Here is a 41,892-nt window from a genome sequence, read left to right as displayed (position 1 = left end):
CCGCTAACTTCATAAGAGCAAGCTCTTAATCCATTCGCTCGACTTGCATGTATTAGGCACGCCGCCAGCGTTCATCCTGAGCCAGGATCAAACTCTCCAATAAAGTTAGTTTGTCTAGCATCTAAAATAAAAATTGACGTTTCACGTTGTTTGTTTCGTTCAGTTTTCAAAGAACTACTTCGTCGCTCAGAAGCGACTTTATTAATATAACATTTTGTTATATTTTCGTCAACAACTTTTTTTCAATAAGTTGTTTTTCGTTTGTTTTGCTTGTTACCTTTCGTGGCAACGAATATAAATATACCAGTTTGATTATTAAAATGCAATAGTTTTTCTAATAAAATTTTTAACTTAGTAAAAAAGTATAAAAACAGCACTTTTCTTCTATATAAATATAATTTCTCGCACTATCAAGATATACTATCTCCAGACAACTCATACTCAAATAAAAAAAGCTTTGGAGAAATCTCCAAAGCTTAGTCTTGTTTATGACGCATAGCAGGGAATAATAGTACATCACGAATAGATGGTGCATTCGTTAATAACATAACAAGGCGATCAATACCAATTCCTAATCCACCTGTAGGAGGCATACCATACTCAAGAGCTTCGATATAATCATCATCCATCATGTGAGCTTCGTCATTACCTTGTTCGCGTTCTTTTAATTGCGCTTCAAAACGTTCTTTCTGATCGATTGGATCATTTAACTCAGTGAATGCATTTGCATGTTCACGTGCAACGATAAATAATTCGAAACGATCTGTGAATCGTGGATCTTCGTCATTCTTTTTTGCAAGTGGCGAAATTTCTACTGGATGACCATAAATAAATGTTGGTTGGATTAATTTATCTTCTACTTTTTGCTCGAAGAATTCATTAATAATATGACCAACTTCCATTGTATCCTTAATTTCTACATTATGTTCTTTTGCAAGTTCACGCGCTTCTTCTACACTCATCGGATTCCAGAAATCTGCTCCAGAATGTTCTTTAATTGCATCTACCATATGGAGACGTGTCCATTCTGGTTCTAGATTAATTTCATAATCACCATATTGGATTGTTGTTGTACCTAGTACTTGCTTCGCAATATGAGCAACCATATTTTCTGTTAGTTTCATAATATCTTTATAATCAGCATACGCTTCATATAATTCAATCATCGTAAACTCAGGATTATGACGAGTTGATACACCCTCATTACGGAATACACGACCGATTTCATAAACTTTTTCTAATCCACCCACAATAAGGCGTTTTAAATGAAGTTCAATTGCGATACGCATATATAATTCCATATCTAACGCATTATGGTGCGTAATGAAAGGACGCGCAGAAGCTCCACCCGCAATTGCATGCATCATAGGTGTTTCCACTTCAAGATAACCGTTATCATCTAAGTATCTTCTCATTTCACGAATGATTTTACTGCGAGTAACGAATGTTTCACGACTTTCCATACTTGTAATTAAATCTAAGTAACGTTGACGGTAGCGTTGTTCAACATCTTTTAATCCATGATATTTATCCGGTAATGGACGAAGAGATTTCGTTAATAGCGTAAAGCCCGTTGCTTTCACTGAAAGTTCTCCAACGTTTGTTTTGAACACTTTACCTTCAATACCTACTAAGTCACCTAAATCTGCTGTTTTAAATAATTCGTACTCTTCATCTCCAACAGCATCTTTACGAACGTAAATTTGAACTTGTCCATGTAAATCTTGAATATGTGCAAATCCAGCTTTTCCTTTACCGCGCTTTGTCATAATACGACCAGCAATAGAAACAGAGATTTCTTTCTCTTCTAATTCTTCTTTAGAGAACTCTCCATATAAGCTTAATAAGTCATTTGTTGCATTTGTACGTTCAAATCGTTTACCGAACGGATCGATTCCTTGCTCACGTAAGTTATGTAGCTTTTCACGACGAACAAGCAATTGGTCGTTTAATTCTTCGTGGTTCATGTTATCCATGGTATTGATATCACTCCAGCTCTATTAATTTTTACAATATATACAGTATAGCATTTTCTACTCAACTAGAAAAACTGCCAGCAACTAACTGGCAGTTCTTCTTTCTTTCACGTAATTATAGGAAGTGTATAGAAGAATGTCAATCTTCCCTATCTATTATTAACCAACGTGAATTGTTTGTTGTTTTGCTTCTACTTCTTCTACAAATACACCTAATACATTCGCAAGGTCTTCACGCGTATTACAAGCATTAATACCATTACGTACAGTTGCATTACCACGAATACCCTTTAAATACCAAGCTGCATGCTTTCTCATCTCTCTCACAGCAACATTTTCGTTCTTTAAATCGATAAGACGATCTAGATGCAACATACATACGTCAATTTTCTCACGCACTGTCGGTTCCGGCATTAATTCACCTGTCTCTAAATACTTTACCGTACGATAAATCATCCACGGATCTCCAAGGGCAGCGCGACCAATCATGACACCATCTACACCAACTTCATCAAGCATACGCTTTGCATCTTGTGGCGTTGCGACATCACCATTTCCGATAACCGGGATATTTACAGCTTGCTTTACTTGTTTAATAATATCCCAATCCGCTGTTCCTTCATACATTTGTACTCGTGTACGTCCATGAACTGCTACCGCTTGTCCACCAGCACGCTCAACAGCTTTTGCATTCTCGATTGCGAAAATATGATCCTCATCCCAACCAATACGCATTTTAACTGTAACCGGCTTTTCTACAGCATCTACAACTGCCGCTACCATTTCATATATTTTATTTGGGTCTAAAAGCCACTTCGCTCCCGCATCACACTTAACGATTTTGGGTACCGGGCAACCCATATTAATATCAATAATATCTGCTGTCGTATATTTATCTACGTATTTCGCAGCATCTACAAGAGTTTCTTTCTCTCCACCAAAAATTTGTAAGCTTAATGGCTTTTCTCTCTCATCGATATATAACATATCTAATGTTCTTTTATTGTTCAGTAGTATTGCCTTATCACTTACCATTTCGGCACAAACTAGACCTGCACCGAACTCTTTTACTGTCAAACGGAATGCAGAGTTACACACTCCCGCCATCGGTGCTAATACAACTGGATTCTTCATCTCAATATTTGCGATCTTTAACACTCGATTTACTCCTTCCTTCATAGTCACTTTGGCATTAACTCATCTATCGAAACCTTTAATGCTTTAGCAACTTCCACTACAAAATCTTGGGAAGGCGATCGATTCCCTCTCTCAACTTCACCCAAAACAGATACAGATACCCCTAATTCTTTTGCAAAACCTTCTTGCGTATAACCTTTTAGCTTTCGAAAAGCACGAATGCGTCTTCCCCATTTTTCTGCTTCCATACCGTTACTCCCTCTCGCCTTTTCATTTCTTCTACTTGTGAACGTGAAATGTTTTGTTTTATATCTTGATTAATCTCTAACAACGGAACGATAACAAAAGCTCTTTCGAACATCCGCGGATGCGGAACAATAAGATTCTCTGCTTCAATATTTTCTTGATTATATAGTAAAATGTCAAGGTCTATAGTCCTCGGACCCCACCTGATTTCCCTTTTTCTTCCTAAATCATTCTCTACTCTTTGTGTAACCTTCAATAATTCTTGCGGTGATAAATTGGTAGAAATTTTTATAACTAAATTTAAAAAGCAACTTTGGTCAGTATAGCCAACTGGTTCTGTTTCATATACAGATGAAATATCATTAACTTGGATATACGGGTTTTTGTTTAGAAACTGAATCGCTTCAGTTAAATACGTATAGCGTTCTCCGATATTTGAACCTAATGCAATGTAAGCTATATTATTCATGGACGTTCTCTCGTAATTTCTACTGCTACAGCACGATAATGTCCCGGGATCGGCGGATCTGGTTTAATTACCTTTATCGTACATCTTGAAATACTCTCATATTGTTTCAATATATCTGTAGCAATATTTTCCGCAATGCTCTCTACAAGCTTATACGTTCTATCTTCAACAACTTTCCTACATAATTCGAAAAGTTCTCCATAATTAACCGAATGCTCTAAGTCATCACTTTCTCCCGCGCGTTTTAAATCCAATTCCACCGTTAAATCAACTTTAAATCTCTGACCTAATTTATTTTCCTCTGGGAATACACCATGATAACCGTAAAACTCCATATCATGGATATAAATTTTATCCAATTACTTTGCCCCCTTACCAATTATCGCATCCATCATCTTAGCCATACGTGCCATTTCTTTCACATCATGAACACGAACAAACTCACAGCCCTTTTCAATACCAAGACAAACGGTAGCTCCCGTTCCCTCAAGACGTTCCTCTACCGGTAAATCTAGCACGTGTCCAATAAAGGACTTTCTTGAAGTTCCTAAGAGAACTGGGTAACCTAGTACGTTTAACTGTTCTAAATTACGCATCGCTTCTAAGTTTTGTTCGGGTGTTTTAGCAAAACCAATACCTGGGTCTAAAATAATATTCTCATCTCGCACGCCAGCATCTTTAGCAATTTTAATACTGTCATATAAATCAGCAATCATATCCGCCATTAAATTACGATAATTCATATTATCGCGATTATGCATTAAGATAATAGGTACATCGTAATGAGCTGCAACTTCAGCAATTTTTGGTTCCGCCTTCGCTCCCCAAATATCATTAATAATATGAGCACCAGCTTCTATTGCTTGTTTTGCAACTTCAGCTTTATACGTATCGATAGAAATAGGCAATTGCACCTCTTTTGAAACTGCCTGAATCATCGGTACAACTCGCTTTACTTCTTCTTCCACTGATACTTTAGCAAAACCCGGACGAGTAGATTCACCACCGATATCAATAATATGAGCACCTTCATCTCGCATTTCTTTCGCATGGCGCACCGCAGCCTCTACCTCGTTGTAACTCCCACCATCAGAAAACGAATCTGGTGTTACATTTAAAATCCCCATAATTAAAGTTTTTTCATTTAAGTTCAATGTATATTCGCCGCAGCGCAAATCATAATCCCACTTCAAACTACACATCTCCTCTTCGCAATTCATTTCTGCTCCACAACTTCTCTCTCTGCATTTCATAAAGATTCATAAATCTTTTTGTCACCGTCCCTACTTTACCCGGGAAATCTCGTCCCTCTATACGATAAAGTGGAACAATTTCTTGAATCGAGTTTGTTACGAAGACTTCATCTGCTGAAAGTAATTCATCTTTTGTAAAGAAACCTTCCTTTACTTCTATACCCAGTCCTTCAGCAAGCTTTATAATAAACGCACGAGTGATACCATTTAAAATCCCTGTTTTTAACGAAGGTGTATATAAAATACCACCTTTTACAAAAAAGAGATTCGAAACAATACCCTCTGCAACATAACCTGTTTCAGTAAGGAAAATACCTTCCTTATTCACAACATTTCCAATTTCACGTTTCCCTAAAATGTTATTTAAATAATGATGAGACTTCAAACGAGACGCACCCTCTGGTGTATTTCGCACTTGCTTTAAAACAACCCCTTCTTTTTCCACTACATCTTCTGGGGCTGCTAGAGGTTTTATAAAAACAATAACAGACGGCTCTTCATACATTTCCGTTTGCAATCCAATTTCATCTATACCCGCTGATACATTAAAACGTACATATGCATGCTCTAATTCATTCTTAACGAGTAAATCCTTCAAAATAAGCAGTACTTCATCTTTCGTCATTGTCCATTTAATTCGCAATGTATCCAGTGCACCTATTAAACGGTCATAATGATCATCCAACAAAAAAGGATGACCATTATAAATACGAAATGTCTCGAAAACTCCAAGACCATATAAATAACCATGGTCATACGGAGAAATTCTCGCTTCACTCGCTTCTACATACTCACCATTTACGTAAATTAACATGATGTCACACTCGGACTGTATTTACGAATGAAATTCTGCAACAACTCTTTCCCATGAGAAGTCATAATAGATTCCGGATGGAACTGTACACCTTCAATTGGTAATGTTGTATGGCGAAGCGCCATAATTTCCCCTTCTTCAGTCCAAGATGTTACCTCTAAGCAATCAGGTAACGTCTCTTTCTTAACAATAAGTGAGTGATAGCGCGTCGCGGTAAATGGATTAGGAATGTCCAAGAAAATCGTCTTTCCGTCATGATGCATAAGCGACGTTTTCCCATGCATTAATCGCTCTGCACGAACTACCTCCCCACCAAACACTTGTGCAATGGATTGATGCCCAAGACAAACCCCAAAAATCGGAATCTTTCCGGCAAAGTATCGAATAACCTCCATACTAATACCCGCTTCATTCGGACTACATGGGCCTGGCGAAATCATTAAAAAGTCTGGTTTCATATTCTCAATATCTGAAATAGTCACTTCATCGTTACGTTTAACAACAAGCTCTTGTCCCAGTTCTCCAAGAAACTGCACTAAATTAAATGTAAAAGAATCATAATTATCAATCATTAATATCATTTCTCTCACCTAACCGTTTCTTCGCTACGTTCTTTTGCACGCCATAAAGCAATCGCCTTTTTTAACGACTCTTTATATTCATTTTTCGGATTTGAATCAATTACAATTCCCGCTCCTGCTTGTACATGCGCTTTTCCATCTTTAGCAAGAAGTGTCCTAATTACAATATTCAATTCTGTATCTCCAGAATAACCGATCCAACCGATTGAACCTGTATAAATCCCTCGACGAACAGGTTCTAATTCTTCAATAATTTCCATCGTACGTATTTTCGGGGCACCAGTAATTGTCCCCCCAGGGAATACAGCCTTCACTAAATCAAAAGCATCTTTATCTTCTTCCACCTCACCACGCACATTAGAAACAATATGCATAACATGTGAGTATTTCTCAATTACCATAAATTCATCTACTTCTACAGTTCCATATTTACAAACACGTCCTAAATCATTTCGTTCTAAATCCACAAGCATGACGTGCTCTGCTCTTTCTTTTTCATTCTCAATTAATTCTCTTGCCAATTCTTCATCCTCTTGCTCATTCGCCCCTCTAGATCTCGTTCCAGCAATTGGTCTTGTACTTACTTTGGTTCCTTGTTTCTTAATTAGCAACTCTGGCGATCCACTAACAATTTGAAAATCCCCAAGCTCCAAGTAACCCATATATGGAGATGGATTAATTTCACGAAGGCTTGTATAGATTTCTAGCGGATGTGTTTGTAACGTTCTTTCTTGTCTTGTCGACAAGTTTACTTGGAACACATCACCAGCCCCAATATATTCTTGAATACATTCAACCGCCTTCATAAAGCTTTCTTCAGTAAAAACAACTGCTTCACTTTTCTTTTCAGGGCATGCAAATGGTATAGTCACTTCCGGCATTTCTGTCGCCCAAAGAATCTTCCATTCATTTAATCGCTCTTTTGCCTCTTCATACTTATCTACATAATGTGTAATAATCCATAATTCTTTTTCTTCTTGATCATACACAAATACATCATCAAATAATAAAAAGAATATATCAGGTATATTAATGTCATCCTCCGCAAGAGAAGGAAGTTTTTCAATATAACGGATGCAATCATAACTAAAGTAACCAATTGCACCACCTTGAAAAGGCGGGTACTCCGGATTATAGTCTGTTTTCCATCGCTCCATATATTCCTGCATTAGATCTAATGGGTTTCCTTGCTTTATTGTTTCCTTACCACTTTCACTTATATGTAACGTTTCACCCTTCCCTCGGATTACCGCTACTGGGTTTAATCCCACAATGTTATAACGACCGCCACGTCCACTCTCTAACAAAATATGTTGCGGTTTATCCTTAGAAAGAAATTTATATTGCTTAAAGAAATCTAACTGATATGGAATAGAAAGCGCTAAAGATTTTCTTCGTTGCATATCAACACCCCGTCTTCTTTTATCCCACCCTCTTAAAGTAACCACCTCACACTACATTTGTTATGTATATAGATCGGTTATACTCGAAGGCTAGTGAAAATAAATAAATTATACTACCTCTTATTTTACATGAAGTTTTCTAGTCATTCACTCTTTTCCTATTTCCAATCCAAAAAGAAAAAGCATCCTTTTTCAAGGATGCTTTTTCAATCACATATAATTAAGACTCAAATTGATAAAGTGGTGTACTTAAATAACGTTCACCGTTACTTGGGATAATAACAAGTACCTTTTTCCCTTTACCTAACTTTTTCGCAATTTCTGTCGCTGCATAAATAACTGCTCCAGAAGAGATACCCACTAAAATACCTTCCTCTTTAGCCACTCTTCTTGCATATTCAAATGCTTGCTCTGTTTTTACTTGAACAATTTCATCATATACCTCTACATCCAATGTCTCTGGGATGAATCCCGCCCCAATTCCTTGGATTTTATGTGGACCCGGTTTCCCACCAGATAATACTGGTGAATCCGCAGGTTCTACTGCATAAATTTTAATATCTTTATACGCTTCCTTCAGTACTTCACCAGCGCCAGTAATGGTTCCACCTGTACCAATACCTGCGATAAACGCATCTAATTGGTCACCCATTTGTTCAACAATTTCTGGACCTGTTGTTAAACGATGAATTTCTGGATTTGATTGATTTTTGAACTGTTGCGGTATAAAGTAGCCATGTTCTTTTGCTAATTCAGTCGCTTGACGAATTGCTCCGCCCATTCCTTCAGGCCCTGGAGTCAATACTAATTCAGCGCCATAAGCACGTAATAAATTACGACGCTCAACACTCATCGTTTCTGGCATTACTAAAATTGCCTTATATCCTTTAGCAGCTGCTACCATCGCTAAACCAATTCCTGTGTTACCACTTGTTGGCTCAATGATTGTATCGCCCTCTTTTAATAATCCCTTTTTTTCAGCATCTTCAATCATAGCTAACGCAATACGATCTTTAACGCTGCTCCCCGGATTCATAAATTCTAATTTTAAATATATATCTGCGCTGTCTGATTCTACGATGCGGTTCAACTTAACGATCGGCGTTTTCCCGATTAATTCTGAAACTGATTGTGCCACTCGCATTCCTGTCACTCCTAACACCGAGTATTTTTATTGGTTTTATCTATATTTATATTTTGTCAGAAAATTCCCTTTTTGTCAATCTATTTGGAGGATTGTTCCCCCTAAGTCCCTTATTACAGATTCTCAATTAAATTTGTAATATCTTCTTTAGAGAACTTGTATCGTTCATTACAGAAATGACAGTGAACTTCTGTCTCTTCCTCTTCTTCACGAACTTGCTCTAACTCTGTTTTACCTAAACTAATTAACACACTCTCAATACGTTCGCGTGAGCATGTGCAATTAAATTGAACATCCATCGTTTCTAATACTTTTACTTTATCTTCTCCAAGAACTGCATACAGTAACTCTTCTGGAGAAAGCCCTTGTTCAATCAACGTTGATACTGGAGGGATTTTTTGCAAACGTTCTTCAATGAATGAAATTGTTTCTTCCTGTGCGCCCGGCATAATTTGAAGGATAAATCCACCTGCCGCTAATATGCTGTCATCCCCATTTACAAGAACGCCAACACCTACAGAAGAAGGTGTCTGCTCGGAAACTGCAAAATAATACGTGAAGTCTTCCCCTAATTCTCCTGAAACAATTGGAGATTGACCAATAAACGGCTCACGCATACCAATATCTTTAATTACCGTTACAAATCCTTCAGTACCTACCGCTTGATATACACGTAATTTCCCTTGTTCCGTTCCTTCAAAGTCAACATGTGGATTTGTTACATAACCACGTACATCCCCATTTGCATGAGCATCTACTAAGATAGGACCAATCGGACCATTACCTTCTATCTTAATCGTTAACTTTTGTTCACCTTTTAACATTGCGCCCATCATTGTACCTGCAGTTAAAGAACGACCAAGCGCCGCTGAAGCTGTTCTCCATGTATCATGACGTCTTTGCGCCTCACTTACTGTGTTTGTTGTGCGTACACTATACGCACGCACTTCCCCATCAAATGCTAACGCTTTTACTAAATAATCTTTCATACTTATTTATTCACCTTTCTCATGCTGTAAATTTGCATTACGCTCGTATAACATATATAAACCTTTTAATGTTAAAAATGGATCTACAACATCAATGACATTCGATTCTTCTGAAATTAATTTCGCCAATCCACCTGTTGCAATAACTTTCGGTTCTTGTTTAGCTTCCTCTTTCATACGCTTAACGATACCTTCCACTTGTCCAACATACCCATAAAGAATACCAGATTGCATCGCACTTACTGTATTCTTCCCAACAACACTGCTTGGTTTTGTAATTTCAATACGAGGAAGTTTTGCCGCTCTACTATATAAAGCCTCTGCTGAAATCATAATTCCCGGCGTAATAACTCCACCCATATAATGCTTTTCTTCGTTAATATAACAATATGTCGTAGCCGTACCAAAATCGACAATAATAAGCGGACTTCCATATAAGTGGATTCCTGCTACTGCATTTACAATTCGGTCCGCGCCTACTTCACGTGGATTTTCATATTTAATATTTAGCCCCGTTTTTATTCCAGGACCTACTACAAGCGGTTTAATTTTAAAATACTTTTCACACATGCGCTCTAAAGCAAACATAATTGGTGGTACGACTGAAGACACGATAATACCTTTCACATCTTCAAACGAAAGACCCTCATGCTCAAGCAACTGCTTTACAAGCATTCCATATTCATCTTCTGTCTTATGACGATCTGTTTCCATGCGCCAATGTTGACGAAGTTCCCCCTCTTCAAACACGCCTAGCACAGCATTTGTGTTCCCTACATCCAATACAAAAATCATATTCTCACCACTTATCTTATTTAATCTATATTTGTGCAGTATGTATAAAACTTATAAAAACATCATATCACACATACTTATATAATCAGCTTTTCTATCCTCATCATTTTACAAAAAGATGACTCTCTATTTCAATTTTTAATACCAGTTTTATTTAAATTCTTTTTCCACTTCACTTCGTTCCACAAATAAAAAAGGAGTGACTATCGTCACTCCTTCATCTCTTACTTATCTTCTGTATCTTCATCGTCCTTCTTCATGTTGATGTTTACTTTCACATCAGCTGAAGATGTTGGACGTTCTGGCAATCTGCCATAATCACATAAATGATTGATTTGCTCTGCATCTAACGTTTCTACTTCAAGTAACGTTTTCGCAATAAGATCTAGTTTATCACGATTTTCAGTAAGAATTTCTTTTGCACGAGCATAACATTCTTTCATAATCGTTTGCATTTCCACATCGATTTCATGTGCAATCGCATCACTATAGTTTTGTTCTGAATGGAAGTCTCTTCCTAAGAACACTTGACCACCTTGCGAGCTACCAAATTGCATTGGTCCAAGCTTATCACTCATACCAAATTCCGTAACCATACGTCTTGCAATACCAGTCGCACGTTGGAAGTCATTATGAGCACCTGTACTTACTTCACCAAATACAATCTCTTCAGCTACTCGACCACCAAGTAAACCAGTGATTTTATCAAGTAACTCTGGTTTTGTCATGAAGTAACGATCTTCTTTCGGAAGCATTACTGCATATCCACCAGCTTGACCACGAGGGACAATTGTTACTTTATGAACGACATCAGCTTCATCAAGAACAACACCAATTACAGTGTGGCCCGCTTCATGGAAAGCAACGATATTACGTTCTTTTTCAGAGATAACACGACTTTTCTTAGCTGGACCTGCAATAACACGATCCGTTGCTTCATCAATGTCACTCATATCAATTTTCTTCTTATCTTGACGTGCAGCCACTAAAGCAGCTTCGTTTAATAAGTTTTCAAGATCGGCACCAGAGAATCCTGGCGTACGAGTTGCGATTGCTCTTAAGTTAATATTCTCATCAAGCGGTTTATTACGAGCGTGTACTTTAAGTACAGCTTCACGACCATTTACATCTGGACGATCTACTGTAATTTGACGGTCAAAACGACCTGGACGTAATAATGCTGGGTCAAGAATATCAGGACGGTTTGTCGCAGCGATGATAATAATACCTTCGTTTGCACCGAATCCATCCATTTCAACAAGTAATTGGTTCAACGTTTGCTCACGCTCATCATGGCCACCACCAAGACCTGCGCCACGTTGACGTCCTACCGCATCAATTTCATCAATGAAAATGATACAAGGAGCATTTTTCTTTGCGTTTTCGAATAAATCACGTACACGTGATGCACCGACACCGACGAACATCTCTACGAAATCAGAACCACTGATAGAGAAGAACGGAACGCCTGCCTCACCTGCAACGGCACGTGCTAGTAAAGTTTTACCTGTACCTGGAGGTCCCACTAATAGAACACCCTTCGGAATACGGGCACCAACTTCAGCAAACTTACGAGGGTCTTTCAAGAATTCAACTACCTCAACAAGCTCTTGTTTCTCTTCATCCGCTCCAGCAACATCTCTGAAACGAACTTTTTTCTTTTCGTCATTATATAACTTCGCCTTACTTTTTCCGAAGTTCATAACACGGCTACCACCGCCCTGAGCTTGGTTTAATAAGAAGAAGAATAAAATGAAGATAATGACAAACGGAATGATAGAAGTAAAGAAGGTTACCCAAGCACTTGTTTCTTCAGCTGGTTGATACTTAACTTCAGCCCCTTGTGCTTTGTCATTAATTTTCTTTTGTAATTCCTCAGTATTTGGTGCATAAGTAACAAATTGTTCTCCCTGGCTAGAGTTATTAAATTGTCCTTTTACCTCAAATACACCATTTTTCGGTTGAAGTTGCACATTACGCACTTCACCTTTTTCTAGTTTAGTAATGAATTTATCGTAGCTAACTGATGTCGTTTTTTGTGTCGAACCATTAAAATAGCTCACGATTCCAATTACTACTAGGAATATCAGTAAATAAAAGATGGTATTACGGAAGATACGATTCATTCCTAACCTCCTCTCACGGCATAAACACTATAGTAAATCGTAACATAGAAAAACTTTCCTATACAATTGTGACGCCTGTATTTAATTAATTTGAGTAAACGCTTGGTTTTAATACTCCTACATAAGGAAGATTACGGTACTGCTCTTTATAATCCAATCCATACCCTACAACAAATTCATGCGGTACAGTAAATCCAACATAATCCGCTTTCAAATCTACCTTACGGCCTGTCGGCTTATCTAATAACGTAACAATTTTTACAGACTTCGCTTTACGATATTTAAATAGGTCTACTAAGTAGCTTAGCGTAAGACCGCTATCAATAATATCTTCAACGATTAAAATATCGCGACCTTCTACAGATGTATCAAGGTCTTTTAAAATTTTCACTTCGCCTGTTGAAACAGTAGAGTGACCGTAACTAGATACAGCCATAAAATCCATTTCAAGATATGTATCTGTTCTCTTTAATAAATCTGCCATGAATGGCATTGCGCCTTTTAATACACCAATCGCAAGAGGTACTGTGTTTTTATAATCCTCTGCAATAATTGCACCTAATTCGCGCACCTTTTCTTGTATTTGTTCTTCAGAAATTAATACTTTTTCGATATCTTGATTCATCATTTCATTATCCTCCCGGAAGACTCCTTGCTTTTGTAGTGAATAATCATATATTTATCCTTCTTTGCCGTCTCTTTCGAGATAGCAAATGCAGATCGCTTCAACAAGGGTACCCAAATAATATTCCCACTTGCATCACAAACGACCGGCCATTCTTCTCTTTTTTCTCTTGGTACTTTCGCTTCGATAAAAATAGCTTTTATCTTTTTGGTGCCATTCATACCTTGTATTGACATGCGATCTCCATTTTCTCTAGAACGAATACGAAGTGGATATGATATATCATTATACTTAGCAACAAATACTGTTTCATTCATGTTACTTGGTATATCTTCGCTCACCTCTGTTACAAGCTTATCCCCGTTCGATAGTGTAATTGTCCCGGGCACTGATAAATCTTGTGAAAAAGGAGAAACAATTTCTTGTTTAAATCCAAAGCTGCACTCCTCGTATGCGCGAACAATTTTCAAATCACCTGGGAAATCAAGTGAACCCGAAGGTTGTGTCCGCTTAAAAAACTCAATCACTTTGTCAATATGTATAGAGGAAAGAGAAGATGGAATCTTATATTCATAAAGATAGTTTAATATTAGTTGAATCCCTCTTCTTTGTAAAGGCATAGACATGGATTCAAAGGCAGGAATTGATAAGCTAATTTGTTTATCACTTTTTTTTGTAATTACTTTATTCATTTTCTCAAAAGCTAATTCCTGCAAATACGCCTCATCCTCTTGCATCTGCATGCTAAATTTTTGGAATTTCTCATGCACTTGTGGGTTTTCTTCTTTCAAATGAGGAAGAACATATTTACGTAATCGATTCCTTGTATATACTTCCTTTTTATTACTTGGATCTATACGAGGAATTATTTTTAGCTTATTACAGTAATCAACAATTTCTTCCTTCGTTACTCCAAGTAACGGCCTAATTAAATACCCATTATGAAAAGGACGCTTCACTGCAATTCCTGCATATCCTTTCGGAGTACTCCCTCGTACAAGACGCATTAAAATCGTCTCTACTTGATCATCACCATGATGTCCAAGGGCTACATATCTCGCATCATATTTCTTCATTATTCTTTCCAAAAATGCATATCTGCATTCTCTAGCAGCAACCTGTGCATTCATCCCGTATTGCTGTTGATATTGCGACACATTAATCCTTATCGTTTCGCAAATAACTCCCAGTCCTTTACAAAGGTCCTGCACAAACTGTAGGTCCTCATGAGATTCCTCACCTCTAAACATGTGATCCACATGCGCCACTACAATTTCAAACTGTTTTGCTGCTCTTTTTTCTAACAAATAATATAGAAGAGCCAAAGAGTCAGGACCACCAGAAACCCCTACAACAATTGTTGAACGTTCCTTTAATACATCATGCTGCTTTACAAAGTCATCTACCTTCTCAACAAATGTATCTTTCAACTTCGTAATCACCTTTCATTAAACAAGAACAGCAACGTTAGTTACCTTGTTTATAATGGTACAACTTTTACAAACATTGTGCAAAAAAAAGATATACAAAAATTACATTTTTATCTTACATCATCCGTACATATTCACAAAAATAATAACATTACCTTTTAAAGCAAAAAAACCTAGGTATTCACCTAGGTTTTCAGAAAGAAAAAGCGATAAAGAAACATCACACTCCAACTTTATTGTGCCTGCATTCCCACAATTGGAATGGTAGCCCATTTCGGCATATTTTTCTTCACTTTCGCCACTACAATAGTCATATCATCATTTATATAACCATCACCAGAGCGAATCACCTCTTCCATGATGATATCAGCAATTTCTTGCGGATCTTCAGTTTGTAACTCTTTAATTTTCCGCTTCATCCATAATTCATGATTCTCCACATGTTGCGCTCCCTCAAAAATCCCATCGCTCATCATAATAAGGATATCGCCTGTTTTTAATTGCTCACCCACTACATCGACTTCAACATCCTCAATAATTCCCATCGGCAAATTACTTGCTTCAATTTTCAAAATATTATTTGCGCGTTTAACAAAACTAGGCGTCGATCCAATCTTTAAAAACTTCGCACTCGCATCCCGCAAATCTACCATAGCTAAATCTAACGTCGTAAACATCTCTTCTGTTGTTCTTAAAGAAAGAATAGAATTGATAGACTTAATTGCTATTTCCTCATCAATGCCTGATTGAAGTATTTTTTGTAATAGTTTCACCGTTTCTTTACTCTCCATATGAGCTCTTTGCCCATTTCCCATACCATCACTAATTGCAAGAGCATATTTACCAACACTTAAATCCATCATCGCATAAGAATCACCCGAAACAAACCCACCGCCTTTTGCAGCTGTGGCTAAGCCCGTATCAAGAGAATACGTTTTTGCTGAACCAAATGATATTAAGCTGTGGCCGTTCGGATAAGAAGATTTTTCTTCATGTTTAACAACAATATTTTCCTTTAGAATATCAGAAAGCATTGGTGCAACTAATTTTTCACACTCTCCGTGTTCATTAGATGCAACTGGAATCAACATTTCAATATCAATACTTCCTCTATCTAAACAATAAATATCAACATGCTCTACTTCTACACCAAAATCACGAAAGGCTTGCAAAATCTGTTCTTCCTGTACTTGATGATTTTCTCGTTCTCTTTGTATCTCCTTAGCAAAATCCTCCATAACTTTTGATACACCTAATAGTTGCTCTGCTACTATTCTACGATTTTCTTTCATTTGTTTTCGTAATTTTTGCCCCTCATAGAAGTGATCTAATTCACCTGCTACTAAATCCGTCACTTTCTTCCCTCTCACACAATGCTTGTCCCATTCACGAACTAACTTCCGATTATGCTGCAACGTCCCCTCTTCCGTTTCGCTCATTATTTGTTTCATATAATCATAAGTTTTGTCGAAATTAACTACCCAGCATTGATCCTTTTTAAAGCATGTTTGACATGTTTTCGCAGTAATTGTACTTAAGAACAAATCTGCTTCTGTCTCTTTATCTTCCTCCTCCACATATCCATATACAGAAAAGCTATTAGATAAAGCAGCAAATACATTGGCAAATTGATTGATTTTACTCGCTGTAACATCACGCATCCTTCTTAAGTACTGTTGTTGATCTTGCGAATGTTCCTGTGTGCCTGGCATAAATTTAGCAATACGATCCATAACAAGTTTCGGTGTTAATAAGAAGAAAGCAATCGCCACACCAGATTCAATTAAAGTTGTCACAATGTTTGTTTGCTTGTCTACATATAGCGTAATCAAGCTCGTCCCAATCAATAAACCTAAACTAACACCTAAACGCTTCCCTTCTTTTAACAAACCACCAAGTAGCCCAGAAAAAGCAAGCAGGCTCAGTTGAGATAAACTTGAGACATTCGCTAAACTTAATATTAATCCAGTGACAACACCCACTGTAGACCCTGTAGCAGCCCCCGCGATAAATGCAAACACGAGCACTAAATATCTAGTAAAAACATGTTGAATAGAAGCATCATATACAAACCAATCTGTTGTACCTGTTAAAACAGATGCTAGTAATATAATTAAACAAACAATTTCTTCTGTCTCTAACGCTTGTTGCTTCCCTTTTCTTTCTACTAAAAGCGGAACACTTTGTAAAAATATCATAGTTAATACGAAGCTAAGCCCTGCCTCAATTGTACTAACGAGTAAATCGTACATGGTGACGGTTTGTTGCGCAAAATATACGACAACTAAATGTGCGGTTAATGCGGAGATAAATACTTGGAATGGAACAAGTCCAACAGTTTTACGTGTAAATCGACTAAAGAAGATATTATAAATGAAGAAAGTAAAAATAGATGCAAAGGTAAAGAATAAATTATCTATCGAAACTGAAAGTGCGCCCCCCATTAGAGCCAAGAACGCGAGCGGCATTTTATCCCGCTTCATAACATAAACAGCAGCAAAAAACGGCAGTGCAAACGGTAAAATGTTTGTTAATATATATGCTCGTCCCAAAAGAAAACCCATAACAACAATAATAAATCCCCATCTAAAGAAAACTTGTTCAAACTTCATTCGCAACTTACTCGTCCACTTTACTGCTCCAAGCTGACTCTCATTCATTGCCAATGCACTTGTATTCATAGTATTCCTTCCTGCTTTAGGCATATTTTTAACACCACCTGCATAGTTTAATTACTGTCATTATAAAAGATGATTATTGGGATTTTTGTCAAAACAACAGTTTTCACTTTTATAATCGTTCGACTTTTTATTCGAAATAACTCTACATATATACACGGTACGTATTTTATTTTTAATGTTTTAATCGAACATTCAGAAAATATAGGGTAATTTTGTAGAAGTGTTGTATGTCTTAATTTATTTAACAAAAAAAGATCATGCAAATTTGCATGATCTTTTTAGATGACCCGTACGGGATTCGAACCCGTGTTACCGCCGTGAAAGGGCGGTGTCTTAACCACTTGACCAACGGGCCGTTAAATTAAATATAGCGGCGGAGGGGATCGAACCCCCGACCTCACGGGTATGAACCGTACGCTCTAGCCAGCTGAGCTACACCGCCATGTCGTCTTATTTAACGGACAATTAGTATCTTACCTCAGATATAATTTAAAGTCAACACATCTTAAAAACTTTTTTAAAAATATATTTTCACATATAAAAAAGCACCCCGAGCAATTGCCCTGGGCACCTCTCTATATGCTAAGAATTAAACGTTCTTATTATCCGCGACGTGCGCCACGGCCACCACGTTTAGATTCTGTGTTACGCTTTAAAGAAGTTAAACGATCTTCGCTATCCTTTAAGAAACGTGCCATCTTTTGCTCGAATGTTTCTTTTGGAGCGCGTTCGTTACCGCCACCACGGTTATCTCTGTTGAAAGAGCGATTACGTTGTGGACGTCCAGAACGTTGTTGATCACCACCGCGTTGGTATTCACCACGTGGACGATCTCCTTCTGTTTTTTCACGCTCTTTCGCTTTTTTAATAGATAAACCGATCTTACCATCTTTTTCAACGTTAATAACTTTTACTTCTACTTGGTCGCCCACTTTTAAGTGATCGTTAATATCTTTCACATAATTATCAGCAACTTCACTAATATGAACAAGACCCGTTAAGCCTTCTGGCAGCTCCACAAAAGCCCCAAAATTTGTAATACCTGTTACTTTACCCTGTAACTTGCTGCCTACCTCGATTGACATAAAAAAAATGCTCCTCCTTAGTGGTTAAAAAGTCAAATTTTACTTTATTATATATAATCCTAAAATATAGTGTCAATAAGACATACTCTACTTAGAAACAGGAAAAATTATCTCCCCTTTTCCAGAGAAGAAATAATCCCTTCTAGCAATCTTTAATACGTACTCTTCATCATTTAACTTTTGAACTTCGTCTTTTAGACTCTTTTCTTTATTCGTTAATGAATCCAGTTCTTTTTTCATGTCCTTAACTTTTGCTTCTTTTGCTTTAATGGAACTGTTTTGTTGATAAAACGTTACACTAATACTCGCAATAATTGTAAAAGCAAAGACAAGAAAAACCGCTAAACGGCGATAAAGTCGCTTCCTGTTCTCATCCGTTTGTATTATATGCTCTTTAACAGGATTTGGACTCTGTTTTTCGATTGTTCTTTGTCTCAGTTCCCTCATTTCCGAGGTCCCCCTAACTTCTTTTTTATACGCTCCCATAATTGGAAGATATGTCCCTTCAATTTTGCTATATATTGCAGGAACCCTACATGTTTCATTATAAAAAGTTTAACACGATTAGGGAGAAGTTTCCATATGAGCGAAGCAATAAATCGAACAGGCCAGAAAAAAACTTTCCATATGAAAAGTAATATCCAAATCACTATTTTCCATAACACATGTCCAATTGAAAGCAGTATACGAAATAAGAATAATATAAATGCAATAAATAGCTGCGCTATAATAATAACAGGTTTTATCATCAGTAGCTTTATAATTTGAACAAAAAAGTGTGTTGTTTGCACAAAAATATAGATGAGAAAATTTAACAGTCTCATGTACATTGCTTTCAATAAGCTTTGATATGCCGCGAAACCACATAATAATGCCAAAAATACATATATACGTAGTTCAGCTTCATTTACAAGAAGCAATACATAAAAAACGAATAGTGCTTGGACAATCCAAAATAGTATATCATGTATAAATACAAGCCAACGTTTACGTTCCTGACGCTTTAAAAATCGTTGGTATGTATCTAAAGACGCTCCAATCCAAGCACCCATTCCGATCATTGAGAGCATCGTATACAACTGAATTGTTAGGCTCATTTAAACAACTTACTAAAGAAACCTTTAGTTTTCTCCCCTTGATTCTCATCAATATACAGCATCTCATGAACTTTTCCTTTAATTGATACAATACCTTTTTCTACATCTAAGTTTTTCATTTGCAAATTTTGACCACGAATTGTCAAAAAACCCATTACGGTCTCAAGTAAAAACTCTTCGCTATCAAAACTCTCTACCTGCTTTACACCAGTAATATCAATTACACGCCTGCCACGCATAATAATATCATGCTCTACAGAAACATTTTGTTGATTAGAAGACATAGGTGAGTAACCATTATTCACGTAAATCCCCCCATACATTTATACTAGCTAATAGTAATGTATGAAGAGATAATTGATTTTAGAACAAGCCTTCTTCAGCCTTCACTTTTTCTTCGCGAACTAAGCTATACATATTTGCTGCATCTTCTTTTTTAGTCGTTTCTTTCAATTCGTTTATTTTTACAGTTACTATTTTTTGACCAAAACGAATTGTTAATTCATCCGCTACCTTCACGTCTGAACTCGCTTTTGCTACTTGACCATTAATGGATATTCTTCCTTGATCAGCTACTTCTTTTGCTAATGTTCTTCTTTTAATTAAACGTGATACTTTTAAAAACTTATCTAGACGCATATTAAATCCCCCTATTAACGCTCTGTTTGTTTTGCCTCTTCCCATAAAACATCTAACTGCTCCAATGATAAATCTTGCATCTCTTTATTCATTTCAGCTACCTTTGCTTCCATGTATAAAAAACGACCGACGAATTTCTCATTAGTTGAACGTAACGCCTCTTCTGGATCTATTTTATAATGACGAGCTATATTAACAAATGCAAATAATAAATCGCCAAATTCACTTAACATCTTCGCCTCATCCATGTTTGTAACTTCTTGTTGGAACTCTTGCCATTCTTCTAAGGCTTTCTCTATCATCGGTTGTACATCAACCCAATCAAAACCAACCTTGCCAGCTTTTTTCTGGATTTCATAAGCGCGTAGTAACTGTGGCAAACTTTTTGGAACTCCATTTAAAACAGATTCTTTCACGAATCCTTTTTCTTGTTTTTTAATTTCTTCCCAATTAGCAAGTACTTCATCGGCATTATTTACATCCGTATTCCCGAATACATGCGGATGACGACGAACCATTTTCTCAGATAAAGTTCGAATAATATCATCTACAGAGAACCAACCTTCGTCCTCTCCAATCTGAGCGTGCAACATAACTTGTAATAATATATCACCCAGTTCTTCTACTAAGTGATCATCATCCTCTTCGTCAATAGCTTCCAAAACTTCATAAGCTTCCTCAATTAAATACTTCTTTAAAGATTGATGTGTTTGTTTTTTATCCCACGGACAACCATTCGGCCCACGAAGGTCTGCAATAATTTCTCTAAGCACATCAAACTGTTGATACAAGGACGCACGTTCCTGAACTGGTGGTACATACACACTCGTTAAATTATTCAACTCTGTTTCATGATCTAACATGTACAACGGTACCTTTTTAATTTGTTCAAATGAAGTTCCTGCAGCTGTTACGATATACACTTCATAATCATCTGGTAGCATCTCCATTAATGTTAATTTCACATCAGATGCGACGAATGCATCATACACTTGACAAAAAATTAAATGTTGACGTAATTCTAATTGTCCTCTTTCAAATGATGTAGCGTCAATTAATTGGAAGCCTTCAATCGGATCAATCTTTAGACTTGCAAACATAGGATCAAGGAAACTTTGTCCACCTTCAATTCGCACTTCAACATTCGCTACTTCTCCCTTTTCCAACAGTAGCTGAACCGTTCTTTCCGCTACAAGTGGGTGCCCTGGAACGGCATAGATGATTTCTGCGCCTTTAGCTTGTTCTAGCAATGTATTCGCAATTGTCTCATATACAATTTCAAATGTATCATGTGCTTCATATATATTGTCAAAGGCTGTATATTGTATACCTTCTTTCTCCAACTCTTCTATAACGGGATGTTCCTTCGTTCTAACAAACATGTGGTCTGCTTCTTTTATTTTTCGATATACACCCATCGTTAACTGGTCTAACTCACCAGCACCTAATCCTAAAATAGTAATGATTCCACTCACAACCTGCCACCTCTATCCACTCTTCTTCAATGAACCTTCTTTTTTCTCTTTTTTCATAACGATTCCTATTTCCGCTTTTGTAAATACACGTAATTTTAAAATTAAAAACATATATGCCAATCCGCCGATGGCTACACCTAACAATGCCTCAAGTGTCGCGATTCCTCTATGTTCTGTATCAATTACTAATCCAGACATTTGCAATACACGCATAAACATTATTAATATAAATCCCATACCGATACCACTAATCACTACACCTAACATATTACGCTTATCGATAAGCGATTCTGATACAGCTCGCGTAAGTAATACACTATTTAATACAGAAATTACAAGTAATGCAAATAAGGTTGCAACTGCAGCTCCCTTCACACCAAAATGCGGCATTAATATATAATTTAAAGCTAGCTTTAAGCAACCCCCAAATATAACGAATATTGCTGGTTTTAATGTTTGTCCTAACCCTTGCAAAATAGAAGCAGTTGTAATCGACAATGAACTAAATAAAATAGATAAAGATAAAATAGATAAAATATCTGACCCATCACTATTTTCAAACAACATAATATTCGTAGGTTGAATAATACAAGTTAATCCAATGGCCGCTGCAAATCCAATAACAAATGTTATTTTCATTGCTAATTTTACCTTTTCTCGAATAAAGGTAAGATCTCCTCTTTCCTTCGCCGCTGTAATAATTGGAATAAGCGACAACGAGAAAGAAGTTGTCACGACAGTACCTAATTGCATAAGTGGGATACTTCTGTCATAAATACCTTTTAATACCTTTGCACTTTCAGCTTGCTCTCCTGCCCCAATAAGTAAAGAATAGAAGGAAACAGAATCAGCCATTTGTATGAAAATAAGCACTAAATTACTAACACAAATCGCCAATCCTTGCCAAAACAAGATTTTAACGATCCTCTTTTTCCCTCTAATTCTCTTTACACTTTTAAAGAATATAGAACGAAAGGCATGACGCATATAAAGTACAAGTACGATAACCCCGACCAGTCCGCCTGCGATTGAGCCCAACATAGCACCTGCACCGACTGTATATAAATCAAATCCGTGAGCAATTAGGAATAGAGATAAAAATACAATAATAGAAACACGAATCGTTTGTTCTATCACCTGCGAAACAGCTGTCGGCATCATATTATTGAACCCCTGAAAATATCCTCTTGCTACAGATAAAAACGGCATCAATATGAATGAAAATGAAATAACACGTAATAGCTTATCTAAGTGTATATCGCCCATGACTGTTGCAATTACTTCGGCACCAAAGAACAATGTAAAAAAGCCTATGAAACCTATTCCTAATAAAAACCAAAAAGATATACAAATAATTTCTTCTGCTTCTTGTTGTTTCCCTCGCTCTAATCGTTCCGCAACCATTTTTGAAATTATAATGGGGAATCCATAAGTAGCTAAAATTAAACAAAATCCATAAAACGGATAAATTTGTTGGTAAATATAAAAACCAATATCACCCGCTATATTTTGATATGGAATACGGTAAAAAGCGCTTAATACCTTTGTAACAAAACTTGCGATTGTTAATATAATAGCCCCACGCCAAAAGGCTTGATACTTCTTCGATTCCATACAAGAAAACTCCTTTTTCTATTCTCACCCCTCGTATTATATCATAAAGAAAAGGACAAACTTCCTTACCTACACGAGTAATAATACGTTCGTGCAACGCTAGAAATGTTCAACGAAAAAAGGTAGCAAAGCGCTACCTTCATTCAATATACATATATCTCCAAATGATTGATTTCTCAAGAAGAAATATCATAATTAGGAAAGATTGCTACTTCTAAAATTACACACCTCTACTGCTCCATCTGTTTCGCTAAGAAACTGGCAGCAGTATTGACTGCTTTGTGCTCTATTTCGCTTATAATTGCTTCTTTTGAAAAAATAATGACAGCTCCAATTGGGTCTCCATTTGCAACAATCGGTCCAACTGTATAAGAATGAACCTTTTCTGTTACACCATCAATAATGGAAATCTCACTTTCGTCCGTCATAATAACAGACTTTCTTTCTTCCATCGTTTTTTCAATTAGATCGCCAACGCTTTTATTTAAGTATTCTTTTTTTGATACGCCTGATACTGCAATAATAGAATCTCGATCACATACAAGCACATTATGTCCTAAGCTATCATATAAAGCCTCTGCATATTCTTTTGCAAAATCACCTAGTTCGCTAATTGGAGAGTATTTCTTTAAAATTACTTCTCCATCGCGATCAACAAATATTTCTAGTGGGTCTCCTTCTCGAATACGTAAAGTTCTACGAATTTCCTTCGGGATTACTACCCTACCTAAATCATCAATTCGACGTACGATTCCAGTTGCTTTCATTCTAATGCTGCCTCACTTTCTACTGATGATCAAAGTGGTGAATTTACCTGTTCATGTAAAAATCACCAACTGTTAGACATAGTATTTTACACATTAGTTCTTCTATGCACGTCGAATTGTATTTTTTTATCTTATATTAGGCATTTATGACTTCTTTTTTTACATCTGGTAGGCCTTTTAATAAATTTTCAGCAATTGTTAACCACTTCGATGTCTCTAAACCATTTGTTTTCATAACGATTTTCAATTGTGACCCTTCCATTCCTAAACCAATCATACGTCCAAAACTATTTCCAAGCATGAATAATTTTCCGCCATCAATATTTTGACTTGCTTGTTCTGAGAACAGAATTGTTACTTCAAATTTATTTTGCTTAATTAACTCAATTTGTTCTTTCATTGCCAATACTTTAATATTTGCAATTTGTAATAAGCAACCAACTTCTTGCGGGTAATCACCAAATCTATCTATCATCTCTTCCTGCAACTCTTCAATATCCTCAATTGCAGAAACACCTCTAAATTGTTTATACATCATAATTTTTTGTTTACTATCTGAAATATAAGCATCTGGTAAATACGCGTCTACTTCTAAATCAATTTCAACATTAACTGTATTTTCAACTCCGTCTGTTCCTCTACGCTGTTCAATTGCATCTTTTAACATTTGAGAATATAGATCAAATCCGACAGAATCAATAAATCCATGTTGTTCAGCTCCTAACAAGTTACCTGCACCACGAATTGATAAGTCTCGCATCGCAATTTTGAAACCAGATCCAAGTTCTGTGAACTCTTTAATGGCTTGCAGACGCTTCTCAGCAACTTCTGATAACACTTTATCTCGTTTGTATGCAAAGTATGCATACGCAACACGATTAGAACGTCCAACACGCCCACGAAGCTGATACAACTGCGATAATCCCATACGATCTGCATCAAATACAATTAATGTATTTACATTCGGAATATCTACACCCGTCTCAATAATTGTTGTACTTACAAGAACATCATGCTGCCCTTCTAAAAACGATAGCATAACAGACTCCAATTCACTTTCGTTCATTTTTCCATGTGCATAAGTTACGCGCGCGTCTGGAACTAACATCGAAATTTCATCTGCTTTTCTTTCGATATCCTCCACACGATTATATAGGAAGTAAATTTGCCCACCTCTTGCAAGCTCTCGTTCTATCGCTTCTCGCATTAAAGCTGGATTATACTCTACTACATACGTTTGGACTGGGAAACGATTTTCTGGTGGTGTCTCAATAACAGATAAATCACGTACACCAAGCATAGACATATGGAGTGTACGCGGAATCGGTGTTGCTGTTAATGTTAATACGTCAACATTTGCTTTTAATTGTTTAATTTTTTCTTTATGCGTTACACCAAATCTTTGTTCTTCATCAATAATAAGAAGACCTAAGTCTTTATAAGTAACATCTTTAGATAAAATACGATGCGTTCCGATTACAATATCTACCGTGCCATCTTTTAAGCCTTTAATCGTTTCATTTTGTTGTTTTCTCGTACGGAATCTACTTAATAATCCTATATTGATTGGATAATCTTGAAAACGCTCTCGAATTGTTTCATAGTGTTGTTGTGCAAGGATCGTTGTCGGCACTAAAATCGCAACTTGTTTTTCATCCATAATCGCCTTAAATGCCGCACGAATAGCTACTTCCGTCTTTCCATATCCTACATCACCACAAAGAAGCCTATCCATCGGACGTCCGCGTTCCATATCTTTTTTAATCTCTTCAATAGAACGTAATTGATCCTCTGTCTCTTGATATGGGAAAGAAGATTCAAATTCTTGTTGTTCTGCCGTATCTGGTGTATATGCATAACCCTTTGAAGCTTCGCGCTCAGCATATAGTTTAATTAGGTCATCCGCAATGTCTTGTACAGATTTTTCAACTTTCGTTTTGACCTTCTTCCAATCATTTCCGCCCAATTTATAAACTTTAGGATCCTTACCCTCAGATCCTACATATTTTTGCACTTGGTCAATTTGTTCAATTGGAACGTATAACTTATCATTTCCTTGATATTTAATATTTAAATAATCTTTATGAACGCCATTAATCTCTAATGTCTCAATACCTAAGAATTTACCTATACCATGATTTACATGAACTACATAATCTCCAACTTTTAATTCCGAATAACTTTTTATACGTTCAGCATTAGATAACTTTTGCTTACGTTGTGATTTTTTAACTTTCTTATGAAAAAGCTCTTTTTCAGTAATGACAACAAGTTTTTGCATCGGCATTTCAAATCCCGCATGTAAATCACCTACAGCAATTTGTAACCTTCCGGGCAATAATATATCTGTGCCTTCTACAATATCTGCCTCGATATCATAATCACTTAAAATATGTTGTAATTTTTTTACACGTTCATCATCTGTGCCGAGCACAACAGTCGTAAAATGCCCTTCGTTCCATCTATCAATTTCAGTTTTCAACAACTGCATCTGTCCATGGAAATCTTGCATTGTTTTACATGTCACATTCACAATGTTTTGCGGATGCGTATGTGCTATATGACGTAAGAATAACGTTAAATATACAAAACTCCTTTTTTTATGATGAAGAAATTCCTCAAACGAGTGGGAGAAAGATAAATCTTGAATAATTGTTCCCTCACCAAGAAGTGATATATACCATTCTGCCTCTTCTGTTTCAAGATGTGATGCTGTTTCTTGAATACGGGAAATCTCATCTAAGATCACAACACCATCTTCTGGTAAATAATCTATCAGACTAGCAGGTTCTTTATAGAAAATAGATAAATATTTAAACATCTGTTCTATACCTTGCCCGTTTTTTAACATCTCAATTTCATGACTTACCGTCTCAAGCACTGTAGTCTTCAATTTATCATCAGACAGTTTTTGCATCGTCTTAGTCAAGCCTTCTTCAAGATGCTTAATTCCCAATTTCAATTCTTCCTGTGAAAATAAAAACTCCGTTGCTGGACCAAATCTAACACTTTCTTTTTTATCTTGAGAGCGCTGTTCATCCACATCAAATAATCGAATAGAATCGACTTCTGTGTCGAAAAATTCAATACGAAAAGGTAATTCTTCAGTTAGTGGATAAATATCTAATATTCCCCCGCGCAAACTAAATTCCCCAGGAGCTTCTACCATCGACTTACGCTCATATCCAATATGATGTAAAGTATGCAAGAATGTATCTAAATCAATCTCTTGCCCTAGACTGATTTCGATTTGTCTTTGCTTCCACAATTCTTTCATTGGTAAAAATCTGCGTAGTCCTGCAACCGGCGCTACAATAATCCCATTCTCCCCTGCAGCTAAACGATTTAATACTTCAATGCGCTGTGCCTTCAATTCTGGGCTTGCAACACCAAGTTCTGATGCTATCAATTCATTTACCGGGTATAGCCACACATCTTTTTCACCAAGTAACGCCACTAAATCTTCATGCACTTTTTGTGCTTGATATAAATTATGTGTCACAATAAGTTGTGATTTTTTTGTTTTTTTATATAAGGCCGCCATTAATAACGAACGAGAAGAGGTTGCCATGCCTGATACAAGTTGCTCTTTTAAACCATCTTCTAATCCATTAATAACCGATTGGATCTCTTCATTTTTATAAAATTGCTCTAATAAACCTATCATTTTCAAAACCCCTCTCAACATAAAGAGCAAGCCACTATATTTTATGCAAATATTTTGGAAAAAGAAAACAGAAAAATGCTTTGGACATGCCAAAGCGACAACATTTTATTGCAGAAATTTTTCATATTCATAATACTCAGGATAAGATGCAAGCGTTTCTTGACACAATTCACAAATCGTTTGTATATATATATTTCCATTCTCATGAAAATGAATCATCTCTACTACTTCTTGCTCTGTTAGTTGAAATAAAACGTCGCTATATACTTTTTCTGCAGTAACGGAGCCTACATTACTCCCGCAATGTCTGCAATAATAATACCCTTCCATACTAGCCTCCTAAAAATCCAATTACTACTAGTATGGGTAAAAATAAAACAAAATATTCCCAATCATACCCTTAACTATTAAAAGTATTCATGATTTGAAGAAAAGGTTTGTTTAACCATTCTTCACATGCATCCGCTGCTTTTTCAATGGAATGATTGACATCAGGGATTTCTTCCAATGTAAAACGTCCTAATACGTAATCCACTACCTTCATTCCATTTTTCGGACGATCAATTCCCATGCGGATACGTTGAAACTCTTGTGTTCCTAAATGTGAAATTGTTGATTTCACACCATTATGTCCACCAGCACTACCTTTCATACGAAGGCGTAATTTACCTACAGGGATGTCTAAATCATCGTACAGAACAACGAAGTCCTCTACATCAATTTTATAGTAATCCATGAGTGGACGAATACTTTCCCCAGATAAATTCATATATGTAAGTGGCTTTAATAAGATTACTTTTTCTCCATTAACAAATCCTGCACCAAATACTCCTTTAAATTTTTGTTCGTTTAAAGAAATGTTCCAACGCTTTGCAAGTTCATCAATCGCCATAAACCCAATATTATGCCTTGTTAATTCATATTCTCTACCCGGGTTCCCAAGTCCTACTATCAATTTCATTCTTGTACCACTACTTTCTTTTTTCGATACGAAAAGACGTAACCAATCTTGGTTACGTCTCATTCTATCCAATTAATTGAATAATACACTTACAGATTCTTCTTCGTATACACGAATGATTGCTTCTCCGATTAGTGGAGCAACTGAAAGTTCATGTACCTTGTCAATTTTCTTCTCTTCTGGTAATACGATAGAGTTCGTTACAACTAACTCTTTAATATTTGAGTTTTGGATACGCTCAATTGCTGGACCAGATAATACTGGGTGTGTACAGCAAGCATATACTTCAGAAGCACCGTTCTCAACAAGAGCGTTCGCTGCTAATGTAATTGTACCAGCTGTATCAATGATGTCATCAATTAAAATTGCTGTTTTACCTTCAATATTACCGATAATGTTCATTACCTCTGATACGTTCGGACGAGGACGACGCTTATCAATAATAGCGATTGGCGCTTTTAGGCGATCTGCCATTTTTCTAGCACGAGTTACCCCACCATGGTCAGGTGACACGATTACGATATCTTTAAGACCTTTTGTTTCAAAGTAATCTGAAAGAATCGGTACACCCATTAAGTGGTCGATTGGGATATCAAAGAACCCTTGAATTTGTGGAGCATGTAAATCTAGAGTGATTACACGAGTTGCACCTGCTGTTTCAAGCAAGTTTGCTACAAGTTTCGATGTAATTGGTTCACGAGAACGCGCTTTACGGTCTTGACGCGCATAACCATAGTAAGGAATAACAATATTAATTGTTTTTGCAGATGCACGCTTTAATGCATCGATCATAATAAGTAATTCCATGATATGTTCGTTTACTGGGAAGCTTGTAGATTGAATAATGAATACATCGCAACCACGGATACTTTCTTCAATGTTAATTTGAACTTCTCCATCACTAAAACGATCAACAGAACATTTTCCTAGCCCTACTCCAATGTGCTTTGCAATTTGCTCAGCAAGTTCCTTATTAGAGTTTAAAGAGAATACTTTCAAATTAGAATTTAGATATTGAGTCGACATCTAGATTAACCCTCCACATTATGATTTTTTCTTATTCAGCAATTGATCAACATAGTCTTCTTTGTTAACTTGACGTGCACGTGCTACAGATAATGCTTTTGATGGAACATTCTCTGTAATTGTAGAGCCTGCTGCCACATAAGCACCATCTTCAACTGTTACAGGAGCAACAAGATTTGAATTACATCCAATAAATACCCCGTTACCAATCACAGTTTTGAATTTATTCTTACCGTCATAGTTCACCGTAATTGAACCACAACCAAGATTCACGTCTTCTCCAACTTGTGCATCCCCGATATAACTTAAGTGTGAAGCTTTACTTCTATTACCAAAAACAGTTTTTTTGATTTCCACGAAGTTTCCAACGCGTACTTCATCTCCAATAACTGAATCTGGGCGAATATGTGCAAATGGACCAACCGATACTTCTGTACCAAGCTTACTATCATGTACAGTAGATTGACGAATTGTCGTACGATCTCCAATTTCACTATCGCGAATTACTGTATGCGGTCCAATTTCACAATCAGAACCAATTACAGTATTCCCCTCAATAATTGTTCCTGGATGAAGAACTGTATCACTACCGATAATTGCATCAGCAGAAATATACGTGTTACTTGGATCAATAATTGTAACACCATTTACCATGTTCTTTCGGTTGATACGGTTTTTCATAATAATTTCCGCTTGCGATAGAGCGACTCTGTCGTTAACACCTAACGTTTCATCGAAGTGCTCTGTTTGATAAGCTGATACGATATGACCTTCATTTTTTAAAATCTCAATAACATCTGGCAGGTAATATTCACCTTGTACGTTATCATTTGAAACTTTAGAAAGCGAAGCGAATAAAGCTTTATTATCAAAACAATACGTACCTGTATTGATTTCTTTAATAGCTAATTCTTTCTCATTTGCATCCTTATGCTCAACGATCTTCTCAACATGACCATTCTCATTACGAACGATACGACCATATCCAGCAGGTTCTTCTATGTAAGCTGTTAGCACCGTTGCCTTTGCCCCTGCTTCTTTATGTTGCTGAAGCAATGCTTCCATCGTTTCAGCAGTTATTAGCGGTGTATCACCACAAATAACTAAAGTTGTTCCTTCTTCATTTGCAAGTACACTTGCAGCTTGATCTACAGCATGCGCTGTACCAAGTTGTTCTGCTTGTAATGCAAACTCACTTACGTTTCCTAGCTGCTCTTGTACCATTTCAGCACCATGTCCTACGACTGTTACAAGTTTCTGCAATCCTAATTGAGTTACTTGATCGACAACATGTTGTACCATAGGTTTTCCACATACAGGATGAAGCACTTTGTATAGCTTAGACTTCATACGTGTGCCTTTACCTGCAGCTAGAATCACTGCAAATCTGTTTGACATATAGACCCTCCATCGCAACCTATTTATCCATTAACGATATTATCCTAAATCATCATATATTTCAAGAAACACATTTTAACTATTAAATTTTACCATAATTCTTATAAGATGTTTTACTCTTTAGTATCTTTTTTAAGAAATAAGCTATACTATTTAAAATGATTTTGAAAAAATTAGAAGTCCCCCTCTTTATTTTATTTAATTCCGAATTTTCATAATGGTGTATATAACCACAAAAAACAAACCCCTGTAAATGCTTACAGGAGTTTGTTACAAAATTATAGGGCTTTCTTTAAAAATCCCTTTTCATTCGAATTTTACGAAGCACCCGCTTCTTCAAACTCAACCTCTTCTAACTCGCCTAAACGATGATACTCTGTTAAAACCGCATCTTGAATTTTAGAGCGTGTATTAGAATTAATTGGATGTGCAATGTCACGGAATTCTCCATCTGGAGTACGTTTACTTGGCATTGCTACAAATAATCCATTATTACCATCAATTACACGAATATCATGAACAACAAATTCATGGTCTAGAGTAATAGAGGCGATTGCTCTCATGCGGCCTTCTGTGTTTACGCGGCGTAATCTTACGTCAGTCACTTCCATCTTGTGTTCACCACCCTTTTCTAAATAAGCGATATATTTGTATAAATTCCACAAAATTTCTATTTTCCCTTTAATTTTTTAAAAATTTTTAAGATAAAAATTTTTAATGTAATTGAATATAGAGATTAGTAGAGGTTATCGCTTACAAAGAATTACTTAACTAGGGCAATTACTTCGATTTCAACTGAAACATCTTTCGGTAATTTTGCTACTTGTACACAAGAACGAGCTGGCTTATGAGTAGAGAAATAAGAGCCGTATACTTCATTAACAGCATTAAAATCATCCATATCTTTTAAGAATACTGTTGTTTTTACTACTGTATCAAATGAAGCACCCGCTTCTTCTAATACCGCTTGTAAATTTTGAAATACTTGCTCTGTTTGTACTGTCACATCTCCTGCTACAAGCTCGCCACTTGCAGTTAACGGAATTTGTCCTGAACTGTAAAACATATTATTTACAATAATCCCTTGTGAATATGGTCCAATAGCTTGTGGTGCATTGTTTGTTTGAACAACTTTCATATTTTTCACCCTTTTATTATTTATTTTTACTCTTTAAAAATAGTGCACGAAAAGCAGTTTGTCCATCTATTTTATAATCTATAAATAGAATAAAAAAAGATAAAGCTATCTGCTTTACCTTTTTACTCAGCCTCTACAAGCCCTTCATCAAATGGTGCCAGTGAATAATTTCCCTTTTCCACTTGAATTGCTTTTTCTTTCACATCAACTTCTGAAAGACGAATTAATGATACAAAATTATTAATTAATCTTTCTTCAATATCCGTGGATTCTACTAATACACCAATACCAACAACATTAGCCTTAAACTCTTCTAACATACTCATCATACCTTGAATTGTGCCGCCAGCTTTCATGAAGTCATCAATAATTAAAACATTTGATCCTTCTGGAAGGCTACGCTTTGCTAATGTCATTGTTTGAATTCGCTTAGAAGAACCTGATACATAGTTAATACTAACAGTTGGTCCTTCTGTTACCTTATTATCTTTCCTTGCAATTACTACCGGTACATCTAAGTAATTTGCCACTGCATAAGCAAGTGGAATTCCCTTTGTTGCCACCGTCATAACCGCATCAATTGGTTGCCTAGCAAAAACAGAAGCAAACAAACGACCTGCGCCATTAATATGGCGAGGATTACTTAAAAGATCTGTCATATATAAGTAACCGCCAGGCAAAATACGATCTGGATTTTCAAATAAGCTACAAAGCTCACCAATAATTAGATCTGCCTCTTCCTCACTTATATATGGTATATATTTCACTCCTCCTGCTGCTCCTGGTATCGTTTGCAATGTGCCGACCCCTTGTTGTTCAAACGTTTGCTTAATAATAACTAAATCTTCACTAATGGAAGACTTAGCCGATTGATACCTTTCAGCAAAAAAAGTGAGAGAAACTAGCTGACGAGGGTTTTGTAACAAGTAATAAGTCATATCGACTAATCTTGTACTTCGTCTAATTTTCATACTCTCACCTCAAATCACGAATATTCTAAACAAATCATAACGTATTATACGTCTTTATTCAAGCGTTTCTCGCTCTCCCAATAAACGTACTGCGTATACTTGTTCACAAAATCCTTTTAATCCGTTATATATACGATGCATTCGCGAATCATGGTGCACAAGACCAAATACAGTTGGGCCACTTCCACTCATTAATACAGCATCTGCACCAAATCGCTTCATCTGTGCCTTAATACGTGCAACTTCAGGGTGCATCGCAAACGTTACATCCTCTAAAACGTTACCAACAGTATCACAAATACCTTTGTAGTCCCCAGCATTTATGACATCAACCATTTTATCTACATTTGGATGTGTAACTCGATTTAATTTTAAATTGCCATACACATCAGCAGTAGATACACCAATATGGGGTTTTGCTAAAATAACCCAACAAGAAGGCGGAGTTTTTATGTGCTCAATTTGCTCTCCTCTTCCAGTGGCAATTGCTGTCCCACCATATACGCAAAACGATACATCTGACCCAATTTCTGCGCCAAGCTCTGCTAACTGATCAATTGTAAGCCCTAAATTCCATAATTTATTAAGACCACGTAATGTTGCTGCTGCATCACTACTTCCACCTGCTAATCCAGCTGCTACTGGAATCGTTTTTTCAATAGTAATAGATACGCCTTTTTTTACATTAAACTTCTCTTTTAATAATTTCGCCGCTTGATAAGCTAAATTTCTTTGGTCGTCTGGGACATACCGATTATGGGATAAAATTTCAATACGGTCTTCTGCTAATTCCATTAGTTCTAAACGATCCGCTAAATCAATTGTTGTCATAATCATTTTCACTTCATGATATCCGTCTTGTCTTTTTCCCAGTACATCTAACGACAGATTAATCTTTGCTGGTGCTTTCACTAGTAGCTTCAATCTATTCACCCACTCTATGTACTCAATCTTTTATCGTTTATTTTACCATAAATTTATAGTAAGACGATGACACTTCCCTAATTATAACGAAAAGCATTCAGAATGAAACTACTTATGTAAAATGATGGCACCTTTTATAGTACAAAAAGCCGAGGAGTCACTCCTCGGCTACCGTAGCATAGAAAGTATCTTACAACTACTGGTTTTGTTTCATTAATTGCTGTTCTGCAATTTCTATAGCACGTTTCACCATGTTACCAGCATCTTTCGCACGAATTCCGCCCCAGCCTTCTTTCTGAACAACATCATAAAAGCCTAGCTCTTTTGCAAGCTCTTCTTTAAATTGATTTGACATGACACCTCTTCGTCTACTCAATGCAGAGTCCCTCCTTATTTTGCTACGGTATAGTTAGTATGCAAAATAATATAGCTTTTCATTTGTGGGAATATATGTAACGATACATGAATTATAAAATCACTTCATTATGAGGTTCACCATAAAATGTTAACTCTACTGTCTCTGTTAAAACATCCGCATAGCTATACGATACACGTTGCAACGCATCTTCTTGCTGATCCAGTTGTACAACAAAAACAGAACGGTATGTTTCTGCAAGTACACCTGATTGTTCTACAGTTTTTCTTCTCCCACTGTTTGCCTTTAACATCAGTCTCTGTCCAAGATGGTGATCTAACTCGCTTTTAATTTCATCTAAACGTTTTGACATATACTTCGTTACACCTCGCTGTAATTTAGATTGAACACTTAAAACACGATATATCTATCCCAATTATTAACCGCAACTCACAGACAATATCATTATAAAAGCATCATGCGTTCAAATAGATAGAAGAAATACTATATTGTAAAAGTATCATTATGTAGTCTGTGCGTTCTTGCCTCTTTTTATCCAAGCTGATTTAAATCCTTTCCATACAAAAAGCAAGATACATATGTACCTTGCTCATTCTTCATAATATTGAAAGGGTAATCCAGTTCGTAAAATCCCCCTCGTCTCAATCCCGCCAAGTCCCTTTTCGCCAGTAATCGTATTACGTACAACATCCCATACATTGACTCTCTCCATAAATGACGTAAAACTAATTTTACCAACCACATATACAGGATCTAGTGCGTGAATATTAATTCTGGATGGTGAACTAGCAAAATTAGCGCCCGCTCGAATCAATGCTTCAAAGTGTGATTGGCATGCCCCAGCAAAAATAACGAGTTGATCCAATGATGGATATTTTTTTCGCACTTCTCGAACAGCCTGTACAAAATGCCTTGAATGCCTATAAGCTGCTAAATCTCCCTTTACCCCTTTTGATTTTGTATACGCATCGTGCCCCGTAATAACTAAAATGTCCGGGCGGAAATGATCTATTAAATCTACTACCTTTTCATGCATCTCTGTTTCTTTACAATGAATACCCTGTACAGGAACACCAATTTTATTATATAAGTCTAGGCACTTACGTAAATATAATGGGTCTCCATCTATATGCAATACACGTCCGGGCATTTGAAAATAATTTACTTCACTTGTGTATCCACCAGTTGAAGTATGTTCATGCCTTTGTTTCATTAATACATAATCTTGTTGAAACAAACGATACGTACGCTCCATTGTTTCTTTCTCACGCTTCGCTCTTTTTTTATGTTCTCGTTGATCTATACTAACTAAATCTTCAAGCGGCGCATCCGCCACCAATCTAATTTCCTCTCCAAACAATATAGCTATCTCGCCTTTTATCTCTATAATACGAAAAAGTATATCCCTCTTATAAGAATGTCGTTCCACTAATTCTCCAACATGTAAAGCCATTCTCCTACCTCCAAACTCATTAGGCAATCTTACCTGTTTTTAAAGTATGAATTTAGGAGGGGAAAGGTGACAAAAGGAACAGTTCAAGTTGAACTGTTCCTTTTGTACCCTTATGACAATTTATGAAGAACTAATGCATTACTTAATGTTGCAAACTCCTCAATAGATAGCGTTTCGCCTCTTCGTTTTGGATCAATTCCTACTTCTGTTAAAATTCGATCTAACAGCTCTTTATCTTTCGGGAAACCATTTAAATTATTTGATAAATTATTCATTAACGTTTTACGACGCTGTGCAAAACTCGCTCGTACTACTTCAAAGAAGAAGGTCTCATCTGTTACTTCTACAACTGGTTTCGGGCGTTTTAAGAGACGGATAATTGCAGAATCAACATTTGGTTGTGGTACAAACACCGTACGTGGTACAGTCATAACTGTTTCTACCTCTGTATAATACTGAATAGCAATTGATAAAGAACCATACTCTTTCGTTCCAGGTTTAGCAGCTAAACGATCTCCAACTTCTTTTTGCATCATAACAACAAATCCACGAACCGGTAATTTCTCTTCCAGCAATTTAAATAAAATTGGCGTTGTAATATAGTAGGGTAAGTTAGCTACTACCATTACATCTTGCCCTTCCTCAAATTGCTCACTAAACACCTCATGCACATCTGCCTTTAATACATCTTTATTTATAACTGTAACGTTGCTATATGGAGCTAACGTCTCATCTAAAATCGGTAATAATCTCTGATCAATTTCAAAAGCAACTACTTTTTTAGCACGCTTCGCTAATTGTTCTGTTAACGCACCGATACCTGGTCCAATTTCAATTGCACCACTTTCTGAACCAATTTCAGCGTGATCAACGATACGATTTAATACATTCGTATCAATTAAAAAATTTTGCCCTAAACTTTTTTTAAATGAAAATCCATACTTTTCAACAATGTCTTTCGTACGATTTGGCGTTGCGATATCCTTCATTTTCTTTCCTCCTGTATGACTTGTTTATAAGCTTCTGCAAACGATTCTTTTGAAACTTGAAACATTTGTAAACGTTTATGTAACTGTTTTGCGTTTGTATAACCAATCTTTAATAGCTTACCCATTCTTTCTCTACGACTCTTTGCCATTTCTCCGCCCACTAAACCTGCATCGACTAGATCGCTCCAACTAATTTCACTTGTGTAAGCTTCCATTTCTTCATGTATATTCTCTAAAGCACGGCGAATTGATTCATTAGAAGCATGTTCAATTCCGACGCCCTTTTTCCTTTTAGCAAGTGCTTCTTCCTTCGGTAAAAAAGCATGTTTACATCCAGGAACCTTATCAGAAATAACTTTTCGAATACGCTCTCCAGGATAATCCGGATCCGTGAAAATAATAACGCCTCGTTTTTGCAGCGCTAATTTAACTTGTTCAATAACATGATCACCGATTGCTGAACCGTTCGTTTCAATTGTATCCGCATCAACAGCACGCTTAATCGCAACTGTATCATCTTTACCTTCTACAACGATAATCTCTTTAATTTTCATGCTTGCCTCCACACTCGTTTCGTCTCTACTTAGTAAAACAAAAAAATGACGACTTTTCCATTATTATTTTCCCCATTCTTACATTTTAAAAAATAGAATGTCCAAAACTTTGTTCTCTCTCCTTATTGTAACACTTCCTCATTCGCCCTTATTTTCTCTATCACTCCTCCTATTTTTTCATAAAAATAAAAAAAGAATGGGTTCTCCCACTCCTTTTTATTCAACACCAAATAAAGCTTTTGCATTTTTCGTTGTTATTTCTGCTACTTCCTCATAAGAAATTCCTTTTAAGTTCGCAATTTCTTCTGCTACGAGTTTTACATAACTCGGTTCATTTCGTTTCCCTCGAAATGGGTGTGGCGTTAAATATGGACAATCTGTCTCTATTAACAATTTCTCTAATGGAATCTCTGCAGCAACTTCTTTCGGTTTCTTAGCATTTTTAAATGTCACTGGTCCGCCTAACGAAATTAAAAAGTTCATATCAACACATCGCTGCGCTACTTCTACACTACCGCTAAAGCAATGCATAATGCCCCCCACTTCAGCTGCATTCTCTTCTTCTAGAATATCAACAATATCTTGCGTTGCATCGCGGTTATGTATAATAATCGGCAATTTCACCTTTTTTGCTAATGCAATTTGTTTACGGAATACTTCCTTCTGTATTTCTTTTGGAGACTTATCCCAGTGATAGTCTAAGCCCATTTCTCCAAGTGCAACTACTTTAGGATGGGAAGCTAATTCTTCTAACCAAGCTAAATGTTCTTCTGTCATATCGATTGCATCAACTGGATGCCATCCAACTGCAGCGTAAATGAAATCATAGGCTTCAGCTAATTCAATCGCCTTTTTTATCGTTACTTCATCAAAACCAACAACAACTGTATAAGTAACTCCCACTTCTTTCATTCGTGCAATAACTTCTTGCAAATCTTCTTCAAATTGTTCTGCATTCAAATGTGAATGTGTATCAAACAACATAATACATAACTCCTTTTATATTGAAATCAAATTTATTCTACACAAATAAGCTCTTTAATAACTTAACGATAACAATACTACAATCTTAATGCAAAAATAGAGAGTGTAAAAAGAAAAAAGACGCTTCACACATGTTACACGTGAAACATCTCTTTTCTTGTCTTAATTACTTGATTTTTGTGCCATTTGGTAGATTTTGGTCAATCGATGCTAATGACAATACGCCATTCTCTTCACCCGCTAAAATCATACCTTGTGATAATTCACCGCGTAATTTTACAGGTTTTAAGTTTGTTACACAAATAACCTTTTTACCTTTTAAGTCTTCTGGCGAATAAAATTTTGCAATTCCAGAAACAACTTGACGCTTTTCTGTGCCTAAGTCTAGTTGGATTTTTAACAACTTATCTGCTTTTTTCACAGGTTCAGCAGATAGTACTTCAGCTACGCGCAATTCTACTTTAAAGAAATCATCAATTGTAATTTCTTCTGCCTTCGGTTCTTCTTCTTTTTTCTCTTCTACTTTAGGAGCAGAGCTTTTCATTTGTTCTTTAATGTACTCTACTTCCACTTCCATTTCTAAACGAGGGAAAATTGGGTTTCCTTTTTCTACTTTTGTTCCAGCTGGAATGCAGCCAATTGTAGATAGACTTTCCCAAGATTTATGAGCTTCATCAGTAAGGCCAAGCTGAGCAAACATCTTGCTTGGTGCTACTGTTAAGAATGGCATAAGCATAATACCTGTTTGACGAAGTACTTCTGCTAAATGAGCCATTACAGAAGCTAACTTTTCACGATCATTCTCATCTTTCGCTAATACCCATGGTTGTGTTTCATCAATATATTTATTCGTACGGCTAACCAATTGCCAAATTGAACTTAGCGCTACAGAGAATTCCATATTCTCCATTGCCTCTTCTACTTTTTTCAATGTATCTTTTGCAAACGCTACTAACGTTTCATCAAATTCCGTTACATTTGCTTTAAATGCAGGGATTTCTCCGTTAAAGTACTTATCAATCATAGCTACTGTACGATTTAATAAGTTACCTAAGTCATTTGCTAAGTCGAAATTAATACGCTCCACAAATCCTTCTGGTGTGAATACGCCATCAGATCCGAATGGAACTTCGCGAAGTAAGTAATAACGTAATGCATCTAATCCGTAACGATCGATTAATGTAACTGGATCTACTACGTTTCCTTTTGACTTACTCATCTTTCCATCCTTCATTAAAATCCAACCATGAGCAAAGACTTTTTTCGGAAGAGGTAAATCTAATGCCATTAAAATGATTGGCCAATAAATTGTATGGAAACGAACAATTTCTTTTCCAACTAAATGCACATCTGCCGGCCAGAACTTCTTATACATCTCTTCATTTTCTGTTCCATAACCTAATGCTGTAATGTAGTTAGATAATGCGTCAACCCATACGTAAATAACGTGTTTCGGGTTACCTGGAACACGAACTCCCCAGTCAAATGAAGTACGAGAAACTGCTAAATCTTCTAAGCCTGGTTTAATGAAGTTATTAATCATTTCATTCTTACGAGACTCTGGCTGAATGAAATGCGGATTATCTTCATAGAACTTTAATAGTCTGTCGACGTATTTACCCATTCTAAAGAAATACGATTCTTCACGAACAAGTTCTACATCATGACCACTATCTGGGCTTTTTCCTCCAACTATTTTGTCACCTTCCATAATTGGATCTACTAATTGATGCTCTGTATAGAATGTCTCATCTTGTACAGAATACCAACCTTCATATTCATCAAGATAAATATCACCTTGATCTACTAGTTGCTTGAAGATTTTCTCAACAACATCTTTATGACGATCTTCCGTTGTACGAATAAAATCATCATAAGAGATATCCATCTTCTCCCAAAGTTCTTTAATTCCTGCAACGATGTTATCCACATATGCTTGTGGTGTAACGTTTAATTCTTCTGCTTTCTTTTGGATCTTCTGTCCATGCTCATCAGTTCCTGTTAAATAATGAACATTATATCCTTGCATACGCTTATATCGTGCCATCGCATCTCCTGCTACTGTTGTATAAGCATGTCCAATGTGTAATTTTCCACTTGGATAATAAATTGGGGTAGTAATATAAAAGGATTTGTTTTCCTCTGTCATTGTTTTGGACCTCCCGGATAACCTCATATGTATTTATAAATAGTATATCAAAAACTTATATATAAAGTGAAACTTTAATCTGTGGGGGGTGTCCATCCTCCACTGATTATTAGCCCACACCAATCGGGCTTTTACGAGCAACCCGACTTCCACTTAACTTCTTTACTCCAATCGCATGTTGAATTTGGAATCTTACCGCTCGTTAACGTGGGATAGAAACGAGCTAATGCCTGGTATCTTCATCATCTATTACTCATATTTCAAGAAAATATACAATCCTCGCTTACAATTCATAATTTTTCAAGAAAATAAAGTGAAATAATAGTAGAAATTACTCACATTCTATTATATATAAGAAGTAAGAAATCTATAAATCTTTTTAAAAAATATAGAATTAAAGAATTGACGGAAATGTAAATGATTGGTATCATATGTCCATAGGGTATTTTGTCGAAAAATGACGAATCTAAAAATAGACTCGAAACTTATAAACTATTTCTTTAGGAGGAAAAGAATTATGAAATCTACTGGTATCGTTCGTAAAGTTGATGAATTAGGTCGTGTAGTAATTCCAATCGAATTACGCCGTACTTTAGGTATTGCAGAAAAGGATGCTCTTGAAATCTACGTTGATGACGAGAAAATCATCTTAAAAAAATATAAGCCAAACATGACTTGCCAAGTAACTGGTGAAGTATCTGATGGTAACCTATCTTTAGCTGAAGGTAAAATCATCTTAAGCAAAGAAGGCGCTGAGCAAATCTTAAACGAGCTTCAAGATTATATCGAAACAGCAAAATAAGCTTCTCAATTATGAGAAGCTTATTTTCACGTTGTTGAAAAAAGATTTTGTCAATGAAAATGTCACCTAAAAGGTGACATTTTCACTTTCTATTTCATCTGTAATTTGGTAAGTTAAATATAGGCCAACTTTCTTTAGCGAGAGAAGTTTGGTC

Annotated in this window: 41 protein-coding genes, 2 tRNA genes and 1 rRNA gene; 1 reads left to right on the top strand and 43 read right to left on the bottom strand. The window is 36.3% G+C overall.

Going from position 1 to position 41,892, the window contains the following annotated elements; genetic code table 11:
- The 43 genes from CO726_RS26830 to metG form a co-directional block, all read right to left on the bottom strand.
- A 16S ribosomal RNA gene (locus CO726_RS26830) occupies positions 1–103 on the bottom strand; the annotation flags it as partial.
- A gap of 373 nt (positions 104–476) precedes the next feature.
- A complete protein-coding gene (gene lysS, locus CO726_RS26825; RefSeq protein WP_000369671.1) occupies positions 477–1,976 on the bottom strand; it encodes a lysine--tRNA ligase in 1,500 nt (499 codons plus the stop codon).
- Between the two features lie 159 nt (positions 1,977–2,135).
- A complete protein-coding gene (gene dusB, locus CO726_RS26820) occupies positions 2,136–3,134 on the bottom strand; it encodes a tRNA dihydrouridine synthase DusB (RefSeq protein ID WP_136699867.1) in 999 nt (332 codons plus the stop codon).
- A 23-nt stretch (positions 3,135–3,157) separates the two neighbouring features.
- Positions 3,158–3,361, bottom strand: coding sequence for a helix-turn-helix domain-containing protein (locus CO726_RS26815; RefSeq protein WP_000387027.1), 204 nt, complete (start codon positions 3,359–3,361; stop codon positions 3,158–3,160).
- Positions 3,313–3,828, bottom strand: coding sequence for a 2-amino-4-hydroxy-6-hydroxymethyldihydropteridine diphosphokinase (folK, locus tag CO726_RS26810; RefSeq protein ID WP_060629194.1), 516 nt, complete (start codon positions 3,826–3,828; stop codon positions 3,313–3,315). The genes CO726_RS26815 and folK overlap by 49 nt, the downstream gene beginning before the upstream one ends.
- The gene (folB, locus tag CO726_RS26805; RefSeq protein ID WP_000358063.1) at positions 3,825–4,187 is read right to left on the bottom strand and encodes a dihydroneopterin aldolase; all 363 of its coding nucleotides are present in this window, start codon (positions 4,185–4,187) and stop codon (positions 3,825–3,827) included. The genes folK and folB overlap by 4 nt, the downstream gene beginning before the upstream one ends.
- Positions 4,188–5,048, bottom strand: coding sequence for a dihydropteroate synthase (gene folP, locus CO726_RS26800; RefSeq protein WP_136699866.1), 861 nt, complete (start codon positions 5,046–5,048; stop codon positions 4,188–4,190).
- Positions 5,023–5,895 carry an aminodeoxychorismate lyase gene (gene pabC / locus CO726_RS26795; protein ID WP_099686268.1) on the bottom strand — a complete coding sequence of 291 codons (873 nt, stop codon included), beginning with the start codon at positions 5,893–5,895 and terminating at the stop codon, positions 5,023–5,025. Before pabC ends, folP begins: the two co-directional genes overlap by 26 nt.
- Complete coding sequence (pabA, locus tag CO726_RS26790; protein ID WP_099686267.1) at positions 5,889–6,476, bottom strand: aminodeoxychorismate/anthranilate synthase component II; 588 nt, start codon at positions 6,474–6,476, stop codon at positions 5,889–5,891. Before pabA ends, pabC begins: the two co-directional genes overlap by 7 nt.
- A gap of 5 nt (positions 6,477–6,481) precedes the next feature.
- Complete coding sequence (gene pabB / locus CO726_RS26785) at positions 6,482–7,879, bottom strand: aminodeoxychorismate synthase component I (protein WP_099686266.1); 1,398 nt, start codon at positions 7,877–7,879, stop codon at positions 6,482–6,484.
- A 220-nt stretch (positions 7,880–8,099) separates the two neighbouring features.
- A complete protein-coding gene (gene cysK, locus CO726_RS26780) occupies positions 8,100–9,023 on the bottom strand; it encodes a cysteine synthase A (RefSeq protein WP_099686265.1) in 924 nt (307 codons plus the stop codon).
- A gap of 113 nt (positions 9,024–9,136) precedes the next feature.
- A complete protein-coding gene (hslO, locus tag CO726_RS26775; protein ID WP_099686264.1) occupies positions 9,137–10,012 on the bottom strand; it encodes a redox-regulated molecular chaperone HslO in 876 nt (291 codons plus the stop codon).
- A 6-nt stretch (positions 10,013–10,018) separates the two neighbouring features.
- Positions 10,019–10,807: a type III pantothenate kinase gene (locus CO726_RS26770; protein ID WP_000578367.1), complete on the bottom strand. Its 789-nt coding sequence runs from the start codon at positions 10,805–10,807 to the stop codon at positions 10,019–10,021.
- 224 nt (positions 10,808–11,031) lie between these two features.
- Positions 11,032–12,933, bottom strand: coding sequence for an ATP-dependent zinc metalloprotease FtsH (gene ftsH, locus CO726_RS26765; RefSeq protein WP_099686263.1), 1,902 nt, complete (start codon positions 12,931–12,933; stop codon positions 11,032–11,034).
- 85 nt (positions 12,934–13,018) lie between these two features.
- Positions 13,019–13,561, bottom strand: a complete 543-nt coding sequence (gene hpt, locus CO726_RS26760; protein ID WP_000981842.1) for a hypoxanthine phosphoribosyltransferase — start codon at positions 13,559–13,561, stop codon at positions 13,019–13,021.
- Entirely contained in the window at positions 13,558–14,988 is a 1,431-nt protein-coding gene (gene tilS, locus CO726_RS26755) for a tRNA lysidine(34) synthetase TilS (RefSeq protein ID WP_099686262.1), read from the bottom strand. The genes hpt and tilS overlap by 4 nt, the downstream gene beginning before the upstream one ends.
- A gap of 233 nt (positions 14,989–15,221) precedes the next feature.
- On the bottom strand, positions 15,222–17,693 hold the full coding sequence (gene spoIIE, locus CO726_RS26750; protein ID WP_136699865.1) for a stage II sporulation protein E: 2,472 nt from the start codon (positions 17,691–17,693) through the stop codon (positions 15,222–15,224).
- A 259-nt stretch (positions 17,694–17,952) separates the two neighbouring features.
- A tRNA-Glu gene (locus CO726_RS26745) sits at positions 17,953–18,024 on the bottom strand.
- Positions 18,025–18,037: 13 nt separating this feature from the next.
- Positions 18,038–18,111: transfer RNA gene (locus CO726_RS26740), tRNA-Met, on the bottom strand.
- Positions 18,112–18,271: 160 nt separating this feature from the next.
- The gene (locus CO726_RS26735) at positions 18,272–18,754 is read right to left on the bottom strand and encodes a S1 domain-containing RNA-binding protein (RefSeq protein ID WP_016085299.1); all 483 of its coding nucleotides are present in this window, start codon (positions 18,752–18,754) and stop codon (positions 18,272–18,274) included.
- A gap of 87 nt (positions 18,755–18,841) precedes the next feature.
- The gene (divIC, locus tag CO726_RS26730; RefSeq protein WP_001208736.1) at positions 18,842–19,201 is read right to left on the bottom strand and encodes a cell division protein DivIC; all 360 of its coding nucleotides are present in this window, start codon (positions 19,199–19,201) and stop codon (positions 18,842–18,844) included.
- Positions 19,198–19,851 carry a spore cortex biosynthesis protein YabQ gene (yabQ, locus tag CO726_RS26725; protein WP_098759602.1) on the bottom strand — a complete coding sequence of 218 codons (654 nt, stop codon included), beginning with the start codon at positions 19,849–19,851 and terminating at the stop codon, positions 19,198–19,200. The genes divIC and yabQ overlap by 4 nt, the downstream gene beginning before the upstream one ends.
- Positions 19,848–20,135 (bottom strand): sporulation protein YabP, encoded by a 288-nt coding sequence (gene yabP / locus CO726_RS26720; RefSeq protein ID WP_003186823.1) that lies wholly within the window; start codon positions 20,133–20,135, stop codon positions 19,848–19,850. The genes yabQ and yabP overlap by 4 nt, the downstream gene beginning before the upstream one ends.
- Positions 20,136–20,214: 79 nt before the next feature.
- Positions 20,215–20,490, bottom strand: coding sequence for an RNA-binding S4 domain-containing protein (locus CO726_RS26715; protein ID WP_001234876.1), 276 nt, complete (start codon positions 20,488–20,490; stop codon positions 20,215–20,217).
- A gap of 14 nt (positions 20,491–20,504) precedes the next feature.
- The gene (gene yabN / locus CO726_RS26710) at positions 20,505–21,965 is read right to left on the bottom strand and encodes a bifunctional methyltransferase/pyrophosphohydrolase YabN (protein WP_099686261.1); all 1,461 of its coding nucleotides are present in this window, start codon (positions 21,963–21,965) and stop codon (positions 20,505–20,507) included.
- Between the two features lie 12 nt (positions 21,966–21,977).
- Complete coding sequence (locus tag CO726_RS26705) at positions 21,978–23,579, bottom strand: putative polysaccharide biosynthesis protein (RefSeq protein ID WP_099686260.1); 1,602 nt, start codon at positions 23,577–23,579, stop codon at positions 21,978–21,980.
- Positions 23,580–23,809: 230 nt separating this feature from the next.
- Positions 23,810–24,346 (bottom strand): stage V sporulation protein T, encoded by a 537-nt coding sequence (gene spoVT / locus CO726_RS26700; RefSeq protein WP_098759598.1) that lies wholly within the window; start codon positions 24,344–24,346, stop codon positions 23,810–23,812.
- Positions 24,347–24,482: 136 nt separating this feature from the next.
- Positions 24,483–28,013 carry a transcription-repair coupling factor gene (mfd, locus tag CO726_RS26695; protein WP_099686259.1) on the bottom strand — a complete coding sequence of 1,177 codons (3,531 nt, stop codon included), beginning with the start codon at positions 28,011–28,013 and terminating at the stop codon, positions 24,483–24,485.
- Positions 28,014–28,118: 105 nt separating this feature from the next.
- Positions 28,119–28,343, bottom strand: a complete 225-nt coding sequence (locus CO726_RS26690; protein WP_098668009.1) for an anti-sigma-F factor Fin — start codon at positions 28,341–28,343, stop codon at positions 28,119–28,121.
- A gap of 70 nt (positions 28,344–28,413) precedes the next feature.
- Positions 28,414–28,974 (bottom strand): aminoacyl-tRNA hydrolase, encoded by a 561-nt coding sequence (gene pth / locus CO726_RS26685; RefSeq protein WP_099686270.1) that lies wholly within the window; start codon positions 28,972–28,974, stop codon positions 28,414–28,416.
- Positions 28,975–29,046: 72 nt separating this feature from the next.
- Positions 29,047–30,000, bottom strand: a complete 954-nt coding sequence (locus CO726_RS26680; protein ID WP_000107420.1) for a ribose-phosphate diphosphokinase — start codon at positions 29,998–30,000, stop codon at positions 29,047–29,049.
- Between the two features lie 18 nt (positions 30,001–30,018).
- On the bottom strand, positions 30,019–31,398 hold the full coding sequence (glmU, locus tag CO726_RS26675) for a bifunctional UDP-N-acetylglucosamine diphosphorylase/glucosamine-1-phosphate N-acetyltransferase GlmU (protein ID WP_099686258.1): 1,380 nt from the start codon (positions 31,396–31,398) through the stop codon (positions 30,019–30,021).
- 317 nt (positions 31,399–31,715) lie between these two features.
- Positions 31,716–32,009 carry a septation regulator SpoVG gene (spoVG, locus tag CO726_RS26670; RefSeq protein WP_000454042.1) on the bottom strand — a complete coding sequence of 98 codons (294 nt, stop codon included), beginning with the start codon at positions 32,007–32,009 and terminating at the stop codon, positions 31,716–31,718.
- Between the two features lie 152 nt (positions 32,010–32,161).
- The gene (locus CO726_RS26665; RefSeq protein WP_060629179.1) at positions 32,162–32,536 is read right to left on the bottom strand and encodes a RidA family protein; all 375 of its coding nucleotides are present in this window, start codon (positions 32,534–32,536) and stop codon (positions 32,162–32,164) included.
- A gap of 122 nt (positions 32,537–32,658) precedes the next feature.
- Entirely contained in the window at positions 32,659–33,507 is an 849-nt protein-coding gene (purR, locus tag CO726_RS26655) for a pur operon repressor (protein WP_000702473.1), read from the bottom strand.
- 54 nt (positions 33,508–33,561) lie between these two features.
- On the bottom strand, positions 33,562–34,431 hold the full coding sequence (gene ispE / locus CO726_RS26650) for a 4-(cytidine 5'-diphospho)-2-C-methyl-D-erythritol kinase (protein ID WP_000772094.1): 870 nt from the start codon (positions 34,429–34,431) through the stop codon (positions 33,562–33,564).
- Between the two features lie 196 nt (positions 34,432–34,627).
- Positions 34,628–34,807: an acid-soluble spore protein SspF gene (gene sspF / locus CO726_RS26645; RefSeq protein ID WP_001985066.1), complete on the bottom strand. Its 180-nt coding sequence runs from the start codon at positions 34,805–34,807 to the stop codon at positions 34,628–34,630.
- Positions 34,808–34,898: 91 nt separating this feature from the next.
- Complete coding sequence (gene veg / locus CO726_RS26640) at positions 34,899–35,159, bottom strand: biofilm formation stimulator Veg (protein ID WP_000044349.1); 261 nt, start codon at positions 35,157–35,159, stop codon at positions 34,899–34,901.
- Positions 35,160–35,396: 237 nt separating this feature from the next.
- A complete protein-coding gene (gene yabG / locus CO726_RS26635; RefSeq protein WP_099686257.1) occupies positions 35,397–36,260 on the bottom strand; it encodes a sporulation peptidase YabG in 864 nt (287 codons plus the stop codon).
- Between the two features lie 110 nt (positions 36,261–36,370).
- The gene (gene rsmA / locus CO726_RS26630; RefSeq protein WP_000651555.1) at positions 36,371–37,249 is read right to left on the bottom strand and encodes a 16S rRNA (adenine(1518)-N(6)/adenine(1519)-N(6))-dimethyltransferase RsmA; all 879 of its coding nucleotides are present in this window, start codon (positions 37,247–37,249) and stop codon (positions 36,371–36,373) included.
- Positions 37,246–37,803: a ribonuclease M5 gene (gene rnmV / locus CO726_RS26625; RefSeq protein ID WP_099686256.1), complete on the bottom strand. Its 558-nt coding sequence runs from the start codon at positions 37,801–37,803 to the stop codon at positions 37,246–37,248. The genes rsmA and rnmV overlap by 4 nt, the downstream gene beginning before the upstream one ends.
- A 216-nt stretch (positions 37,804–38,019) precedes the next feature.
- Positions 38,020–38,787 carry a TatD family hydrolase gene (locus tag CO726_RS26620; RefSeq protein ID WP_099686255.1) on the bottom strand — a complete coding sequence of 256 codons (768 nt, stop codon included), beginning with the start codon at positions 38,785–38,787 and terminating at the stop codon, positions 38,020–38,022.
- Positions 38,788–38,953: 166 nt separating this feature from the next.
- Positions 38,954–40,936, bottom strand: coding sequence for a methionine--tRNA ligase (gene metG, locus CO726_RS26615; RefSeq protein WP_099686254.1), 1,983 nt, complete (start codon positions 40,934–40,936; stop codon positions 38,954–38,956).
- A gap of 517 nt (positions 40,937–41,453) precedes the next feature.
- Here metG and CO726_RS26610 point away from each other — a divergent pair.
- A complete protein-coding gene (locus CO726_RS26610) occupies positions 41,454–41,738 on the top strand; it encodes a transition state genes transcriptional regulator AbrB (protein ID WP_000843036.1) in 285 nt (94 codons plus the stop codon).
- The last annotated feature ends 154 nt before the right edge of the window (positions 41,739–41,892 follow it).

Origin of the sequence: Bacillus fungorum, from assembly GCF_002746455.1 — a bacterium.
Taxonomy (GTDB): Bacteria; Bacillota; Bacilli; order Bacillales; family Bacillaceae_G; genus Bacillus_A; species Bacillus_A fungorum.
This window is presented reverse-complemented; position numbering and strand designations above follow the sequence as displayed.

Excerpts from the sequence above, each read along its gene's own strand:
- CO726_RS26690 (WP_098668009.1), bottom strand. The coding sequence starts at position 28,343 with ATGGAAGGGTATTATTATTGCAGACATTGCGGGAGTAATGTAGGCTCC.
- cysK (WP_099686265.1), bottom strand. The coding sequence starts at position 9,023 with ATGCGAGTGGCACAATCAGTTTCAGAATTAATCGGGAAAACGCCGATC.
- pabB (WP_099686266.1), bottom strand. The coding sequence starts at position 7,879 with ATGCAACGAAGAAAATCTTTAGCGCTTTCTATTCCATATCAGTTAGAT.
- glmU (WP_099686258.1), bottom strand. The coding sequence starts at position 31,398 with ATGTCAAACAGATTTGCAGTGATTCTAGCTGCAGGTAAAGGCACACGT.
- CO726_RS26815 (WP_000387027.1), bottom strand. The coding sequence starts at position 3,361 with ATGGAAGCAGAAAAATGGGGAAGACGCATTCGTGCTTTTCGAAAGCTA.
- CO726_RS26610 (WP_000843036.1), top strand. The coding sequence starts at position 41,454 with ATGAAATCTACTGGTATCGTTCGTAAAGTTGATGAATTAGGTCGTGTA.
- spoIIE (WP_136699865.1), bottom strand. The coding sequence starts at position 17,693 with ATGCCTAAAGCAGGAAGGAATACTATGAATACAAGTGCATTGGCAATG.
- yabG (WP_099686257.1), bottom strand. The coding sequence starts at position 36,260 with ATGGCTTTACATGTTGGAGAATTAGTGGAACGACATTCTTATAAGAGG.
- pabC (WP_099686268.1), bottom strand. The coding sequence starts at position 5,895 with ATGTTAATTTACGTAAATGGTGAGTATGTAGAAGCGAGTGAAGCGAGA.
- hslO (WP_099686264.1), bottom strand. The coding sequence starts at position 10,012 with ATGAAAGATTATTTAGTAAAAGCGTTAGCATTTGATGGGGAAGTGCGT.
- CO726_RS26665 (WP_060629179.1), bottom strand. The coding sequence starts at position 32,536 with ATGAAAGTTGTTCAAACAAACAATGCACCACAAGCTATTGGACCATAT.
- hpt (WP_000981842.1), bottom strand. The coding sequence starts at position 13,561 with ATGATGAATCAAGATATCGAAAAAGTATTAATTTCTGAAGAACAAATA.
- divIC (WP_001208736.1), bottom strand. The coding sequence starts at position 19,201 with ATGAGGGAACTGAGACAAAGAACAATCGAAAAACAGAGTCCAAATCCT.
- spoVT (WP_098759598.1), bottom strand. The coding sequence starts at position 24,346 with ATGAAAGCAACTGGAATCGTACGTCGAATTGATGATTTAGGTAGGGTA.
- folK (WP_060629194.1), bottom strand. The coding sequence starts at position 3,828 with ATGAATAATATAGCTTACATTGCATTAGGTTCAAATATCGGAGAACGC.
- CO726_RS26680 (WP_000107420.1), bottom strand. The coding sequence starts at position 30,000 with ATGTCGACTCAATATCTAAATTCTAATTTGAAAGTATTCTCTTTAAAC.
- pth (WP_099686270.1), bottom strand. The coding sequence starts at position 28,974 with ATGAAATTGATAGTAGGACTTGGGAACCCGGGTAGAGAATATGAATTA.
- lysS (WP_000369671.1), bottom strand. The coding sequence starts at position 1,976 with ATGGATAACATGAACCACGAAGAATTAAACGACCAATTGCTTGTTCGT.
- CO726_RS26770 (WP_000578367.1), bottom strand. The coding sequence starts at position 10,807 with ATGATTTTTGTATTGGATGTAGGGAACACAAATGCTGTGCTAGGCGTG.
- CO726_RS26705 (WP_099686260.1), bottom strand. The coding sequence starts at position 23,579 with ATGGAATCGAAGAAGTATCAAGCCTTTTGGCGTGGGGCTATTATATTA.
- yabQ (WP_098759602.1), bottom strand. The coding sequence starts at position 19,851 with ATGAGCCTAACAATTCAGTTGTATACGATGCTCTCAATGATCGGAATG.
- ftsH (WP_099686263.1), bottom strand. The coding sequence starts at position 12,933 with ATGAATCGTATCTTCCGTAATACCATCTTTTATTTACTGATATTCCTA.
- CO726_RS26715 (WP_001234876.1), bottom strand. The coding sequence starts at position 20,490 with ATGCGTCTAGATAAGTTTTTAAAAGTATCACGTTTAATTAAAAGAAGA.
- CO726_RS26735 (WP_016085299.1), bottom strand. The coding sequence starts at position 18,754 with ATGTCAATCGAGGTAGGCAGCAAGTTACAGGGTAAAGTAACAGGTATT.
- veg (WP_000044349.1), bottom strand. The coding sequence starts at position 35,159 with ATGTCAAAACGTTTAGATGAAATTAAAAGCGAGTTAGATCACCATCTT.
- rsmA (WP_000651555.1), bottom strand. The coding sequence starts at position 37,249 with ATGAAGGATATCGCAACGCCAAATCGTACGAAAGACATTGTTGAAAAG.
- purR (WP_000702473.1), bottom strand. The coding sequence starts at position 33,507 with ATGAAAATTAGACGAAGTACAAGATTAGTCGATATGACTTATTACTTG.
- CO726_RS26620 (WP_099686255.1), bottom strand. The coding sequence starts at position 38,787 with ATGTTGTTTGATACACATTCACATTTGAATGCAGAACAATTTGAAGAA.
- rnmV (WP_099686256.1), bottom strand. The coding sequence starts at position 37,803 with ATGAAAATTAAAGAGATTATCGTTGTAGAAGGTAAAGATGATACAGTT.
- pabA (WP_099686267.1), bottom strand. The coding sequence starts at position 6,476 with ATGATATTAATGATTGATAATTATGATTCTTTTACATTTAATTTAGTG.
- spoVG (WP_000454042.1), bottom strand. The coding sequence starts at position 32,009 with ATGGAAGTGACTGACGTAAGATTACGCCGCGTAAACACAGAAGGCCGC.
- metG (WP_099686254.1), bottom strand. The coding sequence starts at position 40,936 with ATGACAGAGGAAAACAAATCCTTTTATATTACTACCCCAATTTATTAT.
- yabP (WP_003186823.1), bottom strand. The coding sequence starts at position 20,135 with ATGTCTTCTAATCAACAAAATGTTTCTGTAGAGCATGATATTATTATG.
- folP (WP_136699866.1), bottom strand. The coding sequence starts at position 5,048 with ATGAATTGCGAAGAGGAGATGTGTAGTTTGAAGTGGGATTATGATTTG.
- mfd (WP_099686259.1), bottom strand. The coding sequence starts at position 28,013 with ATGATAGGTTTATTAGAGCAATTTTATAAAAATGAAGAGATCCAATCG.